A 56,252-nucleotide genomic window follows, 5' to 3' on the forward strand; every position below is an offset into this window, starting at 1 on the left:
CGCCGCTCCTCACTCCACCGGCACCGACATGGTTTTTACGGCAAACGTGGTATCGCCCATTTCCATGTACCGAATCAGGACGAAACCCTTCCGGCCGGGGTCTTTCTCAATGGGCTTCACCCCAGCCTCCCACTGGTTGCAGTGCGTGGCGAAGGGCTTCACCAAGGGCCGCCACTGGCCGGCCCGGTAGGTGTACACGAAGTAGTCCATCCAGCAGCTGGTGAACCACTCCGGCAGCAGCCCGATTTCATCGCCCCCGTCCCCGTTCAAATCGCCCAGGTTGGTGGGCGTGCCCCCGATGCAGTCCCCCTTCGCAATGGCCGGAAACCGCGCCTTCGAGAACCGTAGGTAGCTTGTGCAACCGCCCTGGCACTCCATTTCGCCGGTCACTTCGGGCGGCACCAGCCACACGTATTCGGCAGTGCCGTCGCCGTCGAAATCGCCCGACACCGCACCCTTTGGCAGGTGGGCCGGCGAGGCCGGGGGTTTTAATTTGGCTGGCTGGGTCGGGGTTTCGGGGAATGGGAGGTTTTGGTAGTGTTGTAGCAGCCCGTCCACAGGCCTGCAGCCAGCACCAACCCTCCCACCAAGCGAATTCTTCTCCTCACAGCTAATCTATTCAGCGGGTTTATCCAAAGATCAGTCCCACAGTTAAGTATAATACGGACTGGTCTTTCATAGCCGCAAGAGAATGGAATCACTCACACGGCAATCGAAATCACTTTCGCCAAATCCGGCACTTCCTCGCCCTGTTCCAACCGTCCGATGATAACGAATATTGCCAATGACTGCGCATTGGCGATACTTGCGCCCGCATGGTACAATCCGTCAGTGTGCCAGTAATTCGAGCACTACCGACAGCCAGCGGCCATCAGTCTTTTGGTTTATTTCGATAGTTATAATAACTACCTAAATTGATTATCCACGCTTACACTTTCCAAGTGAATACTGTGCCTATGCCCTAGTTGCTACCAAGTATCCCCCACGCCAAGTAATGTTGGGTTGAGCAATAAAACTTACACTAAACAACTCGCTCAAAATTCTGATTTTACAAAAAATCAAATACTTATATTTAAGAAAAAATATACTTGCATCATTGAATAGCCTGTAAATCGTTTTGCTTAGTTACCTGTTCAATTTTAACCCAAATAAAATTCTCATTATCCTGTATTGGATGCACTGCAATTACTCTAAATTCAATTCCTGGCTTAATTGCACCTACCGCAGGCTTATTCTGCCATCCATTAATTTCGTCATACGTTATATAGCCGGCCCTGAGATTGATTTTTGCCGTTGAAGATATCATGGAACCAGCTATTGGCACGGCTGTTTTACCTTCGGACTTATTATCAAAATACCGAATATTCCATCCATCGCCATCGCGAATGCCATAATATGCCCATCCCTCAAGAATGGTGTTAATATCCCCACCATTGGCGTTTACATGCGGAATTTTGTTTTTAGAATGATTTGATTTTAATACAAGTGGTGCCCGTACCAGCTTTGAATTAGCATCTAAATGGGTGTTCAAATCATGTGCGTTAGTATTATCATAACTGACAGGTTGTTTTAATGGCAGGGTAATTCTGGACGTATCTATCAGGTTAATTTTGGTTCTCCCAGCCTCTAAGTTCGATTTTAAAACCAAGACATCCGTTTTCCTACGCTTCAATTCTTGTTCTGTAAGTTTTATTTCTTCATTAAGTGCCTTTAGTTGTTGTGTTTTAATCTTTGTTGAGTTTTCCAAATGTCGGAGTGCAAAAAAGCTTGCTAACAAAGTCGCTACCATAATAGCTACCCCCGCCAAGCTTATTGTCGTCGCTTTTTTGGATACACGACCCAAGTTATCTAAATCATCAATTGCCGTCTTCATGGGAAACAGATGTGGTTCCGTTAATCAGAATTATCTTCAGAATTTTCATTGACTCAGCCCACATTTTTATCAATTGACTAGTACTGAATGTTATCAACCCCGTAGACCCAAAAAACAGTGCGATTTCCGCTGTTTTTAGTCTGTTCTCAATAAAAAGCTTACCTCCAATCGCTAATATAGTTAGTATCGAAAGAATATTAATTACCATGAATACAAGTCTTTCGCGCTCGAAAAGCTTTGTTACCCGCTCAATGGCAGTTACCGGGTCGGTGGGCATCAATTTTGGAGCAGGTGTCATCTCAAGATGGGTTTATGAGTGTCAACACAATGTAAGGAATTATATCTATAATTTTTTATTTATTCTTAAATCTTCCCCATCACCCCATCCAGCCGCTTCTTCACCCCGGCTTGCACCGTCACCGGCACCTCCTGCCGTGCATAGCCCGCGCCGCTGAAAACCACCGTGTACTCCCCCGCCGGGACGGGCAGGGCGTAGCGGCCATCGGCGTCGGTGAGGGTGGAGAGGGGGCTTTTCAGGCCCGGCACCTCTACCGTGATGCCCGGCGCGGGGCTGCCGCTGGCCAGGGCCAGGGTGCCGCGCAGGCCCGCCTGGCCGGGGCCGCGCACCAGGCCCAGCAGGTACTCGGTCTGGAAGAGGCGGGCCACGTCGGGCTGGCGGCGGAAGATGCGCTGAGCGTCGCGGTTCAGCTTCTGGTAGTCGTCGAAGAGGGCGCGGTTGGCGGTTTGCTGGGCCGTGGTGCCTTGTTGGGCGGTACCTTTTAGGCGCTGGTACTCCGCCAGCAGCTTGGTGACGTCGGCGGCCTCGGCGGCCAGGGTGTTGGTGAGGAAGGTGGCGGGCATCTGGCCCTTGGCCAGCAGCTCGTCTTTGTGGTCCTCGCCGAAGGTGTGGGCCGCGGCCAGTAGGGTAGTTGCGCTGGCCCAGTCGTTGTGGGCGGCCGCGTCGTAGCTGCCGTGGCCGGCGGCGTTGCGCATGGTGTCGTAGCTCTCGGGATAAGCCTCCTCAATGTAGCCATCGAGGCGCTGCCAGGCGGCGAGGTATTCGGCCAGTTGGGGCACCAGCTGCTGGCGCACGGCTTCGGCCTGGGCCGAGCGGGCGGTATCGTCGGGCAGGGCCTGGGCCGCCTTCAGGGCCTGGGCCTGGGTGGTGGCCAGCTGGGCGGTGTAGCCGCTTTTGTAGTCAGCGAAATCGCTGAGGTGGTCGGTGTAGGCCTGCCACGCCAGGGGCAACAGCAGGTACAGGTCGCCTTGCGACACGGGTAGTCCGGACTTCGTCATAGCCATTCAGGGTAGATGATGGGGGTGGTGAGCCAATTGCTCCGGCCAAATGTAGGCAGCTTATTCCGGCTTCCAAACGCCCCGGCCGCCGTAGAGGAAAAATGCAATAACTACCCTTGCAACCAAGTCTTTTTCAACCGTTATAAGCCCCCCGGCCGGGCCCGGCGCGGCCCCGCTGCCTGCCGCCGGTTCCCCGGCCGCTTCCGCCCCCTCCCCAATGGCTGCGGCCGGGGCATAGGGCATTTTTGCCCGCTCCCCAGCCGTTTCGGGCGCTTCCCCAGCCATTGCTGGCGGCTGGGCAACCGTTGCGGCCGCCTCCCCAGCGGCGGCCGCCGGCCGGAAATCCGTTGCCGCCGTGCCCGCGACGGCTGCCGCCGCCCGGATTTTTGTTTCTCGGCGGTAGCCGGAACATTCTATTTCAGAACCAGCCGCCGACACGATGTAGAGATGCCTCATTGCGTCTCGTCGTTGAACGACCGGAGCTGCGCCACCTAACCAACATCAGCAGTCGGTAGGTCAGCGGCGCTAACGGTGAGACGCAATGTGGTGCCTCTACATCGTGTCGGCATCCCCCTGATTTTCTAGCTCAGCATCAGCCCCTGCGCCGTGAACCGCCGGTAAATCCCCGATAGAATCTCGCTCTTCGTGAGCTGCTCTTGGCGGATATTGGTAATCCAAAACAGCACTTTTAGCTCGTACACCTGCCCGTTGATGCTGCTGAGCAGGATTTCGGGCGGCAGGTTGTGCATGGTGTAGGGGCTGGTTTTGATTTCCTCCTGAATCAGCTCGCGGGCGGTTTGCAGGTCGGTTTGCAGGTCGGTGCCGGGGGCCATTTTCAGCACGAGGTCCACCCGAATGTGGTCGTTGGTGCGCGTCCAGTTGATGACGTGGTTGGAAAGCAAATCCCCATTGGGCACGATGATTTCAGAACCCGTCACCGAAGTAAGCTTGCTCGACCGGATGCCGATGTCCTGCACCCGGCCCGCCTTGCCGGCCACCTCAATGAAATCGCCGACGTGAAACGGCCGCTCAAAAATCAGGATAATGCCCGACACCAGGTTGTTCACAATGCTCTGCAAGCCCAGCCCGATGCCCACGCTGAGCGCCCCAAACACGATGGCAATTTTGCTCAAGGGCAGGCCCGTGGCGGCCGTGGCCAGCGCGAAGCCCACCACCACCAGCAGCAGCCGCAACGCCACCAGCCACGAGCCCCGGTGCCGCGCCTCGGCGTTGTCGTCCTCCCCTACATCGCCAAAAAAGTAGCCGATATATTGCTGCAATTGGGCCGATACGAAAAGGATGAAGAAGAACAGCAGGATATTGCCGAGCGTGAATTCGGTGCTGCCCAGCGTGTGCGGGGCCGTGAGCACCTGCTCCAGCCCGGCGTAGAGGGTATTGTACACGTTGAGGTTGGAGGTGAACACCAGCAGCCACAGCGCCGCCGCCACGCCCGTGAGCAGGCGCAGCAAATGGGTTTCAATCTTGTCGAAATCGAAGGTGGCCTGCCCGCCATCGCCCGAGCGCGTGCCCAGAATCTGCAAGTGAAACGCCTCCGTGAACAGCTCCACGAACACCGCCAGCCCAATGCCCTGCGTGAGCCCGAAAATGGCCGCCGTGCCGAACATCTTCGCCAGACTCAGCCGCCCAAACACATTGCAGACCACCGCCAGCAGGTTCAGCCCAATAAACAGCCACGTCACGGGGATGAGGAAGCGCAGCAGCGCCATGGTTTCGCGCAGGCGCAGCAGCAGCAGCGCGCCCAGGCCGGCCGCCAGCACATTCAGCACCAGCAGGCCCCAGCGCGCGCCCAGGCCGGTGGCCGCGTTGGCGTTGGTGATGGTAAGCACCACCACGAACGCCACCAGCCCCAGCCAGTACCGAAACAGCTGCCGCGACCAGCTTCGGGCAAATACCGCCGTGAGGGCCACCAACAGCAGCGCCTGCAACAGCGCCAGGTACACGGGCGGCGGGTGCAGCTCCAGGGCCGGGGCCAGGCTGAACACCACCACGCAGGTAGCCGCTACCGGCCCCGGCCGCAGGTAGCGAAAATTCTCTTCCAGCGCCAGCGTGCGCGCTTGCACCCGGCGGTAGTTGAAGCGGACCCAGCCGTAGAACACCAGCCCGATGAGGAACATGAAGGCCCAGTTATCCCAGTTGTTGGCAAAATAAAAGCCGATGATTTCGCGCTTGTACCGCTCGTCCTGGTCCTCATCAGCATCAACTGGCGGCCCCGGCGTGGCCCGCGCCGCCCACAGCGGCGGAAAGGCCGCCTTGATTGTGGTGCGCCCGAAGCGGCGCAGCTGGTCGCCCACCTCATCCTGCAATTCCAGCGTTTGAATGTAGCTGGCGGCTACCTGCGTTTGCAGCTGCTTGGCCCGCTCGAAGCGCTTGGCGAGCAACCCGCCGATGCGCTTTTGCCGCACTTGCAGGGCCGAATCGGCGCGCTCCAGGGCCAGCGCCGCCGCGTCAGGATTGGGGGCACGGGCGGGCGGACGGGCCAGGCCGGCCAGCCGGCCCTGCATGGCTTCGAGCGCTTCGTGGGCCTCGCCCAGTGCCGTGCGCCACTCGGCCAGCTGCTCCTGAGTGTTGACGAGCATCAGCTGGCACATTTGCAGCTGCTTGATGTCGACCACCTGCCCGGTTTCCTCCACGCTGTGCCGGATGGCGTGCAGGTTTTCGTCGATATCGGGCAGCTCCTCCCCCACTTCCCGGGTGTCGAACACATTCCGTACCTGCCCCGAAATGCCGCTCAGCGTGGTGTATGCCACTTCGAGCCGGTGCGAGTCGTCGTGCGTCACGGTGTCGGGCACAACGACGGCGGTGGGCAGACGGGGCCGGAGCTGGGCGGCAACGGGCTCCAGCGTCAGCAGGCACAGCAGTAGCGGCAGCAGGCCGCTTTTTATCGGCTTTACGAAAACCAACAAGAGATTTGGAACGGGCATAGAGGAGCTTTAGACCGGAAAAGTACGCGCCAAAGGGTGGGCGTTATCCGGACAAAAGATGCAGCCGGACGTTGTGCCGCCGGACGGGGGCATTGCATCGACCGGGCGCAGCCTCGCCCCTTGTAACATAGCTTCAGCTTGCGCCGGGACCGCGCAACGAGGCACAAGCTGAAGCCTGTGCTACATCTTTGCAACGCGCCCGCCCTTATTCCCGTCTGTCCCCGCTATGATTCGAACCCTGATTACTCTCCTGCTGCTCGCCGGCCTGGCCGATACCGCCGCCGCCCAAGCCCTGTACCAACCCCGCGACATCAAGGCCGCCTTCGCCAAAGGCACCCGCAGCCCCGACGGCCGCCCCGGCTCCAACTATTGGCAAAACCGCGCCCGCTACGACATCACGGTGCAGGCCGCGCCGCCCGCCCGCGACATCCGGGGCCGCGAAACCATCACCTACACCAACAACAGCCCCGATACGCTGAAGCAGGTGGTGCTGCGCATCATCCAGAACATCCACAAGCCCGGTGCCAGCCGCGATGGCGATGCGGCGGCCGACTACCTTACCAGCGGCGTGGTGATTGACAGCCTCCGGGTGGCCGGCCAGCTCAAGCCCTTGCCCCAAAACCTGGGCACCGCGCCGGGCGTGCGCCTGCCCAAGCCCTTGCTCCCCCACGATTCGGTGAAGTTTGCCGTGGCCTAGCACTTCCCCATCTCGGTGGAAAGCGGCCGCGAGGGCATGATTGACCCCACCACTTTTTTCCTGGCCTACTTCTACCCCCGCATCGCGGTGTACGACGACTACAACGGCTGGGACCGCCTGCCCTTCGTGGACAGCAAGGAGTTCTACAACGATTTCAACGACTACACCCTGCGCGTGCAGGCGCCGGCCAACTACATCGTGTGGGCCACCGGCACCCTGCAAAACCCCAAGCAGGTGCTGCAACCCGCCGCCGCCAAGCTCCTGGTTAAGTCGATGACCAGCGACGCCGTGCTGCACATTGCCACCGCCGCCGATTTGGCCAAAAAGAGCATCACCAACCAGCAGCCCCTGAACACCTGGGTCTGGATCGCCAAAGACATTTCCGACGTCACCTTCGGCCTGAGCGACCATTACGTGTGGGACGCCGCCAGCGTGATTGTGGATGCCAAAGCCAAGCGCCGCGCCAGCGTGCAGGCCGCCTACGCCGACTCCACGGTCGATTTCCGGCAGTCCGTCAAGAACGCGCAGTACGCGCTGGGCTGGTTTTCGACCCCCGCCAATTGGCCCGGCGTGGCCTACCCCTTCCCCAAAATGACGGCTTTCCAAGGCTTTGCCGACATGGAATACCCGATGATGGTGAACGACAGCCCGCAGAAGGACCCACAGTTTGCGCAACTGGTACAGGACCACGAAATTGCCCACACGTACTTCCCCTTCTACATGGGCATCAACGAAAGCCGCTACGCTTTCATGGACAAAGGCTGGGCCACCACGTTCGAGCTGCTCATCGGCCGCCAGGAAAACGGCGTGGCCAAGGCCGACGAATTCTACAAGAAGTTCCGCGTGAACCGCTGGATTCACGACGCCGCCACGGCCGAGGACCTGCCTATCATTACGCCCAGCAGCGAGCTACGCGCCGGCTACGGCAACAACGCCTACGGCAAGCCTTCGCTTAGCTATTTGGCCCTGAAAGACATGCTCGGCGATGCGCTCTTCAAGAAAGCCCTGCACGAGTACATGGACCGCTGGCACGGCAAGCACCCCATTCCGTGGGACTATTTCAACTCGATGAGCAGCGCCAGCGGCCAGGATTTGAACTGGTTTTTCAACAACTGGTTCTTCACCAACGGCTACATCGACCTGGCCGTGACGGCCAGCGGCCCCACCGTCACCGTGCAGAACATCAGCGGCTTCGCCGTGCCGTTTGACATGGCCGTGGAATACACCGACGGCACCAAGGAGACGTTGCACCAGTCGCCCGCCGTGTGGCAGGCCAACCAGAAGCAGGCCATAATCACCGTGCCCAAAGCCGTGAAATCGGTGAAGCTGGACGGCGGCATTTTCATGGATGCCAACGAGAAGGATAACAGCTGGGCGCAGAGATAATAAGCGCTGCTTTTCGAATAGCCCCAGCGGGGCGGCATATCGGTAGTGGTGCAAATCGGTGGAATAACCAAAGCCCCAGCGGGGCGGCACTCGTTCACGCGAATGTCGCCCCGCTGGGGCTTTGACGTATTAGCATCAATCGTTACTACCGATATGCCGCCCCGCTGGGGCTATGAAGAATGCCGTCTTTTACGCCTCGCGCCGCAGCTTCTTCAGCTGCTGGCGCACCTCTTTCACGCGCTCATCGAAGCCGTCGGGGTCGTATTCCACGTTCTCCACATCGAGTTCTTCGAGCAGGTCCATCAGGATGTTGGAGTGGTCGGTGCGGGTGCCGGCGGGCGTCGTTACGAAGGCCATTTCGGACCAAAGCAGGGCCAGCAGACGGGTACCGTCCTCGTTGCGCATCTGCATTTCCAGCACCAGATTAGAATTGTCGAAGTGAATGAGTTGGCTCAGAATGCGGACCTGCGCGGCCTGTTTGGCCGGCTTGAGGTAGCTGATGTGGTGCTTGGTGATGACCCAGGCGGCGTTTTGCTCGCGGGCCAGCTCGCCCATGTTCAGGGCATAATGCGCAGTGGTGTGGTCTTCGCGGGCATTGAGAAAGTAGTCGAGGTAACGGGCGTTGTTGAGGTGGCCCAGCATGTCGCAGTCCTGAAAGTGGACGCGGTGCGTGGTTTCGGGCGTTTGGATGAGGCGGGGCATGCGGTTCAGGGTGTATCGGGAAGGGCAAAGGTCGGTAGTCTGGTCGTCATGCAGAGCGCAGCGAAGCATCTTGCCCGCAGTCACTATTCCTTTTAATTGAATTAGTGACTGCGGGCAAGATGCTGCGCTCTGCATGACGTTCTTTTTTCTTCACCAACTTATGCTTCCATTCCAAAAACTACTCGGCACGCCTAACATATTGCAGAAAAATCCTTACCTTTTACCTCCCAAAATTCCCGCCTTATGTTCTCTCTTACCCCCGCCCGCACCCTCGTCCTCCAAGCCCTGGCCGATACCTTCATTCCTGCCCTGCCCGATGGCAGCCCATCCGGCGCTACCGGCCTGAACCTGGACAAGTTGCAGGAAGCCATTCGGGAGCAGCCGGAAGGCGCACAAAATGAATTCAGCCAGCTGCTTGATTTGCTGGAAAAGCCGGTGCTGGGCCTCACTTGGTTTGGCCCCCTAAAGCCCTTCCGCAAGCTCGATGCCGCCCAGCGCGAGCACCTGCTGCAAAGCTGGGCCAGCAGCAACCTGCCACAGCTGCGCAAGGGCTTCAACGCGCTGCGCAAGCTGTGCGTGCTGTTGTACTACGGCGGCAGCATGGCCGAAGTACCGGCCGCCTGGGGCCACCTGGGCTACCCCGGCCCCGATGAAAAGCCGGTGGACTCGCCCAAACCCATTCACACCCTGCATCCCACGGAGGATACCACCTACGAATGCGACGTGCTGATAATCGGCAGCGGCGCGGGCGGCGGCGTGGTGGCCGGCGAGCTGGCCGAGGCCGGCTACGATGTATTGGTCATCGAAAAAGGCCCTTACTGCCACGGCTGCGACTTCACCCAGCGCGAAGTCGACATGCTGGGCAAGCTTTACGACGCCAAAGGCACCCTCAGCACCCAGGACGGCAGCATCGGCATCCTGGCCGGCTCCTGCCTGGGCGGCGGCACCACCGTGAACTGGGCCGGCGCCTTCCGCACTCCCGATTACGTCCTTCAGGAATGGGCCAGGGAGCATGCCGCGCCCCACTTCACCACGCTGGAGTTCAAGGAAAGCATCAACGCCGTGGCCCGCACCATCGGCGTGAACACCAACTACACCCGCCACAACGGCCAGAACCAGGCCCTCTGGGACGGCTCGACTAAGCTGGGCCAGGAAGTGAAGCTGATTCCGCGCAACGAAAAGGGCCTGACCGATTCCGACCACGACTTTCGCAGCCTGGGCTACACCTCGCTCGGCGACGCCCACGGCATTAAGCAGGGCACGCTGAACACGTATTTGCTCACGGCCTTCGAGCACGGAGCCCGCATTCTGGCCGATACCAAGGTCGATAAAGTGACCATCAGCCAGGGCCGCGCCACCGGTGCCGCCGCCATGCATACCACCGAGGATGGCCGCCAAGTCCACATCACGGTGAAAGCGAAGCGCGTGGTGGTAGCCGGCGGGGCCATCCAGACGCCCGCGCTGCTGCTGCGCTCCGGCCTGAAGCACCCGCACCTGGGCCGCCACCTGCACCTGCACCCCACCGTGGTGGTGGGCGCCCGCTACCCCCACGCCATGAACTCCTGGCACGGCCCCAGCATGAGCGTGGTGAACGACACCTACACCATGCTGCACGGCACCAACTTCGGCGCGAAGCTCGAAACGCCCCCCACCCACCCCGGCCTGCTGAGCATGGTATTACCCTGGCTATCCGGGAAACAGCACCAAGAGCTGCTGCGCGATGCCGACCACCTCGGCTCGTTCATCGTCCTCACCCGCGACCGCGACGGCGGCCGCGTCACCATCGACAAAAACGGCGCGCCGCTGATTGACTACACGCTCTCGGATTTCGACCGCGCCAACATGCTGGAAGGCGTGCGCGCCGCCGCCCAGATTCACGTCGCGGCCGGGGCCGAAAAAGTGTATTTGCCCCACGGCACCCTGCCCACGCTGGAAACCAAAGACGGCATTTTACTCAATCCCGAGCTCCTCGACAAGCTGCCGCACCTGAGCTGGAAGCCCAACCAGTTCGGCCTCTACAGCGCCCACCAGATGAGCACCTGCCGCATGGGCGGCGACGCGGCCACCCACCCGCTCAAGCTCAACGGCGAAACCGTGGAGGTGCAAAATCTCTTCGTGGCCGACGGCTCGGCCTTTCCGGCGTGCAGCGGCGTGAACCCCATGCTCACCATCATGGCGCTGGCCCACTTCACGGCCCAAGGCCTGAAAGCCCGCCGGGCCGTGGAAGCGCAGGCCGCCGCGATGGCCTGATGCGCCCTACCGGGCTTTACCTTTGGGGTCGATTTTAGGCACTTCATGGGTAAGCTTGACGATACAAAACGGCGGGTAGCAGTAGGACTGTTTTTCGGGATTCTATTGATGCTCGGCCCCTTGCTGGTGCGCGACTACGGCATGGGCTGGGACGAGCGCGCCGACCGCCTGGTGGGCTACATGAGCCTGCGCTACGTGGCCCAGCTAGTGGCCCCGCAGGTGCTGGCCGCCGGCCACTTCACAGGCATTCACGAGCTGGCCACCCACGGCGATGCCGACCACGGCCCGGTGTTCCAGATGCTGCTGGCGGGGTTGGAAATCGCCTTTTTCCGCCACGACCCGCGCGGGGCCGGCTGGATGCGGCACCTGCTCACCTTCGGCGTATTCGTGGCCGGCGTGTGGGCCGTGTACCGGCTGGGGCGGCTGCGGTTTTCCAGCTGGCGCTGGGGCTTGGCGGGCGCGGCGCTGTTAGTACTCTCGCCGCGCATCTTCGCCGAGGCATTCATAAATTATAAGGACATTGTGTTCCTGAGCCTGTTTGCGCTGGCCATCCTTACGCTCACGCGGCTGCTGCACCGGCCCACGGTACGTGGTGCGCTGCTGCACGCGCTGGTCTGCGCCCTGGCTACCGACGTTCGCACGATGGGCATCCTGCTGCCGGGCCTCACCGTGGCCTTTGGAGCGCTGGAGATGTGGGCGCGGCCGGCGCGGCGGGTGGCAATTGTGCGGGCGTTAGGCTGGTATTTGGGGGCGCTGGCTCCGCTGGTGGTGCTGTTCTGGCCGTTTTTGTGGGAAGCGCCGGTGGCCCGGTTCTGGGCCTGTTTCGGTAGTTTCCGGCGCTACCGGCAAACCATGAAGGTGTTTTATCTGGGCGAGTTAATATCCTGCCAGCGACTGCCGTGGCACTACCTATCGGTGTGGCTGCTGGTGACCACGCCGGTAACCTACACGGCGCTGGCCATGGGCGGGGCCTGGGCAATGCTGCGCGGGCTGCTGGCCCGGCCCACGGCGTGGCTGCGCCACACCACCAACCGGCAGGACTTGCTATTCGGAGCTTGGCTACTGGGGCCGTTGGTGGTGATAGTTGCCATTCAGTCAGTAGTATACGATGGCTGGCGGCACGTTTATTTCATCTACCCGGCCTTCGTGCTGCTGGCCGTGCATGGGCTGCGGACGGGCGTGCAGGCCTGGCAGGCGGCCCCGCCGACCTCGGCGGGCCGGCGCGTAGGCTGGCTGACGAGTGGGCTGCTGGTTTTGGGCATGGCGCACACGGTTTTTCGGCAGGTCCACGACCATCCGTACCAGTACGGCTACTTCAGCTTCCTGCCCGGGCCGGTGGCGCAGCGCCTGTTTGAGCGAGACTATTGGGGCTTATCGGGCCGCGACGGGCTGGCCTGGGTGCTGGCCCACGACCCCAGCGCCACCGTAGCCGTCAGCGACACGCTGCCCCAGAAAATCACGATGCACAACAATGCCCTGCTGCTGTCGGCCGCGCAACGCGCCCGGTTGCGCTTTGTGCCCCACGCGCAGGCCCAGTATTTTCTGGGAATCTACCGCTGGCACCCCGGACCCTACGAGCCGCAGTTTGGCACACCGGTTCATGACATTCGGGTGGATGGCATGACGATTCTGACGGTGTTCCGGCGCTGAACCGACTACCTTTTCAACCTCCTGTTCCAACACATTTTACCGTATGTTTGAGCAGATGAAGATGAAACGCCGCCCGACTCTTCCGTACTTGGTGCTGCTGCCGCTGCTGGCAGTGCTGCTGTTTGGCAACTGCGGCGGTGGGGTGCGGGGAGTAGTGGATGGCATGAGCCGGGCACGACAAGACCGGTTTCGGGACATTTTTGCCCAGCGCCAGGCCCAACGGGCCCTCGCCCGCCAACGCCTGCACGGCCGCGCCCGGCGGGTGGCACTTCAGCGCCTCGATTCCATCCGGACTGCCCGCATCGACAGCTTATTCCGGTTCGATTCCTATGCCAAAGAGAAGTTTGCTCATCGCCGCCGTAAGATGACGCGCCAGATGCTTTCGCCGGATAACCGCCCGCTGATACCCGCCATTCGCATTCCCATTGATACCCGTTGAGGCGGCCGCCATAGCCGCCATAGCATTTTCTGCGTATTGATAGCAGTACCGCTATTGATGCACCGCATGCACTTCCCCCGCTTTTTTACCCTGCTGACGTTTAGCCTGGCCACGGCCAGCTGTTCCGTCTTCCATCACCGCGACAAGCCCGCGCCCGTGGTCGAAACCGTACGTACCGCCGACTCGCCCACGCCGCCCGCCGCCGCCCGCGACCTCGCCGACGTGATGGCCACCGACCTCCAACTCACCCCCGAGCAAACCGGCCGGGTCCGTAGCATCCTCAGCAATACCGTGACGCAGGCCAACGCCGCCAAGGAGAAATTCCCGCCCCAGTCGCCGCAATTGCTAGCCGAGCAAAAGCGCATCAACACCACCTCCCAGCGCGAATTGCAGCAGACCTTAGGTCCCGTCAAATTCAAGCAATTCATCGCCAACCAGCGCAAAATGGCCGCCGAGATGCAGCAGCGCCAGAAGTAGCTACTGCCGTGGCTTTTGCGTAGCCAAAGCCCACTTATCCCATCAATGCCGCCGCTGGTACTGCTCCACCGTCTCCCACAGCCCGGCGTAGCGACCTACGCGCCGGGTTTGCGCACCCGGCGCAGGCGTGAGTTGAAAGGAAGTCAGCGCACCGTTCTGACGCTGATAATGCACCGTGGCTGGGTCCAAAGCTAGCAGGCGTAGTGTGTCTCTACCAAAGGATTGCCACCTGATGCGCCAGCCATCTATTTCCAGCCGTTCTACCCTCCATTTGTCATCGGAATCGGTGGGAATGTTCAGGTAGTACCTGCCCTGAAAGCGCCTTAGCTTGCCGGCCCTCGGCCCCGCAAGCGTGAAAATGGTATCGGTCCAGAGCCAGCTGTCGCGCACCGAATCACGGCCAATCAGGCGCAGCGAGTGCAGATGTCCATCCTGCTCATAAGTTGAATCTGCCCGGAGTTGGTGGTTCGCCAATTCCAGTTGATGCCGGCTGAGCAACCAGGTTTGCAGCTCCTGTCGCCAGACTGCCGTGCGACCAATGCATAACGACTTGCTCGAATCCTTAGCTGTATATACGGCACATTCCCGGGCCGGGAAAACCGCCATATCACCTGCCTGGGCCGGAAACGGCTGCACGAAGCGCACCTCCAGCCCCTCGTCGCAGGCGGTCAAAAGCATGCTGGCACAAATGAGCCAGCTGCCTTGCAAAAATTGGGATGCCGTCATGCTTGTTCATCCCTGACCGCCGAAAAAGTAACCTACCGCCGCTAAGCCGCTCCCGCAACAATTTGTTTCTACAAATACTTCACCAGCAGGCCCACCAGCTGCTTCACGCGACCGGTGTAGGGCGGGTACATGGCCTTTATGCCGGTGAAGCCCACCCGCTGCCGCATCACGCCCTTCTCGTTGCTGAAGGCCAGAAAGCCCGAATGCCCGTGTGCCTTGCCCAGGCCGGAGTTGCCCACGCCGCCGGTGGGTAGCTCGGGGTGGGCGAAGTGCAGCACCGTCTCGTTCACGCCCGCGCCACCGGCCGAGATATTATTCAGCAGATAACGACGGTTTTCAGCGTTGGTGCTGAACACGTACTGCGCCAGCGGCTTAAGGCGGTCATTGATATACTCCGTCGTTTCAGAAAGGGTTTTGAAGGTAAGCACGGGCAGCAGCGGGCCGAAAATCTCCTCTTCCAGCACGCGGGCCGTAGCCGGCACGTTGGTCAGAATAGTGGGCTCGATGTAGTTCTGGGCCTCGTCCACGGTGCCGCCCGTGACCACGGTCGCGCCTTTGGTCTGGGCATCCTCCAGCAGGCCGGCGAGGCGGGCGAAGTGCTGCGCGTTCACGATGCGGGCCAATGAATCGGACTGCTCAATGCCCGCCCCGGCGGGGTTATAGGCTCGCTGAATGGCGGCCGTGAGTTCGGTCAGCAGCGCGGACTGCACGCTTTCCTGCACCAGCAGGTAGTCGGGGGCCACGCAGGTCTGGCCGTTGTTGAGGAACTTGCCCCACACGATTTTCTCGGCCGCGTCGCGCAGGTCGGCGGTTTCGTCCACCACGGCAGGGTTTTTACCGCCCAGCTCCAGCGTGAGGCCCGACAGGTGCTCGGCGGCGGCGCGCATCACAATCTTGCCCACCGCCGGGCTGCCGGTGAAGAAAATATGGTCCCAGGGCAGTTTCAGTAGTTCAGTGGCAGTTTCCTTGTCGCCTTCCAGCAGCAGCACCTCATCGGGCCGGAACAGGTCTTCGCACAGCTGGCGCAGCAGTGCGGAGGTGGCCGGGGTTTGCTCGGCGGGCTTGATGACCACGGCATTGCCGGCCGCGATAGCCGAAATTAGCGGCCCCACGGCTAGGTAAAACGGATAGTTCCAAGGTGAGATAATCAGCACCACGCCTTTGGGCTCCACCTGCACCCAGGAGCGGGTGCCCAGCAGCGCCATGCTCACGCCTACTTTGCGCGGGGACATCCACTTTTTGAGGTGGCTGCTGGTGTGCTTGAGCTCAACCAGGGAGGTCCAGATTTCGGTGAGGTCGGTTTCGGCCGTGGGCTTGCGAAAATCGGCCAGCAAGGCCTGCTGAATGTCGGTGCGGTGCGTGTGTAGCCAGCTGCTGAGATTTTGCAGGCGGGCGCGGCGGGCCGCCACGTCCTCACTGCGCAGGGCGGGTGTGCGCCGCCGCAGAGCATCAAACTGCGCCTGAAACTGGTTGGCGGAGGCCATGGGCGCGGCTTGCGCTTCGGCAGCATCATTCACTAAAACAGCAGGTTGCATAATAAACGCCATTAGCTCCGCCGGCCTTCGCGGCCAGCTTCGCAGAAAGATACGCGGCTTGCACAACATTTCGGGCCGCCGTGCGTCTGCACGGTCGGTTTTAGTCCGTAGGTACATCTAACGTTAAGTAGGTGTTACCTTTGCAGCTTGCTATTTGGGCACCGGCCCGCGTTTTTTCATTCTATACCACCCGCCTCGCCGGCGCTAAAACCGGCCCGGCCCGCTGATATTCCTGGTACTTTTTTTCCGTGATTTCTCTTTATCCCCGCCGCACTTCGCGGTTGTTTGCTGCGCTGCTCGTTCCCCTGCTAGCTCATTCCGCCGGCTTCACCCAGGCCCGGGCGCTACCGGCTACGATTCTTGATTCGATTATTTCCAGTCCCTTGCCCGCCGACACGCTGGCCGCCGAAGCCCAAAAGCCCAAGCCGACCCGCCTGACGCCCCTGCCGATGGACTCGCTGCCGCACATCCACCCGCGCGACGCCCACGGCCGCATCACCGACTATACCGTGGCCCCCGGCGTGACCTGGCACTATGACAAGCCCAAGCCCTTCGAGTGGGCCTACCACATTCCGCGCGATTTGGGCCAGTTTCCCGGTTACGTGTTCCGCAAGGAAAACAAGGAGACGCTGATTGAGATAGTGGCCGGCTCGGTGGCGCTGTGGGTGGCCGACCAGTACATCGTTGACTGGAGTCAGGATTTTGGCAAATTCATCGGCCTGAAAGCCGCCAGCACCCAGAAAAGCCTGATAAGCATCCCTTTCCACGTCGGCTCGGCCAACTTGCCCTTCGAGTTTAACGTGCCCGATAACCTCAACAGCACGTTCTACTTCCTCGGCGATGGCTGGACGCACCTCACTGTGGCCAGCAGCTTTTGGATTTATGGGGGCATCAAGAAGGACAACCGTGCCCTGCGCACCTCCAGCCAGCTGGGCGAGGCCATTTTCAGCACCGGGCTGGCAGTTCAGACGCTGAAGCGCCTCACCGGCCGCCAAAGCCCCTACGTATCCACCCAGGACCGGGGCGAGTGGCACCTGTTCCCGTCGTACAACACCTACCAGAACTTCGTCCCGAACTACGACGCCTTCCCCACCGGCCACCTGGCCACGGCCATGGCCACGGTCACGGTCATCGCTGAGAACTACCCCGAATACCACTTCATCCGCCCCGTGGGCTACGGCCTGATGGGCCTGCTGGGCTACTCCATGCTGAATAACGGCGTACACTGGGCCTCCGACTACCCGGTGGGCATCGCGCTGGGCTACGCCTTCGCCAAAATAGCGGTGCGCAACGGCCGCACCCGCGTCGAGCAGCCCGAAGCCACCGACCCGACCGTACACGGCACCGGCTTCCAACTGCTGCCGCATCCCAAGCCGTGGTATCGCCGAGGCCTGTTTTCGCCCTACACCTACGGCCCGTTCACGGGGGCCAGCTGGTCGCTGCGGCTCTAGAAGCCCGCAATCCTAACCGGCGGCTTTTATCGTTAATGATAGCCCCAGCACGGGCTTGCGTTATTCCTATCCGCTATTCTATGCCTGACTTCCTCTCCGATTTTCCCAACCCGGACCTGGCCAGCTGCCAGATTGAGCTGACCCGGCAGCTGGCTTTGCTGGGCCAGCACTGGCCCACGTTTTCGGAAGCCGAATTGGTCGAATTGCCCGGTGCCGGGCGCTGGTGCCGCAAGGAAATTCTGGGCCACCTCATCGACTCGGCCACCCACAACTACCACCGCTTCGTGCTGGCGCAGCTCGCCCCGTCCCCGCTACGACTCGAACCCTACGACCAGGAAGCCTGGGTCCGCATCGGGGCCTACCAGCACCGCCCGGCCGCCGAGCTGCTCACGCTCTGGACCAGCCTCAACCGCCAGATTCTGCACCTGCTGGCCCGCCTGCCCGATGCCCTGCTCGACCACGAGTGCCTCTCGCTCAACGCCAATCCCGTCACCCTGCACTGGCTCATCGCCGACTATGTGTTGCACCTAGAGCACCACGTCCGGCAGATTATTCATCATTAAGCTAATCAGCCGACCATAAAAAAAACCGCTCCTGATTTGGAGCGGTTTTTTTATGGGTTATTCGAAATGACCGACAGGGCTTACTTGAACAAGCCCTTTTTCACGGTGCGGTGGCCGTTTTCGTCGATTTTCACTTTCGTGCCGTCGGCCATTTTGATTTTCACCGAGCCATCATCGGCACGCTTGATTTTAGCGCCGTTTTCGTACTTCACTTTGTGGTCGCCGTCGTTCTGGTTCTCCAGCTTCTTCACGCCCGAGCCTTGGCCCACGCTGCTGCCGGTGCGGCGGGCAGTCGTCGTCGTCGTGGTGGTTACCGTGCCCGGGGCCAGCGAGTAGGGACCGTCGCCGTAGTTAGCGCGGTTGGCGGAGTAGGTATTGTAGTAGTCCGGGCTGTTCAGGTCGGTCCGGATGGCAGTATCAGCGTCGTCGTTGGCCTGGCGGATGGCGGCGTAGCGGCCGGTGGTATCCGTGGCGTATTGGGTTTGCAGCGCGTTTATTTTGCGGCCGCGGGTGTAGTAAGTCCGCTCGATGCGGCGCACCACCACGGTATCGGTCAGCTTGAGGTCCTCGGCCACGCGGGCGGCCATGCGGCGGGCATCGTCGTAGGCGGCCATCGTGTCAACGGTCGTGGTGGTCGTCGTAGTCGTGGCCTCCGGCGTAGTTGTGGTGGTGGTTTCAACTTTTTTGTCCTGCGAGCAGGAGGCGGTGGCCAGCGCGGCGGCGGCCATCAGGCCGAGCAATTTGAAGTTCATACAAGCAAAAATTAAAGAATTAAAAACGGCCATGTAGCCATTTTTAGGGGCTGATACGGTGGCGCTTGCCGGCAGGTTGTGCGGCCGCGCCACCGCCCGGCCTAGGCGTTTACCACCGAGCCGCCGTTGGGATGCAGCGTCTGGCCCGAGAAATACGAGGCGTCTTCCGAAGCCAGGAACACGTAGGAAGGAGCCACTTCCGAGGGCTGGCCGGCGCGGCCCATGGGCACGTCGTGGCCGAATAACGGCAGCTTCAGCAGGCCGATGCCTGTGATAAACGGCGTCCAGATGGGGCCGGGAGCCACTGAATTTACCCGAATACCTTTCTTGATGAGTTGCAACGACAGCGCCCGCGTGAAGGCCGTGATAGCCCCTTTAGTGGAAGTGTAGTCCAGCAGCATTTCGTTGCCCTTAAAGCCGTTCACCGAAGCCGTGTTGATGATGGAATCGCCCTCCTTGAGGTGCTTCACCGCCGCCCGCGCAATGCGGAACATGGCAATAATATTCAGGTTGAAGATGCTGTCGAGTTCCTCGTCCTTGATTTCTTCGAGCGAGTCGTGCCAGTTCTGCTCGGCCGCGTTGTTCACCAGAATGTTGAGCCCGCCGAGTTCGGCCACGGTGCGGTCCACGATTTCCTGGCAGAAGGCGGGGTGCTTGAGGTCGCCGGGCAGCAGCAGGCAGCGGCGGCCGTGGGCCTGCACTATTTCCTGCACCTTTTCGGCGTCCTGCTGCTCGGTGGGGAAGTAGCAAATGGCCACGTCGGCCCCTTCCACCGCGAAATGCACGGCCACGGCCCGGCCAATGCCCGAGTCGCCGCCCGTGATGAGGGCCACTTTACCCTTGAGCTTTTCAGCTCCTTTGTAGCCGTCCCGAATGTATTCGGGCTCGGGGGTCATCTTGTATTCGAGGCCGGGGTGGCCGGCCCCCGCGTCCTGGCTTTGGGGCGGGAAAATGGTGGGCTTGTCAGACATATAGTAGCTATTGAGAGGAAATGGATGCTTTTCCTAACGGCAGGCTCGGGCCGGGGTTACGGCCCGGCCCCGTTTCTGCACGGCGTACCTTTGTCGGGGCGCTCGTGCGCCGCGTTTATTCTTTTTGATTTTTTGCCCATGCCTCCTGCTTCCTACACGCGCCTCAATAAGTTCATCAGCGAAAGCGGCATGTGCTCGCGCCGCGAGGCCGACCGCTACATTGCCGAAGGGGCCGTGCTGCTCAACGGCAAGCCCGCCCAGATTGGCGACCAGGTTGGCCCGCGCGACCGCGTGAGCGTGAACGGCCACAAGCTGGAGCCCAAGCAGGCCGAAGACGCCGTGTACCTGGCCTTCAACAAGCCGGTGGGCGTGACGAGCACGTCGGAGCCGGGCGTGCGCGGCAACATCGTGGACTACGTGAACCATGCCGCCCGCGTGTTCCCCATCGGGCGGCTAGATAAGGATTCGTCGGGCCTGATTTTCCTGACCAGCGACGGCGACATCGTGAACAAGATTTTGCGGGCCGGCAACTATCACGAAAAAGAGTACGTGGTCACCGTGGACCGCATTCTCACCGACCGGATGCTGGACGAAATGGCCCACGGCATCCCCATGCTGGGCGTGGTCACGAAGCGCTGCGTCATCGTGAAAGAAACGCCCTATATCTTCCGCATCACGCTGGTGCAAGGCCTGAACCGCCAGATTCGGCGCATGGTGGAGCATTTCGGCTACGAAGTGATGAAGCTGGAGCGCGTCCGCATCATGAATGTCAGCGTGAAAGGCCTGCCCGTAGGCGACTGGCGCGAGCTGACTCCAGAGGAAGTGGCGGGCATCATGAAAATGGTGTCCAAATCGAGCGGCACCGAGGAAGCCTCCGGTGGCCGCCGCAGCCAGCCCAAAACGGCTAAAGCCGCACCGCAGGACCAAAACCCCGGCGACGGCCGGCCCGCCCCGCGCCCCCGCAAGCCCGGCCCACCCACCATGTACAACCCCTCGGGCACCGGCTGGTGGGGGCCGCGCCCCGAAAAGCCCGGCGCGACCGGCACCAAGCCCGGCCTGGGCGGCACCAAGCGCCCGCCCAAAGCGGGCCCCGGCGGCGGCTCCTCTCGCCCCAAAAGCGGCGGCGCAGGCGGCCCGGCCCGGCCCAAAACCGGCACTCTGGGCAGCCGCCCGGCCGCCAGCGGCAAGGGCAAAGCCGGCGGCGGCCGCAAAGGCACCACCCGGCCCCGCTAGGTCGGCGGCGGAATTATCACTCCCCGGTTTGCCGTTAGCCTTCGGATGAAGCACGTTTTCCTGCTACTCTGCCTCTGGCTGCCCGGCGTGGCCGCGTGGGCTGCCCCCGTGCCCCTGCTCCCACCGCTCGTCATTGCCGAGCAGTTTGTGGCCCCCGCCGGCTGGCCCGCCATGAAAAGCTACCTCTGCTGCGAGGTGGCCGGCCAGGTCAGGCGCCAGACCCTGGGCCAGCAGATTCCGCCCCGCGTGCTACGCGCCTGCCAGCTGGTCCGGCAGGACTCGGCCACCGCCGTAGTGGCCGTGGAGCTGCGCGACTCGCTGAGCCGCCGCGACTTCTACCTGCACTTCCACCGCGAAGCCGAAGGCTGGAAGCTGAGCGCCATCCGCAACCTGGCCATGACGCACCTGGGGCCACCCATGGTGGCGCTGCTAGCCGCAATGCCGCCCGCCGAAGTGGCTGACTACGACCGCAAGCACCCCGACGCCAGCCATGCCTTCACCGTGGGCAATCTGCGCCTCTGGACCAGCGCTGATGCCGACATTGTTGCCCATTTCAACGCTCACCGGGCCGCTTTCCAGGAAGTGCTGAACCGGGTGCAGACGGGCCGGTTTTTCGACCCCGTTCTTGGTGCCCACGAAGCCACCGACGAGCAGGCCGCCAACGCCGACCCCGCCGTACACGCCCTGTTGCGGCAGCTCTACCTGGGCCGCGTCACGCGGCGCGCCATCGGCTGCGGCAGCTGCTTGGAGTTCGTCATTGGCGGCAAAATCGATAGCACGGTGGGCCTGCTCTACCAGCCCGAAGCCGCCCTGCTACCCGCCATGCAGCCCGATGGCCTCATCGTGCTCCGGCCGCTGGGCGACGGCTGGTACCTCTACAAAACGACATAATTACTCCATTGATGAAGCCCGACGTTACTCCTCCCCTGGCCGAAAAAGACCAGCTGCACCCGCGCAACCCCCACCGCGCACCTTACGATTTCCCGCTCCTGAGCAAAGTCAGCCCGGAGCTGGCAGCCTTCGCACGCCCCAACCCCCACGGCAGCCTGTCGATTGACTTCGCCAACCCCACCGCCGTGAAAGCCCTGAACCGAGCGTTGCTGAAGCATTTCTACGGCATCGAGCACTGGGACATTCCCAAGGGCTACCTCTGCCCGCCCATTCCCGGCCGGGCCGATTACGTGCATTACCTGGCCGATTTGCTGGCCGAAAGCAACGGCGGCGTCCTGCCGCCTGGCGAAGAAATAACTGTGCTCGACGTGGGCGTGGGGGCCAACTGCATCTACCCCATTATCGGCCGGCGCGAGTACGGGTGGCACTTCGTGGGCTCCGATATCGACGGCGTGGCCGTGCGCGCCGCCCAGCAGATTGAGGCCGCCAACCCCACCCTGGCCGGGGCCATCGAGGCCCGGCTGCAACCAGCCCGGACCCGCATTTTCGACGGCCTCATCCAGGCCGGCGAGGTGTTCGACCTCACCATGTGCAACCCGCCATTCCACGCCTCGGCAGCGGCGGCAGCAGCGGGCTCGCAGCGCAAAACGGCTGGCCTGGGTGCCGGGCGCGGCCCCCGGCCGGTCCTGAACTTCGGCGGCCAGAACAACGAGCTGTGGTGCGAGGGCGGCGAGGCCGGCTTCATCCGGCGCATGGTACAGGAGAGCGGCCGGCGGCCCCGCGCCAGCTACTGGTTCACCTCACTCATCTCCAAAAAAGAAACCCTGCCCGGCGTGTACCGCGCCTTGCAAACGGCCGGAGCCACCACTGTGCGCACCATCGAAATGGCTCAGGGCCAGAAAAAAAGCCGTTTGGTGGCCTGGACTTTTCTCTCGCCCGCGCAGCAGGAAACCTGGCGCAAAACCCGGTGGGCGGCCGCGCACTAAGCCGACCTTACGGGCCGCTTGGCGCAGCCACAATGTAACTCGCACATCTCCTGACGTTTCAGATAAAATCGTTTACTTGCTGCGGCGCTGAATACATTGTCATTCCGGTGGCTTCCGCTTTGCCCGGCAGCACCTGGTTTCCCTTCCACCCGCTTGCCGCTGCTCTATGAAAATCCAGAATGAGCGCCTGTTATTTCTGTATTGCAAGCTGCGGTACCTACGCAACCACCAAACCCTTAAATCCCTGAAAGTCATGGACGAAGGGCGGTTTTTTATTTACGACCTAGGTGATATTCGTATCGCAAGCGAGTCGCTTAGCTGGTACCTGAGCCGGGCATACCTGGAAAAAGAAGTGCAGCGGGTGAGCACCCATTACTATACCCCCCAGCCGGGCGATACCGTGGTGGACGTGGGCGCGGGCCTGGGCGAGGAAACCAGCATTTACACCAAACAGGTGGGGCCATCGGGCCAGGTATTCGCCATCGAGGCCAACCCAGTGGTATTCCGGGTGCTGCGGCAGCTTATCGAAGACAGCCAACTGCGCAATGTGAAGCTGTTCAACATCGCCATCAACGATGCGCCGGGCACCGTCGTCATCGATGATGCCCCCACCAGCTACCTGTCCTCTTCGCTCAACAGCCAAAACGCCGGCACGGCCTACGAAGTACCGGGCCTGCCGTTTGAGGCTTTTTGCGCGGCCCAGGGCATCCGCCGGATTAACCTGCTCAAGGTCAACATTGAGGGTGCCGAGCGGTTCTTCAATACCGTGTTTGCCCGGCCCGGGCTCAATATTCTCAACGTGGCCATTGCCTGCCACGACTTCCGGTTTGAGGCTGAAGGCAATGCATTTTTTCGGACCAAGCAGCTCGTGACCGATTACTTGCAGGCCAACGGCTACGAAACCTGGTCGCAGCAAACCGGCACCCGCTACATCGACGATTGGGTGTACGGCCGGAAGCTTTCGGCCTAAGATGGCCCCGGCAAAAGGGGAATCTTGAATACCCTCTACTTATTTCGTATCTTCGTCGTAATCCACTCCTCCGCTTGCCTTTCTCACCAGATTTGCGCCAGGCGGATACAATGATTTAGCAGCAAAAACTATGGGTAGGTCTCAAGAGACATTTGGTAAAAAAGACAACGAGAAAAAGCGCGCGAAGAAGAAAACCGAGAAGGAAGAGCGCAAAGTTGAGCGTCAGGCCAACGCCAAAAGCGGTGCGGCCTTAGAAGAGATGTTTGCCTACGTGGACGAAAACGGCAACATTACCTCCACCCCGCCCGACCCCACCAAGAAGCGGGTCATCAAGGACGAGGACATCCGCATCAGCATTGCCAAGCAGGAAGACCGCGAGCCGGAAGATGCCGTCCGCACGGGTTCGGTGACCTTCTTCAACGACTCGAAGGGCTACGGCTTCATCAAGGATTCGGTGACGCAGGAAAGCATTTTCGTGCATGCCAACGGCTTGGCCGGCGGCCCCATCTCGGAAGGCGACAAAGTAAACTTTGAAGTGGAAATGGGTGCCAAAGGCCCCAACGCCGTGCGCGTGAAGAAAGCCAGCGCTACGCCGCCCCCGGCTGCCCCCGCGCCCGCCGCCGAGTAGCGAATCAACGTCACCGGAAAGCCCCGTTTCCGACGCTATGTTAGCGTCGGAAACGGGGCTTTCCGGTGACATCAGTTTTAGGCGTTGCCGTCCATTGCGGCCAGGTTGTCTTCGGCAGCGGTGGTATCGGGACTGGCCGAAGCACCGTTTTTGCCGGTGCGCTTCGCCAGCATACCCAGGCCCACGGCGGCCAGCGCCGCGCCGGCCAATAGCTTTTGGGTGGTGGTGAGCTTACTTTTTCGCAGCTTTTTGAGCGATTTGGCGGCTCCGCTGAGCAGGGCTTTCTTTTTGGCAGGCTTGTTTTTGGCGGCTTTGTCTTTGGTCTTTTTCATAGCGCGGGTTGGTTGAAGGTAATGCAATACCGGGCGGGCACTTGCCGCCAGTTATTCTTCGGAAAAGTGCTTGGGAGCTTTGCGGGGGTGTTTGGGGGCGGCAGGGGCTTCTGCTTCAGCGGGCAATGCCTTGGTAGCGTGCCGGGCGGGCATTTCTTCGGTTTCGCGGGTGGCCAGGTAGGCCAGGCCGGCGGCGGCCAGAGCCAAGCCGCCCACCAGCTTCTGGCCGGTGCTGAGCTTGGAAATTTCCTTCGTCACTTTCCGAAACTTCTTGAGCGACTGGGCCGCAGCCTCCAGCATATTATCCGAGGCCTGGTCTTTTTTCGAGTGCTTCTTTTTGTCTTTGCCCATGAGAAGTTGCGGTAAAACGGTTTCCAGCAGGAATTGGAAGGGGAAAGCCATGGCGATGAACAGCAAACGCAGCGCCCGATGAGGCCGGCAGCGCCGCTAGCTTAGGGTATTCGCAAGGGAAGCCCGGAAGGTTGCCGAAGCCATCACTAATCTGAAAGGTCAGCGCACCGCACTTGCTAACGGGTGGGCCACCGAAAAGTATCATTGAGCACCGAGAAGCCGCTGGCTGGCACTCAGTACCGCATCGGGCATGCCTACGGCAAGCTCGTCGGCAGCGGCTCCTTTGGGCAAGGGGCCTTGGATGTGGCCGCACTGCCCGCCGGCATCTATACCATCCGCATCATCACGACAGACCAGCAGAATATCACGCGCCGCTTCGTGCAATAGCCAACGCAGCTGCCGCTTACACCCAAAAGGCGGCCTAGATGGGCAGCTTTTTCAGTAAAGAGTTCGCCGTTTGCTTGTAAAACAAGGATTATGGCTTGCTTTCGGCCAGTCCTTTATCAATTATTTGAAACAATGGGTTATCCGGCTTGGCTACTTTCTTCAGCTCTTGCCGGGCCGTGAGAAAATGTGGCCGCGCCACCTGCGGACGCTTGAGCTGCATGTTGAGAATGGCGAGGTACATGTGCAGCAGGCCCTGCGCAGCGGGAGTTTTGGGAGCGTTGGGTCGCTGGCTGCTGAAGAAAGCTTCAGCCTCGGCCCATTGGCTTTGGGCCTGGTAGATATCCATAATATCAGAAAACATCTGGTCAGCCGCCGGATTGAGCTGGTAGAGCCGGGCGGCCCAGGTGGGGGCATCCGGCGCGTGGGTATTCACGGCCAGCTCCAGCAGGTTGCGGAGCGTGGCGTAGTTCTGGGGCTGCAGGTCCAGGCTTTGCAACAGGGCTTTTCTGGCTTCGGCCGGCTGCTGCTGCTGCTGGTACAAGGTGCCCAGCATGCGGGCCGCGTCGGCCTTCATCTCGGGGTCGGTATAGAGCCGGAACGAGGTTTGCGCGTACGGAATGGCCTCAGCGGGCTTTTTCAGCTGCATGAGGGCGTAGGCTAGGTTGTAGGGGGAATCGGGGTATTGCGGGTTCAGGGCAATGGATTTTTCGAACGGTGCCACGCTGGGCTGCGCCCGTCCCTGCGCCAGCTGCGCGTAGCCCACGGCGTAGTACGACATAAAATCGCCGAGCTGGTGGGCGTGGGCCTGGCCGTAGTGTTCAATCACCAAATCCAGCAGCTGCGCTTCGGTTTTATCCTGCTCGCCGCAGTGGCAAAGGGTCACGCGGTAGTAATAATCGCCCAGCCCTTGGCTCAGGCGGTAGTCCTGCGGAAAGCGTTTCCGCAGCAGCGCCAGCGTTTTGGGGATATCGAGCAGGTGCATGCTGTACTGGCCCTCCTTGCCACGGAGCCGGTCAACCGTTTCGCCGGGGGACAGGTCCTTTAGCCCAAAACCCTGAAAGCTGAGGGTAATCAGGTAGTAGTTGAGCAGCAGCTTTTCCTTTTGAAGCACCAGGGCCGGCTGTTGGTCTTTGGGGTCAGCTTTGTCCAGTACCTGATATGCTGACTCATATTTCTTCTCCGTTTCCAGCTTGGCGGCTTGCGCCAGTACGGCTGGCGCGGTCGCCTGGCTCATTCCCAGCTGAGGCAGCAGCAACAGCAATGCAACCTGGCAGAAGCGTATTGGAGAAGGCATCGGTGTGTTTTTTGAAAGAGCGGAATAATGCGCTGCTAAGCTACTGAGCCGCTATCCAAAATCAACCCTACAAAAAGCCGTCATACTTCGGCTACGCTCAGCATGACGGCTTTTTTATTACTCGGATACTCACCCGGTATCCTCACAGCAGCAGCACGTCGATGCGGTGCGCGTGTACTTGACTTAGCACATCTGACCATGCAAAGACCGTAAAAAACCCATCCACCGAGGCCACCAGGGCAATGGTATCGTGCTGGTCATGCACGAACTGGGCGGCGGCCAGGTGGCGGGTGCCGCCGTTCTGGGCCGGGTGCAGGTGCCGGGGCTCGCTGCCCACCACTGGCTCTGTCAACACCATTTGCTCGACGGGCGTACTGGTTCTGGCCCGCGCCACCTTCGCCCCAAAGGCCAGCAGGTGGTATCCCTGGGTGATGACGGTGGCCCCATCTACGGCCGTGAAACCGCCCACGATACCGATGTTGCGCCGTAGCGCCGCTTGCCACTTGCGCTTCGACTGGCCCGGCCGCTGCACGGCCCGGATGCCGGTGTAGGCCGGGGCCACGGGGTAATTCAGGGGCTGCACTATCGAGGTTTGCCACTGGGCGGAGCCGGGCGGCACCACCAGCACCAGCCCGCCCCGGCCGTGGGCGCGCATGGCGGCGGCCAGCTCCAGCAGCACATTGTCGGTTTCACGGGTTTCGGGGGCGGGCAGGCTGCGGCCGGGCAGGAAGGCGCGCAGGGCCGCGCAGTCGTTGAGGCCGCCGTGCTCCTCGTCGATGAGTTGGAGATGGTCGCCGCGCAGCACGGCTACGTTCACAAATTTGCCAAAGCCGCCGGCGCGGCGGTGCTTCACCACCAGCAGGCCGGGTTCCACTACTTCGAGCACGAAGCACAGCGGCGGCACCCGCGTGGCCGTGCCCCATACGTAGAGGCCGTCGGCATCGTGCCACACGCCGAGGTGCAGGCCGGGCTGCTCCACGGCGGGGGCCAGCTTGAGCAGGTTGGCGGGCGTGAGGCGGCGGCGCTGGCCAAACACCAAGGGCTGCCGGGCCTGCTCCAGCGGCAGCAGCGCCAGCGAGATGCGCGGCGAGTAGCCCTCTTCCCGGCCCAAGCTGGCCCAGAAGGCCACGTCAATCACGGCTTCTACCCACTGCGCCTCTGGCGGGGATGCTAGGTGGGTTTCATCCTCTTCGCTGGCCGCCCGGTGCCGCGCAAAGTGGGCTTCAATGGTGGGAGCCGCCATGCGGGCCGTGAGGTAGGTGGGTTCGGAGAGCATGGGGCAAAGATGGGGACAGACGGCGGGAAGCTATAACCCAAAAAAAGGCCGAAGTGCTTTGCAGCTTCGGCCTTTTTTATATTTCTGACGCAGTACATTCAGTCAGGATACTGTTCAGCAGACTCCTCAAAACACCTCTGCACAATGCGAAAGGAATAGTTAGAACGGCTTCCTTCGATAACCAAAGTCCTTACTGGCAGTAGTGCAGGCACCATTCCACAGGAGTGCGGGTGGCTATTTATCGGATAGACCGGCGTTGATTGACCGACGCGCCAAGCGGCGCGCCCGGAGCTGCTTGAGGCCGAAAGCAACCCCACCAGCGAGCAGCAGCGACGCACCACCATCGATAGGCGTTTCGGTGGGTTCAACGGGGTCGGGCCCCGGTGTGGGGCCGCCCGAGGTGGGCTGGGCCAACGCGGGCAGGCTAGTTAGCGCACAAAAGACCAACAGGCGCGCGGCGGAAAAGAAAATGGATTTCATGAGCGGGAAGGCGTTAAGGATAATACCGGGCCGGCACAGAGGCCGGCCCGAATAAATTATTGAATCACTACGCGCTTGGCCAGCGTGGCCGCGCCCACCCGCAAGCGCAGGGTGTAGACGCCGGCGGCCAGGCCATTGGCGTCCACGGTCAGGCTAGTACCGGTGGGTGCCAGTGCGGCATCCTGGCGACGCACTACCTGGCCCAGGGTGTTGAGCAGGTCGGCGTGCAACTGCGTGGCCCCGGCTACGGCCGGTACGAGTACCGTGAAGGCATTGTGGGCCGGGTTGGGGTAGAGCGTCACCTCGGCAGCCGTGAGTGCCGACGCGGTGGCCAGGGCGGTGCGGGCAGCAAAGTGCAGCATGAAGCGGCCCGTCATCGCGGCAGCAGCCTGCGTGCTGGTCACGCTAAACGAATAGGCCGGCTGCAAGCGCAGGTTCACGGTCTGGCCGGTGGTGGCATCGGTGAGCAGGGCATCGAGGCTGGCCGGCAGGTTGTTGAGGGCAGCAGCGGCCAGCGTGTAGGTGCCGGCGGCGGGCACGCCCACGGTCAGCGGCAGCACGGTGGTGGTCGTAAAGGTTGGGCGGCCATCAATGGCCAAGGCCTCGTTGGTGGTGGCCACGCTGGCCAAGTTCAAGCCCGAGGGGTTGGGCAGCTTCTGGGCATCGTAGCGGGCATCGAACCCGGCAGTGGCGCTGGTTTCGGCGTAGGCGTAGAGGAGGTCGGCGGTGCCGGTGGCGGCGCGCAGCTCCAGCTGCACCATGGGCCGGGTATCGGCCGTGGCACGCTGGAAGGCGGTGTTGTTGAGCGTAGTCAGGCGCTGGCTGTTGCGGAAGGTGAGCGCGCCGGTGGTCTGGCCGCTGCTCACGCGGGCAAAAAAGCCCTGCGCCACGGGCAACACCGAGTTGCCGATGCCGGGGGTTGCGCCAACGGGGGGCAGGTAGGCGCGGTACTGGCCGGTGTAGGGGCCGTCGCTGGCATACACGTAAATGGCGGCATCGAGGCCGGTGCGGTCGGCGGGGGCCACTAGGCTGTAGTCGAGGGGCGCGGGATAGGGGTTGCCCACCAGCTGCCAGCCGGCATCGGCGGTGTTGGCCGAAGCGGCGGCGTTGCGGCTCAGGCTCAGGGACTGGGTACCCGTGGTGAGCATGCCCACGAAATCGACCAGTGCCGAGCCGCTGATGTTAACCGCGTAGCCCTGGCCAACGGCCAGCGGCGTAGCCAGGCTGGCGGGTACCACAAAGCCTTTGTCGAAAGCCGGCAGATTGTTTGTGGTCGTCACCAAGCGGCTTTGGTCGTAGCCAAATACGGTGGGAAAAGGCGTGGTACTAGCCGGCGAGGCCGCCGTATTGTACGCGTTGCCCTGGCTGATTTCAGGGGTGAAGAAGCCCGCCGTGGTCAGGTCGTCCACCGTGCTGCCTGTAACCGGGGCGCTGTAGTGGCGGTAGCCCTGGCCTGGGTTGCTTGAGGCGATGTAGCGCTGCACGGTGGCCATACCGTTCACCGCACCGGTGCCGCTGTTGTCGACCAGCGCCGTGCCGGCGGCGTCCGACAGCAGCGTCAGCGTCCGGCCGTTGGTGGTGAGGTTGCCGCTGGCGGGGGCCAGTACGCCGTGGATGCTCACGGCACCAATCTGGAGAGCGCCGGCCGGATTGGCAATGGTCAGGCCCCAGAGTTGGGTGCTGCCGCTGCCGCCGAGTAGTTGCGCGGTGATGCCGCTCAGGCTAGTGGTGCCCGCCGTGGCGCTGATGGTGCCGCTGTTGCTCAGCGTAGCTTTCACGTCGAGGGTGCCGCCGTTCATGGTCAGGCTGGCGCCGGTGCCGATGGTGAGGCCGTTGGCCAGAGCATTGCCGGTGGCAATGATGGGGAAAGGCGAGCGGCCCGTGCCCACAATGGCATCGACTGTGCTGGTGGGCACGCCCGCCGACCAGTTTGCTGGCTTAAACCAATCGGTATCGATGCCACCCAAAGCGGTGCCCAGCCAGCTGGTGGTGGTAGCCGCCGGGGCTACTACCACGCCCGGCAGGGTGGCCGTTCCCGAAGTCAGCGTAATGGCGCCCTGGCGCGAAAGGCCGCGGCCAGTGAGCTGCGCGCCCGCAATCATGATAATGCCGCCGTCGACCAGCAGCGTGCCCTGCATCACCGAGTTTTGGCCCAAGGTAGCCAGTCCGCCAATCTGCCAGTACACGTTGTTGGCGTTAGCACCCCTGATGAGGAGCACCTGTGAGTTTTGGGCCGTGGTGAGGGCTCCGGTTACTTGCAGGTAGAAGGTTGCGTTCGGGTCGTTGTTGCCGTCCAGAATCAGCGTGCCGGCCAAGGTCGAGGCCCCACCCACCGTGTACGCGCCGGCGCCCATGGTCACGGGAGGAGTTCCGCCAAAAACCGCCACCGGGCTGTAAACAATCGCCGACATGTGCCCGTAGGCACCCTGCACCGCCGTAGCCGCTTGCGTCGAGCGCGTGTCGGCCACGTGAATGGCCCCGTTTACCACGCCCGGGGGAAATCCGTTAAAAGCACCGGCATTGGTGCCAATGTCGCCATTGACGACGCTCGGGCCGTTGTTGTCGATGGCCCCGACCGCGGTGAACAATGCGAAGCCGGATGCCAGGCCCAAAGCCGGCGGCGTATTTTGACCGAAGCTGACCCGCGAAGAGGTCAGCAGCAAGGTCAAGAACAGGAGAATTAGTAAGCGCTGCTTCATATGAGGTAATTGGAGGATGGATGAATTTGCACCCTGCAAAATTCCTCCTCCAATGCCCCGTCCATCTTACACAATTACCAAAACATTTTACGACATTATCAGCAACTTACGCCGGCTGCTTCTTGTGCTTAAGCTGCTTAAAAAAGGTCGGGGTGAGCCCGGTTTCCTTTTTGAACTGGCCCGAGAGGTGGGCTACGCTGCTGTAGTTCAGCTTATCCGCAATTTCGGTCAGATTCAGCTCGTCGTACAGCAGCAACTCTTTTACCCGCTCAATCTTGTGCCGGATAATGGAGCGCTCGATGGTGACGCCGGTGGCTTCCGAAAACAATGTGGCCACTGGCGTGTACTCCCGCTTCAGCTGCTGGCTGATGTAGTCGGAGTTCTTCATTTTCGGCAAGGTGTCGGCGTGATGCACCAGCTGGATGATGAGGGCCTGCACCTGCTCAATCAGCTGGCCGTTGGCGCGGTCCAGCAGTTCGACGCCGAGGTCTTGTAGCTCGTGCTGCAACTGGTCGTGCTGCGCCGGGGTAATATCCTGCTTGAACTCCACCTCGCCTAAGTCGACCTGGCCGTAGTGCAGCCCAAGCTTGTCGAGCTTGGCCTGCACCTCCACCTTGCAGCGCACACTGACCATGTATTTAATGTAGAGTTTCATCGGAATTGAGGAAGGGCGGAAGCAGAACCGCTTTGCCGGCCCTCAGCCGCAGGGGCAACCACTGCGGCCAACGAGCGGGGTAGCACGGGGTTTGCGGACAACGTGTTTCGGTGCCCCGGCGTTGTAAAAAGGCTAAACATTTGAACGTGCTCACTCCCGGTCGAAATTGGCGCGTTTGCCTATAGCGGCCAGCCGCACGGTTTCGGCCACGCGGCGGGCGCGGGTTTCGGGCTGCCTGGCCCCCAGCACCCAGGTCAGAATCATCTTGCGGGCCGAGAGGGAGAAGGCCGCGAAGTGCCGGGCGGCGGCGGCATCCGCGGCCAGGGCGGCGGCCAGGTCCTCGGGCACATGGCCGGCTTCGGCGGCGTCGAGGCTTTCCCAGGCACCGTTTTGGCGGGCGCGGGCGATGGCGGCCAGCCCGGCGGGCATGAGCTGATTGGTGGCTTCGAGCCGTAGCAGGCGCTCCTTGTTCACCTTGCTCCAGCCGCTGCGTGGCTTGCGCGGGGTGAAGAGCAGCTGCGTGCGGTCGGCGTCGAGCTTGCGCGGGTGCGAGTCAATCCAGCCGAAGCAGAGGGCTTCTTCCACGGCTTCGGCGTAGGTGACGCTGGGCTGGGCGCTGGCCTTTTTGAAATAGACCAGCCACACGCCGGGCAGGCTGGCGTGGTGCTCGGCCAGCCACTGCCGCCACGCGGCGCGGCTGGCGGGCTGGGCCTGGGCGTAGGTGTCGGTTCGGGGCATGGCGGGCATTTTAGCAGAAATTGTTTGCGTTGAAAAAGCATCAACCCAATGTAGAGACGCATATTTGTGTCTCTTCGTTGAACGACACCGGCCACTCGGCGCGGACGACGAGGCGCAAATATGCGTCTCTACATCTTTCCAGCAACCCTTGCTATGCGTAGCCCCATCGCCGTCCTCTTGTTGCTTTTGGCCCTTGCCGGCCCCACCGCCCACGGCCAAAGCACGCCGCGCAAGGCCGGGCCGGGCGGCGCACCCCAGCCAGCCGCCGCCCCGGCCCCGAAGCCACTCACCAAAGAGGAGCTATACCAAACCGTGGCCCGGCTGGACACGGAAATGTTTGCCGCCTTCAATGCCCACGACGTAAACAAGCTCATGGCCTACTTCGCCGATAATGTGGAGTTTTACCACGACAAAGGTGGCCTGGCCAACTTTGCCCAAACCAAAGAAGGCTTCGCGCGCCTGTTTGCCCAAAGCCCCGACATCTCCCGCACGCTGGTGGCGGGCACCTTGGAAGTGTACCCCGTGAAAGACTACGGGGCCATGCACATTGCCACCCAGCGGTTTTGCCACGTCGAAAACGGCCGCGAGGACTGCGGCAATTCCAAATTCGTGATGGTCTGGCAGCAGCAGGCCGGCACCTGGCGCATCACGCGCGTCGTGAGCTACGACCACTGAGTGAAGGTTTGTGGTGCGGAAGGAAGGTTTGTGCTGCGGACCGAAGGTTTGTGGTCCGGAAGGAAGGTTTGTGGTCCGGAAACGGTTGGCGAGCGTCCCGAAACGGTTGGCGGGCATCCGGAAGCGTTTGGCGAGGCTCCGGATGCCAAGGTTTGTGGTCCGGAAACGGTTGGCGGGCGTCCGGAAACGGTTGGCGAGCGTCCGGAAGCGGTTGGCGGGTGTCCGGAAGCGGTTGGCGGGCGTCCGGGAGCCGCTGGCGGGGCTGGGGAAGCTGTTAGCTTGACTCTACATTTGCGCCTGTGGCATTGCTTTCTAAGCCATTCACTACAATTGCCTGATGGAATACTTGTTTGGGCTGATTTTTACGCTGCTTAAAGTTGCGATACAGGCGTCGGTTTATGCTACGCTACTACTCATTCTAATCCGAATGTGGGCTGGTTTCTCGCCAGATTCAGGGCTGGCTAAATTCGCTTCTAATGGCAAGCAGGTTTGGTGGCGAAGTGGATTAGCGGCTTCCTTGGCCCTCTGCTTAATTGCAAATACTCCTTGGGGTAATCACGGCTTGGGCGATTACGCTCGGATTCCACTTGGTCATGACTTGGCAATGGAACAAATGAACGGGACTATGACCTATTTCGGACCCGTCACTACAATCGACCAACCCGAAATCATTTCTTATCAAGTTGCCAATGATGTGCTCTGCGCGAAGGCCGATAAAAATCTGTACTTCACTTACGATTTGGGCCTAAAACGCTACCGGACTTTTGCCGATAGTACAGAGTACAATTCAACTGCTAAAAACCTAGGCTTACCAACAACCAGCCAATTTGAATCATTTCACAGGCATTACGCCCGGCATTGGGGCGGCTGGCGCTTCTGGCTGCTGGCATAGATGCTTTACCCTGCTAAATCAAAAGCGGCTGAAGCTCCCGTAGCTTCAGCCGCTTTCTGTTTCTGCCGTGACAAGGTTACTTCCTGATTTGAATCATCCTACCGTGTCGGTAACGGTAGATGCCGGGCGGTACCGAATGCAACGCATATTGCCCATCCTCGACAGCGGGCTCAACTACGATAAGTTGATTGCGCACCTTTATCGACTGCGATTGAACGACTTCGAAGGAATGCTCTTCGCGTTGGGTATCGGTGGAGTCCGTTTCATCCTCGCCAGTGAATCCGCCTTCGTGGCTGGCAGTTCCGGCTTTAAGCAACAGTACCGGCTCCCTGGCTATGTCAACGATGTTAATGCCCTCGTTGGAAATGGACCAGTGATGCAGTTCTGACTCTGAGCTAAACATAACGCGAACCGCTGGCGTCCCCGTTGGCTCCAGCCGCACAGTGTCCAGCGTTACTACCTTATTCCAGAGCCACTCCCCTACCGGCTCCAGCTGCACTTCTATCCAGCCGCCAGGGTAAACGGACGTACGGTAGTAGAGGAAAGTGGGCTTATGCCACTCAGCGTTCACTAGAAACCGGCCGAGGACGGTATCTGCCATAATATTGCCTATCGCCATTTCTTGCTTCAGGTCTTCATCGCTGATGCGTCTGAACTGCATTGGGTGCGGCTGCACAGTGCCTTGTGATGCCTCCCGGGGGATGGCCTGCTCCGTTTGGCTAGGCGCAGCTGAGGTGGCTTGTTGCCTGGCGGAATCCTTCACCACTGCCACTGTTATACCAGAGTGGGGCAACGCATTTCCCGTCGCTGCGACTTCCTTCATTTTTGACTGCGTTTCGCAAGCTGTCAATAAGGCAATCGATAGAAGGAACAAGCAACAAGTACGCATGAATTAAATATAAAAGAGCCTAAAGCTAGGGAAGCTTCAGGCTCTTTTTCAGAACGAAATAGCGTCAGGCAATTACATATGAATCGCCCGGTTCTCCGTCGCCGCCAAACAGGCTTCTTTCATGGCTTCGGCGTAGGTGGGGTGCGAGTGGCTCATGCGGGCCACGTCCTCGGCGGAGGCGCGGAACTCCATGGCGGTCACGGCTTCGGCGATAAGGTCGGCGATGCGCGGGCCAATCATGTGGACGCCCAGAATTTCGTCGGTGGTTTTGTCGGCCAGCACCTTCACGAAGCCGTCGGTGTCGCCGCTGGCGCGGGCCCGGCCGCTGGCTTTGAAGGGGAAGCTGCCGATTTTGTAGGCCCTGCCCTGCTCCTTGAGCTGCTCCTCGGTGTAGCCCACTCCCGCCACTTCGGGCCAGGTGTACACCACGCCGGGGATGAGCAGGTAGTTGATGTGCGGCTTCTGGCCCACGATGGTTTCGGCCACGAACACGCCCTCTTCTTCGGCCTTGTGGGCCAGCATAGCGCCCCGAATCACGTCGCCGATGGCGTAGATGCCGGGCACGTTGGTTTGCAGGTGGGCATCAACCTTAATGCGGCCGCGCTCCTCCATTTCTACGCCGGCGGCTTCCAGGTTGAGGCCGGCAGTGTAGGGTACGCGGCCCACGGCTACGAGGCAGTAGTCGCCTTCAAATTTCACCTCCTCCCCTTTCGGGTTGGTGGCGGTCACAGTCACGCTGTCGCCCTCGCGGGTGGCGGCGGTCACCTTGTGGCTCAGGAAAAACTCGATGCCGATTTTGCCCAGCACGCGCTTCAGCTCCTTGCCCAGGCCGCGGTCCATGGTCGGGATGAGCGAATCGAGGAATTCAATAACGGATACTTTCGCGCCGAGGCGGGCGTAGATGGAGGCCATTTCGAGGCCAATCACGCCGCCGCCAATCACAATCATGTGCCGGGGCACTTCGCGGATGTTCAGGGCCTCGGTGCTGGTGATGATGCGCTGCTTGTCCTGCTTGATAAAAGGCAGCACCGTGGGCTTGGAGCCGGTGGCGATGATGACGTTTTTGGTTTCAATGGTCTGCGCCTCGCCGCCCTCGGTGGGCTCGATTTTGATGTGGGTTTTATCCACGAACGAGCCAACGCCGGTGATGACGTCGATTTTGTTCTTCTTCATTAGGTAGGCGATGCCGTCCACGTTGGCCTTCACCACGCCGGCCTTGCGGTCAATCATGCGGTTCATGTCGACGGTCAGGTTTTCGAGGCCGATGCCGTGCTCGGCAAACACCGAATGGGCGTTGTGGTAGTGCTCGGAGGAGTCGAGCAGGGCCTTGCTGGGGATGCAGCCCACGTTGAGGCAGGTGCCGCCCAGGGTGGGGTATTTCTCGATGAGGGCCGTTTTGAGGCCCAGCTGGGCGCAGCGGATGGCGGCTACATAGCCGCCCGGGCCGGAGCCGATGACGGTGACGTCGTATTGATTCATGAGGAAGTATTCGATGATTGTACGCTCGTGCGAAGGTACGGCACAGCGCATGCGGGTGCGGTGGATTTCTGCGGGGAAATGTAGCGTGGACTCTGCGAGTCCGCGCCCAGGCGGGGCAGCCCTAGCGGGACGCGGACTCGCAGAGTCCACGCTACATTAATCTACCAGCACGCCGATGTAATAGTTGAACGTGTCGACCTCCAGCGTCTCCCTGGTGGCACCGGCCAGCTCCTTGATGGGCAAAAACCGAGTGGTGGGTGTGATGAACTGGTACTCGCCACCCTTCAGGCGCACGCGCACGGGCATGTCGAACTTGTCCACGTCGGCCACCCAGCGGGCCAGGGTTTTGCCGTCCTCGAAGCGGATTTCCAGCGTGGGAATGTTGCGGTGGCGCTGGTATTGGGCAAATATTTTGGTGAGGTCGCGGCCGCTTTCCTGGTTGAAATAGTCGATAACCTGCTGGCCGGTCACGGTCTGGTGGTAGAACTTGGCCGAGAGGCCGCGCAGCAGCTGCCGCCATTTCGCATCGTCGTTGAGGATGGTGCGGAGGGTGTTCAACATCATGCTGCCCTTGTCGTACATATCGCCGGAGCCTTCCTTGTTCACGCCGAAGGGGCCGATGATGGGGCCATCGTTGGAGATGTTGCGGCGCTGGCCGTGGATATATTCCTGGCCCGCCTGCTTGCCAAACTGGCTTTCCACGAACAGGGCTTCGGAGTAGGTGGTGAAGCTTTCGTGGACCCACATGTCGGCAATGTCCTGGCTGGTGATGTTGTTGCCGAACCACTCGTGCCCGCTTTCGTGAATAATGATGAAGTCCCACTTTAGGCCCCAGCCGGTGTTGCTACGGTCGCGGCCGAGGTAGCCGTTCTGGTACTTGTTGCCGTAGGCCACGGCGCTCTGGTGCTCCATGCCGAGGTGCGGGGCATCCACCAGCTTGTAGCCATCCTGATAAAACGGATAGGGGCCGAACCACGATTCCATGCTTTTGAGCATGGGTTTCACGTTGGCCGCAAACTGGGTTTTGGCCTTGGCCAGGTTTTCGGGCAATACCCAATAGTCGAGCGTTAAAGGGCCTTTTTCGCCTTGGTACGAATCCGAAAAATGCTGGTAGTCGCCCACGTTCAGGGCCACGTCGTAGTTGTTGATGGGGTTGCGCACGGCCCAGTCGAAGCGGGTGTAGCCGTCCTTCAGCTTGGTCGTTTTGCGCAGGCGGCCGTTGGAAACGTCCTTCAGGCCCTCGGGCACGCTGATGCTGATGAGCATAGAGTCGACCTCATCGGCCTGCTGGTCCTTGGTGGGCCACCAGATGCTGGCCCCCGTGCCCTGGCAGGCAGTGGCGACCCAGGGCTTACCAGCGGCGTCCGTGGTGAAAACCATTCCGCCGTCCCAGGGCGCTTTTTTGGCCACGGTGGGGTTGCCGGAATATTGCACGGTAAACTCATCGCGGCTATCCTTGATAATGGCTTTCGGGAAGGTGACGAACACGGCGTTGGCCTCGCGGGTAAAGGGCACGTCCTGGCCTTTATACTGCACCTTATCAACTTGCAGGTTGGCAAAGAGGTCGAATTGCAGCCGGGTAAAATCCCGTGTGGCGGTGAAGCGGAACAGGTTCGAGCCGCTGATGAACCGCTTGGCCGGGTCCAGCCTCACATCAAGGTGGTAGTAGTTGAGGTCGTAGCAGGTGCGCAGCGGCGTGGTGAGACTACCGCGCAATGTATCGGCGCGGGTGAAACCGGCCCGGGGCTGGAGCAGCTGGGCGGCGGTGGGATTCAGCAGCACCAGCACCGCCAGCAGCGTGAGGAGATATTTCACTTTGTTCATCATGCAAAGCAACAACAGCAAGGTGCAAGGCCGGCATTGCCGCCGCGCAAATAGTAGCGCGAACGTTGTAGTTCGTGTCCCCGAACGGCGCGGGAACGCGAACTACAACGTTCGCGCTACAAGTCGGGCGTAATTTCGCGGCAGTTCTTCGTGATTTTATGTCTGACTCCTCTTCTACCTCCGCGCCCTCCAGGGCCGCGCTCTTTACCGCTTTCGCCCTGGTTTACCTCATCTGGGGCTCCACTTATCTGGTCATGAAATTTGCCGTGGCCAGCATGCCGCCGCTGCTCATGGCCGGCACGCGCTACGGGCTGGCGGGCGGGCTGCTCTACGCCTTCATGCGCTGGCGGGGCGAGCCGGCCCCCACCCTGCGCGGCTGGGGCTACGCGGCGTTCATCGGGGTGTGCCTGCTGGGGTTTGGCAACGGCGGCACCACGCTGGGAGTCATGTATTTGCCCAGCGGCATTACCGCGCTGCTGGTGGCTACGGTACCCATGTTTCTGGCGGTGCTGGGGTGGCTGAGCGGGGTGTCGGCCCGGCCCACCAAGTGGGTGGCGTTGGGGCTGGGCGCGGGCATGGCGGGCATGTACCTGCTGGCGGCCCACCCCACCGCCACGGCCGTGAAGGTGCCGGGCCATCAGGGCCTGGGCATGGGCATTGTGCTGGTGGCGTCGTTGGTGTGGTCCATCGGCTCCCTCTATGCCAAGGGCCATCAGCCTGCACCGTCGCCCTTCGCCTCTGGCGGCATGCAGATGCTGTGCGGGGGCGTGGCCATGCTCATCGTGGGCCTGGTGCGGGGCGAGGCCGACGGCTTCACGCTGGCACAGGTCACCACCAAATCGTGGGTGGCTTATGGGTATTTGGTCACAATTGGCTCAATTGTGGCGTTCACGGCCTATATCTGGCTGCTGCGGGTTGTGGAGCCGGCCCTGGCCGGCACGTATGCTTTTGTGAACCCCGTAGTGGCCGTGCTGCTGGGCTGGGCCTTCGCCGGCGAAAGCCTGAACCCCGAAATGTTGGGCGGCGCGGCCCTCATCGTGCTGGCTGTTGCGCTGGTACTGCTGGGCGGAAGGCCCCTGCACTCAGTGAAGGAAGAGGAATGAGGCATGCTCGTTTGATGAACCAAGAGGGCATTCCTCTTCCTTCACTGAGTGCAGGGTCACAGTGCCCGCCACTCGCCGTGGGCTGGCCGAACGCCGCGCAATAATGCCGCGCCGCTGCCCACTACTAGCGCATCCTCGCCCACGCCCACCAGCGCAACCGGGGTATCCGTCTGCTTGCTGATGCCCGTGCGCAGCGCGTAGCTCACAAACGTGGCGGCTACGGCGGCCAGGCCACCCAGCACGCCGCCGCTCAACGCGCTACCGTGGCGCGACTTATACCACGCTGCCCCCACCAGCGCCCCCGAAAGTAGCCGGCCCAGCAGCACCGGCGGGGCCGTGCGGTCGGGCGTCGAGGGCAGCTTGTCCATCACCATCTCGCCGGCGGCCATCACCTTCAGCAACTTGGCTGTGAAAGGCTTTTGCAAAAACCGCAGCGGCGACTTTGCCAAGCCGCTATGCGGCTGCCGGGAGAGGTAGTGGCTGAGAAAAGCCGGCGCACTCATGCTGCGCATCCCAGCGAGGGTGGCGAAGCCCATAACAGGCCAGAATTTAGCGGAACGAGGGGGTTTGGTCGATTTTTTCATGATGTGTAGGGAAGCGAATGTTCTTAAACGCCAACCAGCAACATTGGGCTGGCTCCGGCATAAAAAAAGCGGCCGGCAATCATTGCCGGCCGCTTTCCCCACTAGTTAATCTCTGCGTTATACGCCGAACATCATGCGCGTTGGGTCTTCGAGCAGCTCCTTCACCCGCACCAGGAACGAAACCGACTCGCGGCCGTCGATGATGCGGTGGTCATAGCTCAGGGCGAGGTACATCATGGGGCGAATCACCACCTGGCCGTTTTCGGCAATGGGGCGCTGAATAATGTTGTGCATCCCCAAAATGGCCGACTGCGGCGCGTTGATAATGGGCGTGCTGAGCATGGAGCCGAACACGCCGCCGTTGGTGATGGTGAACGTGCCGCCAGTCATCTGCTCGATGGTCAGCTTGTTATCGCGGGCCAGCGTGGCCAAGCGCACCACTTCCTTCTCGATACCCTCGAAGCTCAGCTGCTCGGCGTTGCGAATCACGGGCACCACCAAGCCTTTCGGGGCCGATACGGCGATGCTGATATCGCAAAAATCGTTGAATACGATGTCGGTGCCGTCAATCTGCGCATTCACCGAAGGCCACTCTTTCAGGGCGATGCATACAGCTTTGGTAAAGAAGGACATAAAGCCCAAGCCCACGCCATTCTTGGCCTTGAACTGGTCTTTAAACTTGTTGCGCAGGTCCATGATGGGCTGCATGTTCACCTCGTTGAAGGTGGTGAGCATGGCAGTCTCATTCTTCACCGTCACCAAGCGGCGGGCTACCGTTTTGCGCAGGTTGCTCATGCGCTCGCGGCGCACTTCGCGGCTACCGCCCGAAGCGGGCGCGGCCGGAACAGCAGCAGCAGGAGCCGATGCGGCCGGAGCGGCTACCGGAGCCGGAGCGGCGGGCCGGGCCTGCGCATTCTGGGCATCTTCCTTGGTAATACGGCCATCACGACCGGTACCGGCTACGGCAGTAGCGGCAATGCCTTTCTCATCGAGAATCTTACCCGCGGCCGGCGAGGGCACACCGGTTGCATAAGTAGCTGCCCCACCAGCGGCCGGAGCCGAAGCCAGTGCCGCCACGGGAGCAGGTGAAGCAGCCGGAGCAGCCGCAGCGGGTGCAGCACCGTGAGGCACTTCGCCGCCCTCAATGCGCGCAATCACGGCACCAATGCTGATGGTTTCGCCCTCCTTCACGGCGTGGCGCAGGATGCCGGCCGCCTCAGCGGGCAATTCAAACGTGGCTTTATCCGATTCCAATTCGGCAATTACCTCGTCGCGGCTCACTTGGGCACCGTCTTCTTTCAACCATTTGGCCACCGTCACTTCCGTGATGGATTCGCCCACGGCGGGAATTTTCATTTCCACTGAGCTACTGCCGGCGGCGGGAGCAGCGGCCGGAGTAGCCGTTGCTGCACCACCAGCCGGGGTGCCGCCGTAGCCGGCCTGGTCGCTGGCGGCGGGGTTTTCCTCGCCTTTGCTGATGGGGTCGGCAGCGGGGGCGCTGGCAGCAGCCGGGGTGGGTGCAGCGGCAGCCGGGGTGGCACTAGCGGCGGCGCCATCCAACTCCGCAATCACGGTGCCGATGCCGATGGTTTCGCCCTCCGCCACGCGGATTTTCAGGATGCCATCAGCCTCCGCGGGCAGCTCGAACGTGGCCTTGTCCGATTCGAGCTCGGCAATTACCTCGTCGCGCTTCACGGCCTCGCCGTCTTTCTTGAGCCACTTGGCAATGGTGACTTCGGTAATGGATTCGCCAACGGCGGGAATTTTGATTTCGAGAGGCATAGGTGGTGGAAGCGTGTAGTTGAGTTTTAATTAAATCAGAAACGCCTGGGCCAATGGCCGGAGCTTGGTTTGAAAACGAGTGGCCATGACCAGCAAGTCGGCCGAAGTGTAGCTGGGCGCGTCGTCGGTTTCATATCGCAGCCCCACGGCAAACTCGTTGAGAACGGCAGCATCGGCTATGTCTTGTTGGGTGAGCTGAATAATCGATGCTTGCTGAAGTTGCATCAACAGTTTCGTCAGGTCGTGAATGAATGGCGCGGGCAGCAACGAGGCCACCAGCACGGCTTTCAGGTATTTCTCCGTAGCTTGTTGGCAGTGGAAACCTATATTCTCATAGAGGTGCGGACTGGCTTGCAGCAGTGTTTCAGCGGCTTCCATGTCCCGGTCGGCCGTTAAAAGCGACATGGCTACTCGTTTCTGTTCGGGGGTGCTAGGCGGCATATAGTAGCCGGCCCTGCTGCTCGGCAATGGTTTCTACAGATTGAAAGATGCCCGCCGCCCGCACCATTTCTGCCGGGGTACGAATCAGGATATCCATCGCGGGGGCATCAGTGCCCCACAGCAACGTACGGACAGCAATGGCCCGCTCCGCTCGCTTAGCCTCCGCATCCTTTTTGATGATGAGCAAATCCAGGTCGCTATGCTCGGTGGGCGTGCCATAGGCATACGAGCCGAACAGAATAATCTGGTCGGGCGCGTAGCCTTCGACGATGCGCTGCACAACGGCTTGGATTTGTTCTTCGGTTATCATTTGTAGAACATGCTTTAGCTTGTTCGGCGGCTGGGATGAAAAGCGCAAGCGAAAGCATGCGCTACGAGCTAGTCCAGCTTTTTAGCTACTTCGGCGGTGGCTTTGATGTTGGCATCGGCCACGGCTTCCTTAGGCTTATCGAAGGCGCGGGCCACGAGGTCTTTTTGCTCCTTTACGTGGATTTTGTTGTAGCCGGTGGCCGGCGAGGCCGAGGGCTTGCGCGAAATCACGTCTTCCAGCTCGCGGCGCTTGTAACGGAGCATGAAGTTCCAGTAGCCCATGTTTTCGGGCTCTTCCTGCACCCAGTACAGCTTGGCTTTGGGGTACTTGGCCAGCTCGGCATCAAGCTGCTTTTTGGGGAAGGGATGCAGCTGCTCCATCCGGACGATGGCCACGTCCCGACGGTCGGAAGTGCGCTGCTCGTCGAGCAAGTCGTAGTACACCTTGCCCGAACACAGCAGTACGCGCTTCACTTTTTTGGCTTCGGCAAAATCATCGCCAATGACCTCGCGGAAATGCCCGGTAGTGAATTCGTCAAGCGGCGACACGCACAGCGGGTGGCGCAGCATCGACTTCGGCGACATCACCACCAGCGGCTTGCGGAAGCTCCAAGTGAGCTGGCGGCGCAGGGCGTGGAAGAAGTTGGCCGGCGTAGTGATGTTGGCCACCACGATGTTGTTCTCGGCCGCCAGCTGCAGGAACCGCTCGGGGCGGGCGTTGGAGTGCTCGGGGCCCTGGCCTTCGTAGCCGTGGGGCAGCAGCATCACGAGGCCGTTCATGCGTTGCCACTTGCTCTCGGAACTCACCACAAACTGGTCAATCATGGTCTGAGCACCGTTGGCGAAGTCGCCGAACTGCGCCTCCCACACCACCAGGGCCGTGGGGTTGGCCATGCCGTAGCCAAATTCGAAGCCCAGCACCGCGTACTCGCTCAGCAGAGAATTGAAGATGCTCAGCTTCTCATTTTCGCCTTCGATGTTGTTCAAGGAGTTATACGGAGCCGAGGTTTCGGCATCGTGCAACACCGCGTGGCGGTGCGAGAACGTACCGCGCTGCACGTCCTGGCCGCTCACGCGCACAATGTGCTTTTCCGTCAGCAGCGAGCCGTAGGCCAGCAATTCGCCGGCGGCCCAGTTCAGCACGCGGGTTTCGTAGAACATCTTGCGGCGCTCCTTCAGCAGATTATCAATCTGCTTGATGGGCTTGAAGCCGTCCGGAATCGTGGTCAGGGCCTTGGCCACTTTCTCCACCGTTTCGGCCGAAATCCCGGTTTCAGGCGACTGCTCAAAATCCTCGGGCGTGCTGCGGCGCAGGCTGCGCCACTCGTTTTCCAGGGCCTGGTACTTGTAAGGCAGCGGGGCCTGCTTCACCAGGTCCAAGCGGGCCTGCAGGGTGTCGCGGAACTCCTTGTCCATCTGGGTGGCCAGCTCGGCATCTACATCGCCGCGCTCCACCAGCATGGTGTTGTACACCTCGCGCGGGTTCTGGTGCTTCGAGATAATGTTGTAGAGCGTGGGTTGGGTGAACTTGGGCTCATCCGATTCATTATGGCCGTGGCGGCGGTAGCACACCATATCAATAAAGATATCGGCGTGGAACTGCTGGCGGTATTCGGTGGCCAGCTGAACGGCAAATACCACCGCCTCCGGGTCGTCGCCATTGACATGCACCACCGGCGCATCAATAATTTTAGCCAAATCCGTCGAGTATATCGACGAGCGGGCGTCTTCAAAGTCAGTAGTGAAACCAACCTGGTTGTTAATCACGAAGTGAATGGTGCCGCCGGTTTTGTAGCCTTCCAGCAACGACATCTGGGTCAGCTCGTAGCCAATACCCTGGCCAGCCAGCGCCGCGTCGCCATGAATGAGGATGGGCAGAATCTGGTGGTAATCTCCCCCGTACTGGTGCTCAATTTTGGCGCGCACGAAGCCTTCCACCACCGGGTTCACCGCCTCCAGGTGCGAGGGGTTGGGGGCCAGCTTCAGGTTGACTTTCTGGCCGGTGCTGGTTTCCACCTCCGAGCTGTAGCCCATATGGTACTTCACGTCGCCGTCACCCATGGTCAGGTCGGGCACGGCGGTGCCTTCAAACTCCGAGAAAATCTGCTCGTACGTCTTGCCCATGATGTTGGCCAGCACGTTGAGCCGACCGCGGTGGGCCATGCCAATCATCACTTCTTTCACACCCAACTCCGCGCCCTTGCCAATGATGGCGTCCAGCGCGGGAATGGTTGTTTCACCACCTTCGAGCGAGAAGCGCTTCTGCCCCAAAAACTTGGTATGCAGAAAGTTCTCGAACACCACTGCTTCGTTCAACTTCTTCAGAATGCGCTTCTTGTATTCCACGCCGGGGTTGAAGGCCAGCGAGTCGCGCTCCACTTTCTCGCGGAACCAGTCCAGCACCTGCGGGTCGCGGATGTACATGTACTCGAAACCGATGGCCCCAGTGTAAATCTTCTCCAGCGCCGCCACAATGTCGCGCAGCTTGGCCGTGGTGCCGAGGCCCAGCACTTCGCCGTTGCGGAACACGGAGTCCATATCGGCTTCGCCCAGGCCAAAATCGGCGAGGTCGAGGCGGGGCTTGCGGTCCTTGCGCTCGCGCACCGGGTTGGTTTTGGCGCGCAGGTGGCCCCGGCTGCGGTAGGCGTGGATAAGGTTGCGTACGGCCGTCTCTTTGTCGGCGGCCACTTCGCCACTACTCAGGCCAGGGGCGTTATTGGTCGAAGCCAGCGTGTTGAGTACGCCGTAATCGTCGGGCTGGGGGCGCGGACCGGGCGCAGACGAAGCCGCAGTTGCCAAGGCCTGGCCGCTGGCAGCGGCCGGAGCGGCGGTACCATTGGTGGCCGCGCCGGGCACTACGGGCGCACCTTCCGGAAACTGCTGCGAGAAGTCAAACCCTTCAAAAAACTTGCGCCAGCCAAAGTCCACCGATTCCGGGTTCTGCTGGTACGCCTGATATAAGGTTTCGATGGCCGCCGCGTCGGCATTGGCGATATAGGAATAAGAGTCCATTGGGAATTCAGCTTAGGTAAGGCTGCGTAAAAGTAATAGCCTTATTACACAGGCAAAAACTTGCATGCGGGTATGCAAATTTTTCTGATAATCAAGTCACTAATGAAATACTTGTTTTCCCCGCACGATGACTTGGGCTGTCAATTTATCGAAAAATGACAGGATGGCGGGTTTTAATTTCTACGCAGGTCATCGCTACGCGGTCTAACTACCCGTCTAAAAGTACAGAACACAGAAGCCAAGAGAAGATGCTGGTTTTATATAAATCTTTTCCTATATAAAGCTCTCACGCGCCGTCAGGCTATTTCCGAATTGGACATTCATATTTATCAGAACTTATCTGCTAATCAAACCGTTAAAAACCTCCTGCCCGTTTTTCAAGCCCGGGCAGGGCCTATACTGCCGGGCATTTTGGCGGGCGTACGAATACTATTTTGATGAACAATGTTAAGCTATTAGCCGACCTACTTATTGCTGCTGCGGCCCTGACTACGCCGCTTTTTCATAACGCACCCGCCGTCGAAGCCAAGGGACTGAAGGAGTTCCTGATACCGCACCGAACGATGCTGCGGCACGTTACCAAGGCCAAAAAAATGGCCGTCCACGCCCTCACCTATACCGTGACGGCGACCGCTTATCAGGCCGTACCCGGCCAAACGGACAGCGAGCCGTTTATCACGGCCGATAATTCTCGCATCAAGCCGCATTATGGGAGCAAAAAGCGCTGGATGGCCCTGTCGCGCGACTTGCTGAAACCCTGGGGCGGCCCTTTTAATTTTGGTGATAAGGTGAGCGTACGCGGCATCTCCTCCAAACTCGACGGCGTGTATACCATTCATGACACCATGAACCGCCGCCACCACCACTGCATGGACGTGCTGACCCACCCCAGTGAAAAATACGATATTTTTCAGAAGGGGGTGAAGATTCAGCCCATTGCGATGCTGTAGAAACAACTATTGCTATTCTATGAAGGCACAAAAAAGCCGTACCCTTGTCAGGTGCGGCTTTTTCGATTTTTGACTATTCCACAGAAGGGCTTATTTCGGCAAAGCCATTTTGAAGATGCGGAAGGGCTGGCGGGGCTGGCCCACCCCCTTGTTCCAGGTGGCCGTTTTGTGAATGGCGGAGTTGGCGACGTACAAGTTGCCGTCGGCGGCGAAGCTGTAAGTATCGGGCCATTGCAGGCGGGAATCCTTGACTACGGTTTCGATTTTGCCGGCGGGCGTGCGGCGCAGCAAGGCGCTTTGCTCGAAGGACGTGAGGTAGACATTGTTGGCCGCGTCGATTTCGAGGCCGTCGGTGGCGGGAATTTCGCCCACGGTTTCCACTGCTTGGGCCAGTTGGGCTTCGCTTAGGGCCGCATCGCGCAGGGCGGCGGTTTTGATGCGGTAGAGGGTGTGGCCGGTGAGCGGGCAGTAGTAGAGGTAGGTGTTGTCGGTGCTCAGGGCAATGCCATCGACGTTGAACTGGGCGGGCTTGCCCTGCGGGTCGAGCATTGCGTGGCCTTCGGCTTTGATAACCAACCCTTTTACGGCTTTAGTGGACGGGTGATTGGCCAGCAGGCGGCGCGATTTCAGGGTTTTTAAATCGGTGACCACCAGCGCGCCGGTGCCCGATTCGGTGAGGTAAGCATAATTATTCTGGAGGTCGATGCGCACATCGTTGAGGTAGGACTTGCGCGGGGCCACATCGGCCGGGAAGGGAATGGTGAGCAGAACCTGGCCGGTTTTAGGGTCGGTTTTCACCAGTTTGGGGCCGCCGGGCACGGTGAATTTCAGGCCGGGCGCGGCGGGGTCGAGAATCCAGACCATGCCCGACTTATCGGCAAACACGGTTTGGGGGCAAATCCAGTGCTTGAGTGGCTCTGATTTCACCGAGTCGTTCCACATGCACCAGCTGGCATTGGGGTACGGCGTGAGGGTATTGTTGGGGCCGACTTTGGCGATGGGATAGACCGGGTTGTAATCCCAGCGCGGAAAGCAGGCGAATATTTCGCCGCCGGGGGCCACGGCCACGCCCACCATTTGCGGGTCGGTGAACTCGGCCACCACTTGCAGGGGCGAGTTAGCGGAGGCCGTGTCAGCGCGGGTACTGGTGGGGTCGGCGGCAGAGCTGGTGGCAGCCGCGTCGGTTTTGCCGGTGGGCGCCGAGCAGCCGGCAAGTAACAGGCCGGCGGCGGCGTTGAGGAGCAGGAGTCGGGAAAGCGACATATTTAATCGTGTTTAGGAGGGCGGGAAAAGGGCAAAAAGAAACCCCAGCCGGTGGGGCGGGGGTTTCTCATACGGCCGGCCGGCGCGCACGTTGAAGCAAGCGCGGGTAAGCTCGCCCGTGAAAACAGCTGGGCTATTGGTGCGCAGCCGAATCCGAGACAGTAGTTGACGGGGCGATGTCCAAAGTATCGGAACGGGTGGGCGTGACGCGGGGCTGAATGACCGGCGCAGGATGCGCGGGCGCGACACGCACAGTTTCGGGGGCAACGGCGGTGCTGGGCAGGGGCGCAGCCTGCGGGCCAGTTTCGATGGGTGCGGCCAGGGCCAGCGAGTCGGCAGCCGTTTGGCTGGTGCTGGAAATATGCTCCGACGGGGGACGGTTCAAATTCAGATACAGCACCACCGCCAGAAACGCCAGCACGCCCCCGATGGAGAATATCAGGGCCAGTGGGTTGCGGGCCGGCTCTTCGGGCATGGGCGGAAACTCGTCGCGGGTTCGCCAGGCGGGTTCGGGCTCGGGTTCCAAGATTGGTTCGGGCTCAGCAGCGAAGTAGGATGACTCGGCGGCGGGCGCTTCTTCGGCCAGTGGGGAAGTTGGCGCTGTGCTCACGGGCGGGCGGTCGAACGCGATTGGCGTGGGCGGCACCACTGGCGCGGGCACGCTATACTCGGGAGCGGCCGGAGCCGGCGGCGTAACGGGTGCGGTGAACACCAGCCGCTGCTTCAGGGCTTCAAACTCGGTGGGCGTGATAGCCCCGGCATCCAGCATTTCCTTGAGCTGGCGGAGGGTGTCGAGGGGCGAATTGGGGTTATCCATGACCTAGAGTACGGCCGGCGGCAAGGCTAGTTTTTGCGGTCGAGGGCCGAGAGGCGGTCGCGGCGGCGTTGCAGGCGCAGGCGGCTTTCGTCGAGCAGCTTGTTGTTTTTGATTTGCGAAGCTGAATCGGTGCGCGATTGCAGCAGGTTTTCGGTGTTTTTTTTCTTCAGCTCCTCGATGCGGGCCAGGTTGGACTCGGTGTTGCTTTTCAGGGAGGACTGCTCCTTTTCGAGGCGCTCTTTTTCCTTTTCAGTGGCTTTGAGCTTCTTCTCGGCTTCGGCAATCATGTCGCGGTAGGCCTTGAGGCGGGCCGCGCCGGCAAAGTTCTGGGCAATGGCGCGCAGGGCATCGTACTCGGTTTTGGTGCTGCTGGGGTCAAAAAAGGTATTGTCATCGAACCCACCAAAAATGGCCACTTCGGCCACTGAATCCGACGGGGCGATAATAGTGGCGTAGAGGTCCACCAGTTTGCCCGAAATGGTGCTGGCGGGCGTTTGGCGGGCCACCAGCACGTCGTTCTTACCAAAGCCCAGCACGCCGCCGGTCTTGAACTTCACGTTGTAGCTGCTCTTCATCCAGTCCTGGAAAAACTCACGCACGTCGGTGGCCTTGCCATCAACCTGCACTTTGAGGGCGGCACGGGGCTTTTTGTTGTAGTTCACGTCGCCGGGGCGCACGTCGTAGAGCTGGGCCGAGGCTGGGGCGGCCGAAAGCAGACCGGCCAGCATCAGCAGAAGAAAGTAAATTTTAGACATAAGGCAGGGGATTGAAGTCAGCGGTTAGCGCAGCTCTTGGCGGTCGAAGGCGGCCTGCAAATCATCGCGCATGGCCTGAAAACGGGCAATGGCGGCGGCCAGAAACTCGTCGTCGAGCAGTTCTCGTACTTCGGCATCGGTGCCGGTGAGCAGGTCGAGTTCGGCCACTTTGTAGGTTTGTTCTAGGTTGCCCTGCTCCAGTTTCAGTAGGAACTTGCCATTCCAGGCCAGCAAGGTGATTTTGACGGCGGGATGGGGGATGTCGGCGACGTGGCGCATATCAGGGAAAGTGGCCGAAATAAGGCACGAAGGTAGTAAGAGGCTACCTGAATAGGGCACTGTCCTTCTGAAGGAGGAGCCTGAGTAGGACCGTCTGAACATAGTTCAGCGATTCCTGCACCTTCGGAATGATGGGCTGCCGCACGCATTGGGGCGGCAGAAAATAAAAATGCCGACAGCTGCAAACAACCCGGCGGGGTAGTCCGTTAGAGGCTGTATAAATAATTTCTTGGTACGTCCCAACGCCCCAAGTGGCTGTCACCCCACAAAAGAAAAACCTCCTGCAAACGATTGCGGGAGGTTTTTCTTTGAATTCGCCGTTGGCTACAACGGTTTCTGGGCCACCATTTTCACTAGCCGCAACTGTTGCTTGGTGAAGTCGGCGGTGCCGATGGGCTCTTCGTAGCGCACGATTTTCAGGCCGGTGGCGGTATATAATTTTGGCAATTCGTTGGTTTTGAAGAACACGCGATAGTCACCGCCCACCACTTGCAGCTTCTCGGTGGCGTCCATATGAAAGGCTTCGAGTACGACCAGACCGCCGGGTTTCAGGGCGCGCATCACGCGGGGCGCGTATTCGCGGCCGCCGGCATAGCTCAGCACGATGAGGTCCCATTTGTTGGTACCCCAGTCGTAGGTGGCCATATCGGCTACTTCGGTGGTGATTTTGACGCCCAGTTTCGCAGCTCTTTTTTGGGCGTAATCCAGGGCTTTTTCGGCTACGTCGACTCCGGTTACCTGCCAGCCCTGCTGGGCCAGGTAAATGGCGTTGCGGCCCTCGCCCATGTCGGCATCGAGGGCGGTGCCGGGCTTGAGGTTCTTCACGGTTTCGACCAGCAAGGCGTTGGGCTGCTCGTTGAGCACCCGGGCCCGCATCAGCGAATCGGTGAGCAGGTAGTTCCAGCGAACGCGGGTGCGCTCGGCTAGTTCGCGGTTGTAGGCGGCTTGCTGGACGGCGGTGGGGTGGGCGGGCAGCACCGGGTCGGGGCCGAGGCCGGGAATGGGCGGCAGGCTGCGCTTAGCGGGCGCGGCGCTGGCAGGCTGCTGGGCGCGGGCCGGGCCGGCACTCAGGAGCAGGGCTACAGCCAGCAATAGGTTTGCCGACAGGAGCTGGTGGAAGGAAATTAATTTCATAGCCCATTCAAAGCAAGTGTATTAGCATAAACGTACTCATTAAATAGCAAATAATATATATTAACTCCTTCAGTCTTTGCTCGCGCCATGTGCCGGCAGTCCGTAATTTTCGGGCATGAACAAGCTCTTTTTTGGCGCGCTGGCATTGCTCCCCCTCGCGGCATCCGCCCAAACCCCTCCCCCATCCACCGTGCTCACCCCCGAAAAGCTGTGGCAGCTGGGCCGGCTGGGCGAAATACAAGTATCGCCCGATGGCAAGACGGTGGCCTACACCGTGACCAAATACAACCTGGCCGAAAACAAGGGCAACACCGACATCTGGACCGTGCCCGTGGCCGGCGGGCAGCCCAGGAAAATCACCGACACGCCCGGCTCGGAAAACACCCTGAACTGGCGGCCCGACGGCAAGCTGACCTTCATTTCGGGCGAAAGCGGAACCGACCAGCTCTACGTGATGAGTGCCGACGGCACGGGCAAATCCAAGCTCAGCGACTTCCCCGACCAGGGCCTGAGCAACCTGAAATACGCGCCGAAAGCCAATTTCATCCTCTACACGCAGGATGTGAAGTCGAGCCCGACCACGCTCGATATGTTCCCGGACCTGCCCAAGGCCGACGTTAAAATCATCGACGACCTGAACTACCGGCATTGGAACGTGTGGGACGACCACCTCGCCAGCCACGTTTTCTTCCAGCCCATCAACGCCGATGGCAAGCCCGAAGGTTACGGCAAGGATGTGATGGCCGGCGAGAGATTCGACTCGCCGCTGATGCCTGACGGGGGCTCCGAGCAGCTGGCCTTTTCGCCCGATGGCTACCGCATTGCCTACACCAGCCGCAAGCTGACCGGCCGCGCCGAGGCCGAAAGCACGAATTCGGACATTTACCTCTACGACATTCACAACCAGCAAACCGTGAACCTGAGCGAGGGCCTGGGCGGCTACGACACCGAGCCCGCGTTCTCGCCCGATGGCAAGCAGGTGGCCTGGCTGAGCATGGCTACGCCCGGCTTCGAGAGTGACCGCAACGGCATTGTGATGTATGATTTCGCCAGCAAAAAGCGGGTGGATATCACCAAAGGCTCGGAGCTGAGCGCGGCCAACGTGCGCTGGAGCGCCGATGGCAAAACCATCTACTTCATGGCCGTAGTGACGGGCGCGGAGCAGCTATTTTCACTACCGAGCAAGGGCGGCAAAATTCGCCAGCTGACCACCGGCGCGCAGAACTACAACGCGTTTGAGCTGGTGGGCAAGGACCAGGCCGTGGCCAACCGTACCACGCTGAGTGCCTTCGCCGATGTGGTGCGGCTGGACTTGAAAACGGGCAAGGAAACGCCGCTTACCGCCATCAACCAGCAGGAGCTGGCCGGCATCAAATTCGGCAAGGTGGAGGACCGCCGCGTGACGACTACCGACGGCAAGCAGATGCAGGTGTACGTGATTTATCCGCCCGATTTCGACCCGGCCAAAAAGTACCCTACGCTGCTGTATTGCCAGGGCGGGCCGCAGTCGCCCATCACCCAGAGCCAGAGCTACCGCTGGAATTTCCAGCTGATGGCCGCCAATGGCTACATCATTGTGGCTCCTAACCGGCGTGGGCTGCCGGGCTTCGGACGGGAATGGAACGATGCCATTTCGGGCGACTGGGGCGGCCAGCCGATTAAGGATTACCTCTCGGCAATTGACAAAATATCGGAAGAGCCGTTTGTGGACAAGGACCGGCGCGGCTGCGTGGGGGCCAGCTACGGTGGCTACTCGGTATACTACCTGGCCGGCCACCACGAGGGCCGCTTCAAAACCTTCATCGCCCACGACGGTCTCTACAACCTTACCAGTTGGTACCCCAGCACCGAGGAAATGTTCTTCGCCAGGCACGACATGGGCGGCGCGCCCTGGGATGCCACGCCCAGCAAATCCTACCAGGAATTCAACCCCCAGCTGTTCGCCAAAAACTGGGACACGCCCATTCTGGTCATTCAGGGCGGCAAGGATTTCCGGGTGCCCGAGGGACAAGGCATGGAGGCTTTCGGTACGGCGCAGCTGCGCGGCATTCCGAGCCGGTTTCTGTACTTGCCCAACGAGGGGCATTGGGTGATGAAGCCGCAAAACTCGGTGCTCTGGCAGCGGGTGTTTTTTGAGTGGCTGGGCCGCACGCTGAAATCCGACGGCACGGCGGGCAAGTAGTAGCGCCCGGTCGTTTTCAGACAGCCCATTCGGCAGCCCGGATGGGCTATCTGGCTTTGGGGGTGGCCGGCGGAAACTGATTTTGGCGCAGGCGTGCATTTTATCTGGTTTCGCAAACCAGATAACCATCAGGGCGATGGCAGAGGCCCGGCCGCTAATGAGCGAATCTTCATCAGTGACCGGGCGAAAAAGCGGTACCTTACAGGAAAGTTATTTTTCTGAAAAACAATTATTTATACCCCGTTCCGTATACAGCGGCGATATGCCGGGGTTTTTAGCACGGCGACGGTTTTCCGCGGCTTTCAGGCCGGCCCGCATTATTATAAAAAAAGCCAAAACTTGCCTTATAGGCAGGTCCAATTATTCCCATGAAGGAAAGCGAAAAGCGTTACCGCCGGCTGATTGAAGCCAGCCAGGATTTACTGGTCACCGTTGACCTGAAAGGCAATATTATCGACACCAACGAGGCGGCAGTCAAGATTACGGGCGTGGACCGCGACTCGCTGATGGGCTCCAATTTCTTTGCCTACTTCACGGAGCCGGCCGTGGTGGAGCAGATGTACCGGCAGGTGCTGGCCACCGGGGCCGTCACCAACGTGGCCTGCACGCTGCGCCACGCCAATGGCACGCCCACGGAGGTGCTGTTCGACGGCACGGTGAACAAGGACGACCACGGACAGGTGCTGGGCGGCGTGCTGATAGCCCGCGAAGTAGCCGAGAAAAACTGGGCCACCGAGCTGGGCATTGCCAACAAGGAACTCGCTTTCCAGCACAACGAGAAGGAAAAGCGGGCCGATGAGTTGAGCATTGCCAACGAGGAATTGGCGTTTCAAAACGACGAGAAGGAAAAGCGGGCGGCCGAGCTGGTGATTGCCAACAAGGAACTCGCGTTTCAGAACGACGAAAAGGAAAAGCGCGCCCAGGAACTGGGGGTGGCCAACACCGAGCTGGCCTTCCAAAACGACGAGAAGGAGAAGCGCGCCGCCGAGCTTAGCATTGCGAACGAGGAGTTAGCTTTCCAAAACGATGAGAAAGAAAAGCGGGCGCAGGAGCTGAGCGTGGCCAACGAGGAGCTGGCGTTTCAGAACCACGAAAAGGAGAAGCGCGCCCAAGAGTTGAGCGTGGCCAACACGGAGTTGGCGTTCCAGAATGACGAGAAGGAGAAGCGCGCCCAGGAGTTGAGCGTGGCCAACACGGAGTTGGCGTTCCAGAATGACGAGAAGGAGAAGCGAGCGGCCGAGTTGGGCATTGCCAACATTGAGCTGGCCTTCCAGAATAACGAAAAGGAGAAGCGGGCGCAGGAGTTGGGTGTGGCCAACACCGAACTGGCGTTTCAGAATGATGAGAAGGAGAAACGCGCCCAGGAACTGAGCGTGGCCAATACCGAGTTGGCTTTTCAGAACGACGAGAAGGAAAAGCGGGCCCAGGAATTAAGCGTGGCCAATACTGAGCTGGCTTTTCAGAACGATGAGAAGGAGAAGCGGGCGCAGGAATTAAGCGTGGCCAATAAGGAGCTGGCGTTCCAGAACGACGAGAAAGAAAAGCGGGCGCAGGAGCTGAGCATTGCCAACACCGAATTGGCGTTCCAGAACGACGAGAAGGAGAAGCGCGCCGCCGAGCTGGGTATCGCCAACATCGAGCTGGCGTTCCAGAACGACGAGAAGGAAAAGCGGGCGGCCGAGCTGGTGATTGCCAATAAGGAATTGGCGTTTCAGAACGACGAGAAAGTGAAGCGGGCGGCCGAATTGCGCATTGCCAACTACGCCCGGAGCCTGATTGAAGCCAGCCGCGACCCGCTGGTGACCATCAGCCCCGAGGGGAAGATTACGGACATGAACATGGCCACGGTGTACATCACCGGCATCGAGCGCGAACAGCTGCTGGGGTCCGACTTCTTCACCTACTTCACCGAGCCGCAGATGGCGCGGGAGGTGTACCAAGAGGTGTTTGCCAAGGGCACCGTGGCCGACTCGCCGCTGACGTTGCGCCACAAGGACGGCAAGCTGACCGACGTGCTGTTCAATGGTTCCGTTTACAAAAACGACGAGGGGCATGTTTTGGGCGTGGTGATTGTGGCCCGCGACGTGACCGACCAGAAGCGCATCGCGACGGAGCTGACGGAGGCCAAAATTGCCGCCGAGCGCGCCACCGTGCTGGCCGAGGAAGCCCAGGCCAAAGCCGAAAGCGCCACCGAAATTGCCGAGGATGCCGTGAAGGCCAAGCAGCAGTTTCTGAGCAACATGAGCCACGAAATCCGCACGCCGATGAATGCCATCATCGGCTTCACGAAGGTGGTGCTGAAAACGGAGCTCACGGAAAAGCAGCGCGAGTACCTGACGGCCATCAAGCTGAGCGGCGACACGCTGATTGTGCTCATCAACGACATTCTGGACCTGGCCAAAGTGGATGCCGGCCGGATGACGTTCGAGCAGATTCCGTTCAAGCTTTCGGCTTCGGTGTCGGCCATGGTGCATTTGTTCGAGACCAAAATCCAGGAGAAAAACCTGGAATTGGTGATGGAATACGACGAGAAAATCCCGGAAGTGGTGGTGGGCGACCCCGTGCGCCTGCACCAGATTATCCTGAACCTGGTAAGCAACGCGGTGAAATTCACCAGCGAGGGCAGCATCACGGTGGGCGTGCGGATGCTGGTGCAGGACGCGGAAAAGGTCATCCTGGAGTTTGCCGTGACCGATACCGGCATCGGCATCGAGCAAGCCAAGCTGGGCACGGTGTTCGACAATTTCCAGCAGGCCACTAGCGGCACCAGCCGCTTGTACGGCGGCACGGGCCTGGGCCTGGCCATCGTGAAAAACCTGGTGGAGCCGCAGGGGGGCACCATCAGCGTGAAGAGCAAGGTGGGCAAGGGCTCCACGTTCAGCTTCATTCTGAGCTTCAATAAAACGCTGGAAAAGGCCGACGCGGAATCCAACATGACCGTGGAGCTGGAATCGGGTTTCAAGGACGTGAAAATCCTGGTGGTGGAAGACATTGCCCTCAACCAGCTGCTGATGAAGACGCTGCTGGAAGATTTCGGCTTCGAGATGGAAGTGGCCGGCAACGGCCGCATTGCCGTGGACATGCTGCGCACTACCCGCTACGACATTATCCTGATGGACTTGCAGATGCCCGAAATGAACGGCTTCGAAGCCACGGAATACATCCGTACCCAGCTCAAGCTGACCACGCCCATCATTGCCCTTACCGCCGACGTGACCACCGTGGACGTGGAGAAATGCAAGGCCGTGGGCA

General features: G+C 60.7%; 50 protein-coding genes (1 of these 50 only partly in view). 20 read left to right on the forward strand and 30 right to left on the reverse strand.

Annotated elements, in window-relative coordinates; translation table 11 throughout:
- Nucleotides 1-9: 9 nt before the first annotated feature.
- From ACVWYF_RS10820 to ACVWYF_RS10835, 4 genes are all read right to left on the reverse strand, one after another.
- The gene (locus ACVWYF_RS10820) at nt 10-450 is read right to left on the reverse strand and encodes a hypothetical protein (RefSeq protein WP_457067710.1); all 441 of its coding nucleotides are present in this window, start codon (nt 448-450) and stop codon (nt 10-12) included.
- A 643-nt stretch (nt 451-1,093) separates the two neighbouring features.
- Nucleotides 1,094-1,873 carry a hypothetical protein gene (locus ACVWYF_RS10825; RefSeq protein WP_457067712.1) on the reverse strand — a complete coding sequence of 260 codons (780 nt, stop codon included), beginning with the start codon at nt 1,871-1,873 and terminating at the stop codon, nt 1,094-1,096.
- Between the two features lie 363 nt (nt 1,874-2,236).
- Nucleotides 2,237-3,169, reverse strand: a complete 933-nt coding sequence (locus ACVWYF_RS10830) for a carboxypeptidase-like regulatory domain-containing protein (RefSeq protein ID WP_457067714.1) — start codon at nt 3,167-3,169, stop codon at nt 2,237-2,239.
- A 581-nt stretch (nt 3,170-3,750) separates the two neighbouring features.
- Nucleotides 3,751-6,111 (reverse strand): mechanosensitive ion channel family protein, encoded by a 2,361-nt coding sequence (locus tag ACVWYF_RS10835; protein ID WP_457067716.1) that lies wholly within the window; start codon nt 6,109-6,111, stop codon nt 3,751-3,753.
- Between the two features lie 226 nt (nt 6,112-6,337).
- Here ACVWYF_RS10835 and ACVWYF_RS10840 point away from each other — a divergent pair, with 226 nt between their 5' ends.
- Complete coding sequence (locus ACVWYF_RS10840; RefSeq protein WP_457067719.1) at nt 6,338-6,808, forward strand: hypothetical protein; 471 nt, start codon at nt 6,338-6,340, stop codon at nt 6,806-6,808.
- A gap of 15 nt (nt 6,809-6,823) precedes the next feature.
- Nucleotides 6,824-8,194 carry a M1 family aminopeptidase gene (locus tag ACVWYF_RS10845; protein ID WP_457067722.1) on the forward strand — a complete coding sequence of 457 codons (1,371 nt, stop codon included), beginning with the start codon at nt 6,824-6,826 and terminating at the stop codon, nt 8,192-8,194.
- Between the two features lie 189 nt (nt 8,195-8,383).
- Here ACVWYF_RS10845 and ACVWYF_RS10850 read toward each other — a convergent pair whose 3' ends face one another.
- The gene (locus ACVWYF_RS10850) at nt 8,384-8,896 is read right to left on the reverse strand and encodes an acyl-CoA thioesterase (protein ID WP_457067724.1); all 513 of its coding nucleotides are present in this window, start codon (nt 8,894-8,896) and stop codon (nt 8,384-8,386) included.
- A 243-nt stretch (nt 8,897-9,139) separates the two neighbouring features.
- Here ACVWYF_RS10850 and ACVWYF_RS10855 point away from each other — a divergent pair, with 243 nt between their 5' ends.
- From ACVWYF_RS10855 to ACVWYF_RS10870, 4 genes are all read left to right on the forward strand, one after another.
- Complete coding sequence (locus tag ACVWYF_RS10855; RefSeq protein ID WP_457067726.1) at nt 9,140-11,146, forward strand: FAD-dependent oxidoreductase; 2,007 nt, start codon at nt 9,140-9,142, stop codon at nt 11,144-11,146.
- A 108-nt stretch (nt 11,147-11,254) separates the two neighbouring features.
- A complete protein-coding gene (locus tag ACVWYF_RS10860; protein ID WP_457067729.1) occupies nt 11,255-12,796 on the forward strand; it encodes an ArnT family glycosyltransferase in 1,542 nt (513 codons plus the stop codon).
- 55 nt (nt 12,797-12,851) lie between these two features.
- The gene (locus ACVWYF_RS10865; protein WP_457067731.1) at nt 12,852-13,235 is read left to right on the forward strand and encodes a hypothetical protein; all 384 of its coding nucleotides are present in this window, start codon (nt 12,852-12,854) and stop codon (nt 13,233-13,235) included.
- Nucleotides 13,236-13,301: 66 nt separating this feature from the next.
- Complete coding sequence (locus ACVWYF_RS10870; protein WP_457067733.1) at nt 13,302-13,712, forward strand: hypothetical protein; 411 nt, start codon at nt 13,302-13,304, stop codon at nt 13,710-13,712.
- Nucleotides 13,713-13,754: 42 nt separating this feature from the next.
- Here ACVWYF_RS10870 and ACVWYF_RS10875 read toward each other — a convergent pair whose 3' ends face one another.
- The gene (locus tag ACVWYF_RS10875; protein ID WP_457067736.1) at nt 13,755-14,390 is read right to left on the reverse strand and encodes a hypothetical protein; all 636 of its coding nucleotides are present in this window, start codon (nt 14,388-14,390) and stop codon (nt 13,755-13,757) included.
- A 116-nt stretch (nt 14,391-14,506) separates the two neighbouring features.
- Entirely contained in the window at nt 14,507-15,973 is a 1,467-nt protein-coding gene (locus ACVWYF_RS10880) for an aldehyde dehydrogenase family protein (protein WP_457067739.1), read from the reverse strand.
- A gap of 248 nt (nt 15,974-16,221) precedes the next feature.
- On the opposite strand from ACVWYF_RS10880, the gene ACVWYF_RS10885 reads away from it, so the two are divergent.
- Together ACVWYF_RS10885 and ACVWYF_RS10890 are read left to right on the forward strand one after the other, a co-directional pair.
- Entirely contained in the window at nt 16,222-17,424 is a 1,203-nt protein-coding gene (locus ACVWYF_RS10885; protein ID WP_457067741.1) for a phosphatase PAP2 family protein, read from the forward strand.
- A gap of 80 nt (nt 17,425-17,504) precedes the next feature.
- Entirely contained in the window at nt 17,505-17,987 is a 483-nt protein-coding gene (locus ACVWYF_RS10890; protein WP_457067744.1) for a DinB family protein, read from the forward strand.
- An 80-nt stretch (nt 17,988-18,067) separates the two neighbouring features.
- Here ACVWYF_RS10890 and ACVWYF_RS10895 read toward each other — a convergent pair whose 3' ends face one another.
- Nucleotides 18,068-18,739, reverse strand: coding sequence for a hypothetical protein (locus ACVWYF_RS10895; protein ID WP_457067746.1), 672 nt, complete (start codon nt 18,737-18,739; stop codon nt 18,068-18,070).
- 101 nt (nt 18,740-18,840) lie between these two features.
- A complete protein-coding gene (locus ACVWYF_RS10900) occupies nt 18,841-19,710 on the reverse strand; it encodes an SDR family oxidoreductase (RefSeq protein ID WP_457067749.1) in 870 nt (289 codons plus the stop codon).
- Between the two features lie 138 nt (nt 19,711-19,848).
- Here ACVWYF_RS10900 and rluF point away from each other — a divergent pair, with 138 nt between their 5' ends.
- The 5 genes from rluF to ACVWYF_RS10925 all read left to right on the forward strand — a co-directional run bounded on the left by rluF (nt 19,849) and on the right by ACVWYF_RS10925 (nt 24,418).
- Nucleotides 19,849-20,943, forward strand: a complete 1,095-nt coding sequence (gene rluF / locus ACVWYF_RS10905) for a 23S rRNA pseudouridine(2604) synthase RluF (RefSeq protein ID WP_457067752.1) — start codon at nt 19,849-19,851, stop codon at nt 20,941-20,943.
- Between the two features lie 45 nt (nt 20,944-20,988).
- Nucleotides 20,989-21,834, forward strand: a complete 846-nt coding sequence (locus ACVWYF_RS10910) for a hypothetical protein (RefSeq protein WP_457067754.1) — start codon at nt 20,989-20,991, stop codon at nt 21,832-21,834.
- A gap of 11 nt (nt 21,835-21,845) precedes the next feature.
- Entirely contained in the window at nt 21,846-22,820 is a 975-nt protein-coding gene (rlmF, locus tag ACVWYF_RS10915; RefSeq protein ID WP_457067757.1) for a 23S rRNA (adenine(1618)-N(6))-methyltransferase RlmF, read from the forward strand.
- Nucleotides 22,821-22,986: 166 nt separating this feature from the next.
- Entirely contained in the window at nt 22,987-23,790 is an 804-nt protein-coding gene (locus tag ACVWYF_RS10920; protein ID WP_457067759.1) for an FkbM family methyltransferase, read from the forward strand.
- Nucleotides 23,791-23,920: 130 nt separating this feature from the next.
- Nucleotides 23,921-24,418 carry a cold-shock protein gene (locus ACVWYF_RS10925; protein WP_457067761.1) on the forward strand — a complete coding sequence of 166 codons (498 nt, stop codon included), beginning with the start codon at nt 23,921-23,923 and terminating at the stop codon, nt 24,416-24,418.
- Between the two features lie 77 nt (nt 24,419-24,495).
- Here ACVWYF_RS10925 and ACVWYF_RS10930 read toward each other — a convergent pair whose 3' ends face one another.
- Together ACVWYF_RS10930 and ACVWYF_RS10935 are read right to left on the reverse strand one after the other, a co-directional pair.
- Entirely contained in the window at nt 24,496-24,750 is a 255-nt protein-coding gene (locus tag ACVWYF_RS10930) for a hypothetical protein (RefSeq protein ID WP_457067763.1), read from the reverse strand.
- 51 nt (nt 24,751-24,801) lie between these two features.
- The gene (locus ACVWYF_RS10935) at nt 24,802-25,152 is read right to left on the reverse strand and encodes a hypothetical protein (protein WP_457067765.1); all 351 of its coding nucleotides are present in this window, start codon (nt 25,150-25,152) and stop codon (nt 24,802-24,804) included.
- A 153-nt stretch (nt 25,153-25,305) separates the two neighbouring features.
- On the opposite strand from ACVWYF_RS10935, the gene ACVWYF_RS10940 reads away from it, so the two are divergent.
- A complete protein-coding gene (locus tag ACVWYF_RS10940) occupies nt 25,306-25,488 on the forward strand; it encodes a hypothetical protein (RefSeq protein WP_457067767.1) in 183 nt (60 codons plus the stop codon).
- 88 nt (nt 25,489-25,576) lie between these two features.
- Here ACVWYF_RS10940 and ACVWYF_RS10945 read toward each other — a convergent pair whose 3' ends face one another.
- The 6 genes from ACVWYF_RS10945 to ACVWYF_RS10970 all read right to left on the reverse strand — a co-directional run bounded on the left by ACVWYF_RS10945 (nt 25,577) and on the right by ACVWYF_RS10970 (nt 32,630).
- Nucleotides 25,577-26,782 (reverse strand): tetratricopeptide repeat protein, encoded by a 1,206-nt coding sequence (locus tag ACVWYF_RS10945; RefSeq protein WP_457067769.1) that lies wholly within the window; start codon nt 26,780-26,782, stop codon nt 25,577-25,579.
- Nucleotides 26,783-26,924: 142 nt separating this feature from the next.
- A complete protein-coding gene (locus ACVWYF_RS10950) occupies nt 26,925-28,058 on the reverse strand; it encodes a putative sensor domain DACNV-containing protein (protein ID WP_457067771.1) in 1,134 nt (377 codons plus the stop codon).
- Nucleotides 28,059-28,292: 234 nt separating this feature from the next.
- Nucleotides 28,293-28,538: a PID-CTERM protein-sorting domain-containing protein gene (locus ACVWYF_RS10955; protein ID WP_457067773.1), complete on the reverse strand. Its 246-nt coding sequence runs from the start codon at nt 28,536-28,538 to the stop codon at nt 28,293-28,295.
- 56 nt (nt 28,539-28,594) lie between these two features.
- The gene (locus tag ACVWYF_RS10960; protein ID WP_457067775.1) at nt 28,595-31,237 is read right to left on the reverse strand and encodes an ice-binding family protein; all 2,643 of its coding nucleotides are present in this window, start codon (nt 31,235-31,237) and stop codon (nt 28,595-28,597) included.
- A 106-nt stretch (nt 31,238-31,343) separates the two neighbouring features.
- Nucleotides 31,344-31,892, reverse strand: a complete 549-nt coding sequence (locus tag ACVWYF_RS10965) for a helix-turn-helix domain-containing protein (protein ID WP_457067778.1) — start codon at nt 31,890-31,892, stop codon at nt 31,344-31,346.
- A gap of 150 nt (nt 31,893-32,042) precedes the next feature.
- Nucleotides 32,043-32,630, reverse strand: coding sequence for a YdeI/OmpD-associated family protein (locus ACVWYF_RS10970; RefSeq protein ID WP_457067781.1), 588 nt, complete (start codon nt 32,628-32,630; stop codon nt 32,043-32,045).
- Nucleotides 32,631-32,783: 153 nt separating this feature from the next.
- On the opposite strand from ACVWYF_RS10970, the gene ACVWYF_RS10975 reads away from it, so the two are divergent.
- Together ACVWYF_RS10975 and ACVWYF_RS10980 are read left to right on the forward strand one after the other, a co-directional pair.
- Complete coding sequence (locus ACVWYF_RS10975; RefSeq protein ID WP_457067784.1) at nt 32,784-33,305, forward strand: nuclear transport factor 2 family protein; 522 nt, start codon at nt 32,784-32,786, stop codon at nt 33,303-33,305.
- Between the two features lie 337 nt (nt 33,306-33,642).
- On the forward strand, nt 33,643-34,197 hold the full coding sequence (locus ACVWYF_RS10980; RefSeq protein WP_457067787.1) for a hypothetical protein: 555 nt from the start codon (nt 33,643-33,645) through the stop codon (nt 34,195-34,197).
- Nucleotides 34,198-34,273: 76 nt separating this feature from the next.
- On the opposite strand, the gene ACVWYF_RS10985 is transcribed toward ACVWYF_RS10980, so the two are convergent.
- The 3 genes from ACVWYF_RS10985 to ACVWYF_RS10995 form a co-directional block, all read right to left on the reverse strand.
- Nucleotides 34,274-35,071 carry a hypothetical protein gene (locus tag ACVWYF_RS10985; protein WP_457067790.1) on the reverse strand — a complete coding sequence of 266 codons (798 nt, stop codon included), beginning with the start codon at nt 35,069-35,071 and terminating at the stop codon, nt 34,274-34,276.
- A gap of 87 nt (nt 35,072-35,158) precedes the next feature.
- Nucleotides 35,159-36,565: a dihydrolipoyl dehydrogenase gene (gene lpdA, locus ACVWYF_RS10990; RefSeq protein WP_457067792.1), complete on the reverse strand. Its 1,407-nt coding sequence runs from the start codon at nt 36,563-36,565 to the stop codon at nt 35,159-35,161.
- Nucleotides 36,566-36,721: 156 nt separating this feature from the next.
- Nucleotides 36,722-38,389, reverse strand: coding sequence for a M1 family metallopeptidase (locus ACVWYF_RS10995; RefSeq protein WP_457067794.1), 1,668 nt, complete (start codon nt 38,387-38,389; stop codon nt 36,722-36,724).
- A gap of 158 nt (nt 38,390-38,547) precedes the next feature.
- Between ACVWYF_RS10995 and ACVWYF_RS11000 the strand changes: the two genes are divergently transcribed.
- Entirely contained in the window at nt 38,548-39,492 is a 945-nt protein-coding gene (locus ACVWYF_RS11000; RefSeq protein WP_457067796.1) for an EamA family transporter, read from the forward strand.
- Nucleotides 39,493-39,548: 56 nt separating this feature from the next.
- Here the strand turns inward: ACVWYF_RS11000 and ACVWYF_RS11005 are convergent, their stop codons facing one another.
- The 5 genes from ACVWYF_RS11005 to ACVWYF_RS11025 form a co-directional block, all read right to left on the reverse strand.
- Nucleotides 39,549-40,076, reverse strand: coding sequence for a DUF4126 family protein (locus tag ACVWYF_RS11005; RefSeq protein WP_457067798.1), 528 nt, complete (start codon nt 40,074-40,076; stop codon nt 39,549-39,551).
- A gap of 117 nt (nt 40,077-40,193) precedes the next feature.
- Nucleotides 40,194-41,858, reverse strand: a complete 1,665-nt coding sequence (odhB, locus tag ACVWYF_RS11010; protein ID WP_457067800.1) for a 2-oxoglutarate dehydrogenase complex dihydrolipoyllysine-residue succinyltransferase — start codon at nt 41,856-41,858, stop codon at nt 40,194-40,196.
- 30 nt (nt 41,859-41,888) lie between these two features.
- Nucleotides 41,889-42,263, reverse strand: a complete 375-nt coding sequence (locus ACVWYF_RS11015) for a HEPN domain-containing protein (RefSeq protein ID WP_457067802.1) — start codon at nt 42,261-42,263, stop codon at nt 41,889-41,891.
- 25 nt (nt 42,264-42,288) lie between these two features.
- Entirely contained in the window at nt 42,289-42,609 is a 321-nt protein-coding gene (locus tag ACVWYF_RS11020; RefSeq protein ID WP_457067804.1) for a nucleotidyltransferase domain-containing protein, read from the reverse strand.
- A gap of 68 nt (nt 42,610-42,677) precedes the next feature.
- Nucleotides 42,678-45,620 carry a 2-oxoglutarate dehydrogenase E1 component gene (locus ACVWYF_RS11025; protein WP_457067806.1) on the reverse strand — a complete coding sequence of 981 codons (2,943 nt, stop codon included), beginning with the start codon at nt 45,618-45,620 and terminating at the stop codon, nt 42,678-42,680.
- Nucleotides 45,621-46,057: 437 nt separating this feature from the next.
- Here ACVWYF_RS11025 and ACVWYF_RS11030 point away from each other — a divergent pair, with 437 nt between their 5' ends.
- Nucleotides 46,058-46,570 carry a hypothetical protein gene (locus tag ACVWYF_RS11030; RefSeq protein ID WP_457067808.1) on the forward strand — a complete coding sequence of 171 codons (513 nt, stop codon included), beginning with the start codon at nt 46,058-46,060 and terminating at the stop codon, nt 46,568-46,570.
- Between the two features lie 90 nt (nt 46,571-46,660).
- On the opposite strand, the gene ACVWYF_RS11035 is transcribed toward ACVWYF_RS11030, so the two are convergent.
- The 5 genes from ACVWYF_RS11035 to ACVWYF_RS11055 form a co-directional block, all read right to left on the reverse strand.
- A complete protein-coding gene (locus ACVWYF_RS11035) occupies nt 46,661-47,833 on the reverse strand; it encodes an SMP-30/gluconolactonase/LRE family protein (protein WP_457067810.1) in 1,173 nt (390 codons plus the stop codon).
- Between the two features lie 133 nt (nt 47,834-47,966).
- Nucleotides 47,967-48,650, reverse strand: coding sequence for an SHOCT domain-containing protein (locus ACVWYF_RS11040; RefSeq protein ID WP_457067812.1), 684 nt, complete (start codon nt 48,648-48,650; stop codon nt 47,967-47,969).
- A 26-nt stretch (nt 48,651-48,676) separates the two neighbouring features.
- Nucleotides 48,677-49,405, reverse strand: coding sequence for a hypothetical protein (locus ACVWYF_RS11045; RefSeq protein ID WP_457067814.1), 729 nt, complete (start codon nt 49,403-49,405; stop codon nt 48,677-48,679).
- A gap of 24 nt (nt 49,406-49,429) precedes the next feature.
- Nucleotides 49,430-49,684 (reverse strand): hypothetical protein, encoded by a 255-nt coding sequence (locus ACVWYF_RS11050; protein WP_457067816.1) that lies wholly within the window; start codon nt 49,682-49,684, stop codon nt 49,430-49,432.
- Nucleotides 49,685-50,008: 324 nt separating this feature from the next.
- On the reverse strand, nt 50,009-50,818 hold the full coding sequence (locus tag ACVWYF_RS11055) for a class I SAM-dependent methyltransferase (protein ID WP_457067818.1): 810 nt from the start codon (nt 50,816-50,818) through the stop codon (nt 50,009-50,011).
- A gap of 115 nt (nt 50,819-50,933) precedes the next feature.
- On the opposite strand from ACVWYF_RS11055, the gene ACVWYF_RS11060 reads away from it, so the two are divergent.
- Both ACVWYF_RS11060 and ACVWYF_RS11065 read left to right on the forward strand, forming a co-directional pair.
- Nucleotides 50,934-53,000, forward strand: coding sequence for a prolyl oligopeptidase family serine peptidase (locus ACVWYF_RS11060; protein ID WP_457067820.1), 2,067 nt, complete (start codon nt 50,934-50,936; stop codon nt 52,998-53,000).
- Between the two features lie 368 nt (nt 53,001-53,368).
- Nucleotides 53,369-56,252: the 5' portion of a PAS domain S-box protein gene (locus ACVWYF_RS11065; protein WP_457067823.1), read on the forward strand. It continues 548 nt past the right edge of the window; the window shows 2,884 of its 3,432 coding nt (coding positions 1-2,884); the start codon lies at nt 53,369-53,371; the stop codon falls past the right edge of the window.

This window comes from Hymenobacter sp. UYAg731 (assembly GCF_054061335.1).

Excerpts from the sequence above, each read along its gene's own strand:
- ACVWYF_RS10825 (WP_457067712.1), bottom strand. The coding sequence starts at position 1,873 with ATGAAGACGGCAATTGATGATTTAGATAACTTGGGTCGTGTATCCAAA.
- ACVWYF_RS10830 (WP_457067714.1), bottom strand. The coding sequence starts at position 3,169 with ATGACGAAGTCCGGACTACCCGTGTCGCAAGGCGACCTGTACCTGCTG.
- ACVWYF_RS10835 (WP_457067716.1), bottom strand. The coding sequence starts at position 6,111 with ATGCCCGTTCCAAATCTCTTGTTGGTTTTCGTAAAGCCGATAAAAAGC.
- ACVWYF_RS10840 (WP_457067719.1), top strand. The coding sequence starts at position 6,338 with ATGATTCGAACCCTGATTACTCTCCTGCTGCTCGCCGGCCTGGCCGAT.
- ACVWYF_RS10850 (WP_457067724.1), bottom strand. The coding sequence starts at position 8,896 with ATGCCCCGCCTCATCCAAACGCCCGAAACCACGCACCGCGTCCACTTT.
- ACVWYF_RS10855 (WP_457067726.1), top strand. The coding sequence starts at position 9,140 with ATGTTCTCTCTTACCCCCGCCCGCACCCTCGTCCTCCAAGCCCTGGCC.
- ACVWYF_RS10860 (WP_457067729.1), top strand. The coding sequence starts at position 11,255 with ATGCTCGGCCCCTTGCTGGTGCGCGACTACGGCATGGGCTGGGACGAG.
- ACVWYF_RS10865 (WP_457067731.1), top strand. The coding sequence starts at position 12,852 with ATGAAGATGAAACGCCGCCCGACTCTTCCGTACTTGGTGCTGCTGCCG.
- ACVWYF_RS10870 (WP_457067733.1), top strand. The coding sequence starts at position 13,302 with ATGCACTTCCCCCGCTTTTTTACCCTGCTGACGTTTAGCCTGGCCACG.
- ACVWYF_RS10875 (WP_457067736.1), bottom strand. The coding sequence starts at position 14,390 with ATGCTTTTGACCGCCTGCGACGAGGGGCTGGAGGTGCGCTTCGTGCAG.
- ACVWYF_RS10880 (WP_457067739.1), bottom strand. The coding sequence starts at position 15,973 with ATGCAACCTGCTGTTTTAGTGAATGATGCTGCCGAAGCGCAAGCCGCG.
- ACVWYF_RS10890 (WP_457067744.1), top strand. The coding sequence starts at position 17,505 with ATGCCTGACTTCCTCTCCGATTTTCCCAACCCGGACCTGGCCAGCTGC.
- ACVWYF_RS10895 (WP_457067746.1), bottom strand. The coding sequence starts at position 18,739 with ATGAACTTCAAATTGCTCGGCCTGATGGCCGCCGCCGCGCTGGCCACC.
- ACVWYF_RS10900 (WP_457067749.1), bottom strand. The coding sequence starts at position 19,710 with ATGTCTGACAAGCCCACCATTTTCCCGCCCCAAAGCCAGGACGCGGGG.
- rluF (WP_457067752.1), top strand. The coding sequence starts at position 19,849 with ATGCCTCCTGCTTCCTACACGCGCCTCAATAAGTTCATCAGCGAAAGC.
- ACVWYF_RS10910 (WP_457067754.1), top strand. The coding sequence starts at position 20,989 with ATGAAGCACGTTTTCCTGCTACTCTGCCTCTGGCTGCCCGGCGTGGCC.
- rlmF (WP_457067757.1), top strand. The coding sequence starts at position 21,846 with ATGAAGCCCGACGTTACTCCTCCCCTGGCCGAAAAAGACCAGCTGCAC.
- ACVWYF_RS10920 (WP_457067759.1), top strand. The coding sequence starts at position 22,987 with ATGAAAATCCAGAATGAGCGCCTGTTATTTCTGTATTGCAAGCTGCGG.
- ACVWYF_RS10925 (WP_457067761.1), top strand. The coding sequence starts at position 23,921 with ATGGGTAGGTCTCAAGAGACATTTGGTAAAAAAGACAACGAGAAAAAG.
- ACVWYF_RS10930 (WP_457067763.1), bottom strand. The coding sequence starts at position 24,750 with ATGAAAAAGACCAAAGACAAAGCCGCCAAAAACAAGCCTGCCAAAAAG.
- ACVWYF_RS10935 (WP_457067765.1), bottom strand. The coding sequence starts at position 25,152 with ATGGCTTTCCCCTTCCAATTCCTGCTGGAAACCGTTTTACCGCAACTT.
- ACVWYF_RS10945 (WP_457067769.1), bottom strand. The coding sequence starts at position 26,782 with ATGCCTTCTCCAATACGCTTCTGCCAGGTTGCATTGCTGTTGCTGCTG.
- ACVWYF_RS10950 (WP_457067771.1), bottom strand. The coding sequence starts at position 28,058 with ATGCTCTCCGAACCCACCTACCTCACGGCCCGCATGGCGGCTCCCACC.
- ACVWYF_RS10955 (WP_457067773.1), bottom strand. The coding sequence starts at position 28,538 with ATGAAATCCATTTTCTTTTCCGCCGCGCGCCTGTTGGTCTTTTGTGCG.
- ACVWYF_RS10960 (WP_457067775.1), bottom strand. The coding sequence starts at position 31,237 with ATGAAGCAGCGCTTACTAATTCTCCTGTTCTTGACCTTGCTGCTGACC.
- ACVWYF_RS10965 (WP_457067778.1), bottom strand. The coding sequence starts at position 31,892 with ATGAAACTCTACATTAAATACATGGTCAGTGTGCGCTGCAAGGTGGAG.
- ACVWYF_RS10970 (WP_457067781.1), bottom strand. The coding sequence starts at position 32,630 with ATGCCCCGAACCGACACCTACGCCCAGGCCCAGCCCGCCAGCCGCGCC.
- ACVWYF_RS10975 (WP_457067784.1), top strand. The coding sequence starts at position 32,784 with ATGCGTAGCCCCATCGCCGTCCTCTTGTTGCTTTTGGCCCTTGCCGGC.
- ACVWYF_RS10980 (WP_457067787.1), top strand. The coding sequence starts at position 33,643 with ATGGAATACTTGTTTGGGCTGATTTTTACGCTGCTTAAAGTTGCGATA.
- lpdA (WP_457067792.1), bottom strand. The coding sequence starts at position 36,565 with ATGAATCAATACGACGTCACCGTCATCGGCTCCGGCCCGGGCGGCTAT.
- ACVWYF_RS10995 (WP_457067794.1), bottom strand. The coding sequence starts at position 38,389 with ATGAACAAAGTGAAATATCTCCTCACGCTGCTGGCGGTGCTGGTGCTG.
- ACVWYF_RS11000 (WP_457067796.1), top strand. The coding sequence starts at position 38,548 with ATGTCTGACTCCTCTTCTACCTCCGCGCCCTCCAGGGCCGCGCTCTTT.
- ACVWYF_RS11005 (WP_457067798.1), bottom strand. The coding sequence starts at position 40,076 with ATGAAAAAATCGACCAAACCCCCTCGTTCCGCTAAATTCTGGCCTGTT.
- odhB (WP_457067800.1), bottom strand. The coding sequence starts at position 41,858 with ATGCCTCTCGAAATCAAAATTCCCGCCGTTGGCGAATCCATTACCGAA.
- ACVWYF_RS11015 (WP_457067802.1), bottom strand. The coding sequence starts at position 42,263 with ATGTCGCTTTTAACGGCCGACCGGGACATGGAAGCCGCTGAAACACTG.
- ACVWYF_RS11020 (WP_457067804.1), bottom strand. The coding sequence starts at position 42,609 with ATGATAACCGAAGAACAAATCCAAGCCGTTGTGCAGCGCATCGTCGAA.
- ACVWYF_RS11025 (WP_457067806.1), bottom strand. The coding sequence starts at position 45,620 with ATGGACTCTTATTCCTATATCGCCAATGCCGACGCGGCGGCCATCGAA.
- ACVWYF_RS11030 (WP_457067808.1), top strand. The coding sequence starts at position 46,058 with ATGAACAATGTTAAGCTATTAGCCGACCTACTTATTGCTGCTGCGGCC.
- ACVWYF_RS11035 (WP_457067810.1), bottom strand. The coding sequence starts at position 47,833 with ATGTCGCTTTCCCGACTCCTGCTCCTCAACGCCGCCGCCGGCCTGTTA.
- ACVWYF_RS11040 (WP_457067812.1), bottom strand. The coding sequence starts at position 48,650 with ATGGATAACCCCAATTCGCCCCTCGACACCCTCCGCCAGCTCAAGGAA.
- ACVWYF_RS11045 (WP_457067814.1), bottom strand. The coding sequence starts at position 49,405 with ATGTCTAAAATTTACTTTCTTCTGCTGATGCTGGCCGGTCTGCTTTCG.
- ACVWYF_RS11050 (WP_457067816.1), bottom strand. The coding sequence starts at position 49,684 with ATGCGCCACGTCGCCGACATCCCCCATCCCGCCGTCAAAATCACCTTG.
- ACVWYF_RS11055 (WP_457067818.1), bottom strand. The coding sequence starts at position 50,818 with ATGAAATTAATTTCCTTCCACCAGCTCCTGTCGGCAAACCTATTGCTG.
- ACVWYF_RS11060 (WP_457067820.1), top strand. The coding sequence starts at position 50,934 with ATGAACAAGCTCTTTTTTGGCGCGCTGGCATTGCTCCCCCTCGCGGCA.